A 57,671-nucleotide genomic window follows, 5' to 3' on the forward strand; every position below is an offset into this window, starting at 1 on the left:
AACCGTCACCTTCACCGGACCAGGAGGACTCAACCAGACCGTCGGACTCAACGCCTCCGGCCAGGCCTGCACCACCACCTCGACCAGCGGCACCGTCACCGCCACCTACAACGGCGACGCCTGCCGCCAGGGCTCCTCGGGCTCGGTGGCGGTCACGCCCGGCACGACGGGTACGACCCTGACCGCCGCCCCCGCGCAGGTCCGGGTGCGCACGAACGGGCAGTTCGTCATCCCGGCGATGAGCGCCACGCTCAGGGAGACGGCGACCAACAACCCGATCGCCGGGCGCACGGTCACCTTCGTGGCCAACCGCGCAGGAGGCACCACGGTGATCGGCAGCGCGGTCACCAACGCCTCGGGCGTGGCGACGATCGCTCCCCCGAACCGCGTGGTCAGCCCGGTCATCATCACGGCGAGCACGTACCGGGCGAGCTTCGCCGGGGACGGCTGCCTCGGCTCCTCGACGACGACGGCACCGCTGACGTTCGTGGCGTCGCCGCTGCTGCCCTGACCCCCGTCCCCGACACCGTCCACCGATCCGACGTCCCACCGACCGGCTGACTCAGCCCACACCACGCCGGGCCGCTCCACGCGGCCCGGCGTGGCCGTGTCCGGGGTGCCTCCGCGACGAGGTGCCGCCCGCGGCCGCGCCGGGTCGCGCGGCATGTGTAGGCTCCGGTTCCGGAACGGGCCGAGAGGTTACTCCGCGTATCACCCCGAGACGCCCTACTCGGATATTCGTGTTCACCCGGCCGTATTCGACTTTTCTTCACTTCGCGACTTTGTCGACGTAATCGACTTTCCCGGTGAACTGACCGCCGTAGAAGCCCTGATCCGGAACGTGCGGGCACCGTCTGAGATTTTTTCGTCGCATTCTGCAACAACCGTGTCGCTGCTGAACTCACTCCACTACGTTGTCAGGCGCGAACACCTCGCGAACCGGTCGGGTCAGACCAGCCCGTCTGATGCCGTGACGGGCCAGGACGCGCCTTGGGCGCCCACCCGTGCGGCGAGGGCAGCATGCGTTCTGGGGACGCCCGTCCAACGCTCGTTTTCGCGTGGCGAAGGACAGTTGAACAGGGAGTTCCAGCACCGCTCCGGGCCCGGCGTACGGCCGTTTCGTCCTCCGAGGCGGCTGCTGCGCCAGCAAAACGCGCTCTACAGCGAAAGGTGAACGGCGCGATTCAGCACACGGACAAGCTGCCTTGAAAGAGAAACCATGAGAAAACCTCACAAAGCGCTATCTGGACTGTCTGCGGCCGCCGTGGCGCTCGTCCTCACGGCGACTGCCTGCAGCAGCCTCAATCAGGGCTCCGGCGACCAGGAGTTCAGCGGCCGGACGCTCACGGTCGCCGGGACCTGGGACGGCGGAGAGGGCAAGGCCTTCCGGAAGGTGCTGGACGGCTTCACGGCCAAGACGGGCGCCAAGGTGAAGTTCGAGTCCAGCCGGGCGACCGGCGTGGACGACTTCGCCGCGTTCATCCGCGACAAGGTCAAGAGCAAGAAGGCCCCCGACGTGGCGATGGTGCCGCAGGTCGGCGTTCTCCAGCAGTTCGCGCAGAAGGGCTGGCTCGAACCGCTGCCGCCGAGCGTCGAGCTTGAGGCCGCCCGCAACTTCGCGCTGGTGTGGCAGAACTACGGCAGCTACAGACGCGTCTTCTACGGCCTGTACTTCAAGGCGTCCCACAAGTCGACCGTCTGGTACAACCCGAAGGCGTTCGACAAGGCCGAGGTGCTGCCGCCGACCGACTACGACGAGATGCTGAGGGTCGGCAAAAAGCTTTCGGCCGCGGGCTACCCGGCGTTCTCCGTCGCGGGCAAGGACGCCTGGCCCCTCACCGACTGGTTCGAGAACATCTACCTCGCCCAGGCCGGGCCCACCAACTACGCCAAGCTCGCCACCAACGAGATCGGCTGGACGGACCCGACCGTCGTCAAGGCGCTGAAGACACTCGGCAAGCTCACCAACGACCAGGACCTGACCGTCGGAGGGGGCACGGAAGCCCTGCGGACCGACCTGGCCGAGTCCGTGGAGGCGGTCTTCGGCAAGAAGCCGAAGGCGGCCATGGTCTACGAGGGCGACTTCGTCGCGGGTCTCATCGCCGGGGAGTCGAAGAAGGACGTCGACAAGGTCGCCAACTTCTTCCCGTTCCCCAAGGTCGACGACGGCGAGGCGCCCGTACTGAGCGGCGGGGACGCCGCCGTCGCCATGAAGGACAGCAAGAACAAGGAACTGGCGATGTCCTTCATCGAGTACCTGGCGAGCCCCAAGGCCGCCTCCATATGGGCCAAGGAGGGCGGCTTCCTCTCGCCCAACATCAACCTCGACCTGGACGCCTACCCCGACGACACGACCCGCAAGATCGCCAAGTCCCTCGTGGACGCCGGCGAGGCCGTGCAGTTCGACATGTCCGACCAGGCGCCGGGACCGTTCGGCGGGACCCCCGGGCAGGGCGAGTGGCAGCTCCTGCAGGACTTCGTGCGGGACCCGTCCAACCCGGAGGCGACCGCCCGGAAGCTGGACGCCGCGGCTGCCAAGGCCTACCTGGACGCCTCGGCCACGGGTACGGGGTGACCGGCAGGGAGGACATCGGTACAGCACGACGCTGAACTCCCCCTCGGGGGGCGCAGCGCCGACGTCCGGCTCACGAGAGCAGCCGCCGGACGCCGGCTGGTGGTGACGGCGTGGGGGCCGTCCCACTGAACGCCGGCCGCCCTGACGGGGCCGGCCTGGCGCATCGGCCCAGGCGGACGGCCGCGGCGCGGACGCCGTCCGCGCGGGCGTGCCCGGCGGGCGCGGCATGCGCGAACGGCTGCCCGGAGCGCTCCCGCGTGCGGACCGCCCGCATCCGTCGCGAAGCGTGCGCAAGGCCGCACTCCCACACCCTCCGGCTGTCGCTCCGGACCCCTCTCCACCACCGCAGACCATGGTCACGTGTGGCGTGTCACAGACAATCAGGTCCGCCTGTGGGAGCTTCAACTCTGTTACTACTCAGTAGAGTTGAGAGTTCCGGAGAGGACCTGATGAGCACTTCGGAAGCCCTGCCCCTCGAAGACCTGGTCGACTCGGACCGCTATCCCCTCTCGGACCTGGACGGCGAAACGGGCGCCGCCGTCGTCTCCCGGGCACGGCGTGAACTGGCCGCGGACGGCTGCACGGTGCTCCCCGACTTCATCCGCCCGTCGCTGCAGGGGCTCCTGCAGCGCGAGTGCGCGGCCATGGCTCCCCGCGCCCACTTCGACGTCGCGACCGTGAACGTCTACAACATGGCCGTCGACGCGGACCTCCCCGAGGACCATCCCGGCCGGACCGCCTTCGAGCGGGGCAACGCCTTCGTCCCCCGCGACCGCGTCCCCGCCGGCTCGCTGATCAGCCGGCTCTACTCGCACGCGCTCTTCCAGCAGTTCGTCGCCCGCTGCTTCGAACTGGGCGAGCTGCACGAACTGGGCGATCCGCTCTCCGGGCTGGTCCTCAACGTCGTCGAGCCCGGCATGGAACACCCGTGGCACTTCGACACCAACGAGTTCACCGTCAGCATGCTCACGCAGGCGGCGGAGGACGGCGGCGTCTTCGAGTACTGCCCCAACATCCGCAGCGCCGAGGAGGAGAACTTCCCCGCGGTGCGGAACGTGCTGGCGGGCGAAGGCGGCGAGCCGGTCCGGCGGCTGCCCCTCCGCCCGGGAGACCTGCAGCTGTTCAAGGGCCGCTACTCCCTTCACAGGGTCAGCCCGGTGCGCGGCTCCCTCGCCAGGCACTCGGCGATCTTCGCCTACAGCGAGCGTCCGGGCGTCATCGGCAGCGTCTCGCGTACGCGGCAGCTCTTCGGCCGCGTACTGCCCGAGCATCTCGCCGCCGAGGGCAGGGCGGTGCGGGGAGACCGGCTGCTGGACTGACCCCGGCCCGTCCCCGGCGGCCCCGCCCGTGACTCCGCACCCGGACTCCGGCTCCGCGCTTGCCGGTTCCGTCCCTCCCGTGGCCTCCCCCGGCGCCCGGCCTGAGCCGCCGTCAGGACCCGGCCGCCGGACGGGACATCGGCTCAGGCGGGACGGCACCCCGGCCGCGACTCCCCCACCGCGACGACTCCCAGGAGCAAATCCCGTGCGCTTCGACGCCACCGGCAAGGTCTCGCTCGACCACATCTACACGCAGCCCGATCCGCGCGCCTACTTCACCCAGCTCCGCCGCCTCGACTACCGCGTCCCGCAGGAGGCCAAGCCGTACTTCGTGAAGCTCATCGACGAGTACCGGCAGGCGCGGGGCGTGGAGGTGCCGAAGATCCTGGACGTCGGCTGCTCCTACGGCATCAACGCGGCGCTCCTGAAGTACGACGTCACCATGGAGGCCATGTACGCGCGCTACCACGACGAGCGCGCGGGCACGGACGGTGCGGCACCGGCCGAGACCACCGCCGCCCTTCTCGCCAGGGACCGGAAGCTGGCAAGGTCCCATCTGCCCGTCCGCCGCACCCGGTTCATCGGACTCGACACCTCCGCGAGCGCGCTGGCGTACGCCCTGGAGGCGGGGTTCCTGGACGAGGCCGTCCACGCAGACCTGGAACGAGAGGAGCCGACGGCGCATCAGCGGGCCCGCCTCGCCGGCACGGACCTGGTGATCTCGACGGGGTGCATCGGCTACGTCACCGGGCGCACCCTTACGCGTATCGTCCGTTCCGTGGGTGAACACCGGCCCTGGATGGCGCACTTCGTCCTCCGCATGTTTCCCTTCGACCCCGTCGAGACGGCGCTCGCGCAGCTGGGCTACGAGACCGTCCGACTCGACGAGTTGCACAAGCAGCGCCGTTTCGCCTCCGAGGAGGAGCAGGCGCTCGTGCTGCGGACGATGAGGGAAGCCGGGGTGGATCCCGGGGGCCTGGAGGAGGAAGGCTGGCTGTACGCGCAGCTCCACCTCTCCCGCCCCGCCGGCACGGGACCGTCCGGCCCGCCGTCGTAGAGCCCCGCCGGCGCTCTGCGGCCGCCGGTCGCCGACGCCGGCAACGTCCGCACACACCCGTCACCCGTCACCCGTCACCCGTATCAACGATCCGAAGTGAGAGCAGAATTGAACAGCAGTCAGGGAAGTGCGACCGTCCCGACCTTCGCGCAGGAGGACTCCCTGCCGCGCGTGCCGCTGCCCACCCTCGAGGAGAGCTGCGAGCGGTTCCTCTCCTGGTGCGCACCGCTGCTCACACCCGGCGAACTCGCCGAGACGCGGGCCGAGGTCGAGGAGTTCCTTCGGCCCGGCGGCTGGGGACGCGCCCTGCACTCCGCGCTGGAGGAATACAACGCCCGCGAGGAGGTGAACAGTTGGCTGGACACGTTCTGGCCCTACCGCTACCTGGGACGCCGTGACCGGATCGCCCTCAACGCCAACTTCTTCTTTCTCTTCCGGGATTCGCCGCAGACCCAGGTCGAGCGGGCCGCCGGACTCGTCGCCGGCGCGGTCGCCTACAAGCGGCAGATCGACGAGGAGACCATCCCGCCGGTGGTTCTCCGGGGCCGCCCGCAGTCGATGGAGCAGCACAAGTACCTCTTCTCCAGCACCCGCATCCCCGGTGCCGAGCTGGACACCTCCCGCACCCCGTACTCCGAGGCGTGGCCGGGCCCGTCGCGCGAGCGGCACGTCGTGGTCCTGCACAAGGGCCGGATGTTCCGCATGGACGTCCTGGGCGAGGACGGCACGCCGCACAGTCTCGGTGATCTCGAGTCCGGACTGCGGGCGGTGATGAAGGCGGCAGCCGAACCGGCCGCGCCGGACTCCTCGGTGGGCCACCTCACGACGATGGCCCGCGCCGAATGGGCGGGGACGCGGGAGTCGCTGATCGCGCTCCACCCCGGCAACGCCGAGTCGCTCGAGGTCATCGAGACGGCCCTGTTCTGCGTCTGCCTGGAGGACTTCGCACCGGCCGGCGTCCAGGAGGCGTGCGACGAGCTGCTCCACGGCGACCGCGGCAACCGCTGGTTCGACAAGGCCGTCTCGATCGTCGTCTTCGAGGACGGGCGTGCGGGTCTGAACATCGAGCACTGCCAGCTGGACGGCACCACCGTCCTCAGCTTCACGGACGCGCTGCTGAACAGCACCCCCGAGGAGCACTCGTCGGCCTCGGGGGCACGCTCCCAGGGGCAGCCCGCCGTCGGGCCCGTCGAGTTCGCGCTGGACGACTCGCTGCGGGAACGGGTGCGCTCCGCCGCCGACGCGTTCGCCCAGTACGGACGCGACACCGCGACGCGCACCGTCTCCTTCGAGGACTTCGGCAGCAGCACAGCGAAGTCGCTGGGGGTGTCGCCCGACGCGTTCGTGCAGCTGGCCTACCAGCTCGCGCACAAGAGGGCGAAGGGCCACCTCGGCGCCACGTACGAGTCGATCGCGACCCGCCAGTACCGTCACGGCCGTACGGAGGCGATGCGCGTCGTCACCCCGGAGATGTTCGACTTCGTGGCCGCCATGGACGACGGGGCCGCCGACGGGGAGACGCGGCGTGCCGCGTTCCGTGCCGCGGCGGAGAAGCACGTGGCGCGGGCCAAGGAGTGCCAGGCCGTCGAGGCCCCCGAACAGCACCTGTGGGAACTGGAGTTGATCCAGCGCAGGCGCGGCGGGGAGGTCGGGGTGCCGGAGCAGCCCGCGCTCTTCCGCACGCCGGGGTGGCTGACGATGCGGGACGACTACCTGAGCACGAGTTCCGCGCCGTCCGTCAACATCCAGTACTTCGGCTTCGGTTCGACGAGCAGCCGCTGCATCGGCGTCGCCTACGTCCTGCTGCCGGACCGCTTCAACCTGTACCTGAGCACGCCGAAGACGGTGGCCGGACAGATGCACACCTTCGCCGACTGCCTCCGGGACGCGGTGGCGGAGCTGCGCGAGCTGCTCGCGGAAGGCCGTACGGACGCCTGAACCGCCCCACCACGGGGCCCGCGGCGCCAGGTGTGACGGCGCCGCGGGCCCCGGGCGGGCGGGAAAGGGCGGGCCGTGGGCCACGGCCCCGGTCCATACTGGTTGTCATGTCCCGTCATTCAGCTCCGGACCGCGCCCCGGAAGAGCGCCCGGCCACGGTTCCCGGTGGCTCCCCAGGGTCGGGAGTGGCACTGGTGACCGGGGCCTCACGGGGCCTGGGGGCCTCCATAGCACGGCAGTTGGCTGCCGACGGGTGGCCCGTGGCCGTCAACTACAGGTCCGACGCTGCCGGAGCCGCCAAGGTCGTGGCGGCCGTCCGCGAAGTCGGCGGCACCGCGGAGGCCCTGTGCGCGGACGTCACGGACGAGGAGTCGGTCACCGGCCTCGTCGGACAAGCCGAGCGGCTGCTGGGCGGGCCGGTCGAGGTGCTGGTCCTCAACGCCACCGGTCCCCAGCCGGCCGTTCCCGTCGAACAGCTCACCTGGGACGCGCACTTGGACCAGCTCCGCTTCTTCGTCAAGAGCCCCACGCTGCTGCTGCGTGCCGCGCTGCCCGGCATGAAGGGCCTGGGCCGCGGCAGGGTGATCCAGATCGGGTCCGACATGTTCGAACGCGCGCTGCCGGGCATGTCCGCCTACGTGGCGGCGAAGGGAGCGCAGCTCGGCCTGACGCGCTCCTGGGCGCGGGAGCTGGGCCCCCACGGGATCACCGTGAACCTCGTCGCTCCGGGCTGGGTGCCCGTCGAGCGGCATGCGGGAGCGAACGAGGAGGAGCTGCGCGCGTACGCGTCCGAGGTTCCGCTGGGCCGGACGGGAAGCCCCGGCGACGTCGCGTCCACCGTGTCGTTCCTGGCGTCCGGGGCCGCCGCGTTCATCACCGGCGAGCGCGTGACCGTCAACGGCGGACACACCATCGACTGACGCGGACGCCCCCGGCGGCGGCTTTCCGGACGCCGTGTGGCAGGGCTCTCACCTTGCGTGGTGCGCCGTGGCTTCGCCGCAGGTCGGCCTGTAGCGTGCCCAGGGATTCGACGCAGACAGCGGCGTGGAAACCGGCGCAGTGCGCGGTGGAGGCGCCGTCCGTGGACGAGGAGATCTCCGTGGCCCCCGTGACACCTCAGAGCCCGCTCGGCCTGTTCGGCACCGACTCGCTCATCGGCGAGGAGGACCGTGCGATCAGGGACACCGTCCGCAGGTTCGTCGAGGACAAGGTGAAGCCGAAGCTGGGCGACTGGTACGAGGCCGGCTCCGTCCCCGCCCGGGACCTCGCCAAGGAGCTGGGCTCGCTCGGCGTGCTCGGGATGCACCTGACGGGCTACGGCTGCGCGGGGACCAGCGCGACGGCGTACGGCCTGGCCTGCATGGAGCTGGAGGCGGGCGACTCGGGGCTGCGGTCGCTGGTGTCCGTGCAGGGCTCGCTGGCGATGTTCGCGATCTGGCGGTACGGCAGCGAGGAGCAGAAGCAGCGTTGGCTGCCTGCGATGGCCGCCGGCGAGGCGATCGGCTGCTTCGGGCTGACGGAGCCGGACTTCGGCTCCAACCCGGCGGGCATGCGTACGCGCGCACGGCGCGACGGCTCCGACTGGGTGCTCGACGGCACCAAGATGTGGATCACCAACGGGTCGGTGGCGGACGTGGCCGTGGTGTGGGCGCAGACCGACGACCGGGTCCGCGGGTTCGTCGTCCCCACCGACACCCCCGGCTTCTCGGCGCCGGAGATCAAGAAGAAGATGTCGCTGCGGGCGTCGGTCACCTCCGAGCTGGTGATGGACGGCGTCCGCCTGCCCGAGTCGGCGGTGCTGCCGGACGCTGCGGGGCTCTCCGGGCCGCTGTCGTGCCTCAACGAGGCCCGGTACGGCATCGTCTTCGGCGCTCTGGGCGCCGCGCGCGACTGCCTGGAGACGACGATCGCCTACGCCCGGGAGCGCGAGATCTTCGACAAGCCCCTCGCCGCGTACCAGCTCTCCCAGGCCAAGCTCGCGGACATGTCGCTCGAGCTGGGCAAGGGGATGCTGCTGGCGCTCCACCTGGCGGGGCTGAAGGACGCCGGCTCGCTCCGCCCCGAGCAGGTCAGCCTCGGGAAGCTGAACAACGTGCGGGAGGCCATCGCCATCGCGCGCGAGTGCCGCACGATGCTCGGCGCCGCCGGCATCACCCTGGAGTATCCGGTGATGCGGCACGCCAACAACCTCGAGTCGGTTCTGACGTACGAGGGGACGTCCGAGGTGCACCAGCTCGTGATCGGACAGGCGCTGACGGGCGACGCCGCGTTCCGCTGACGCGGCACAGGCGCGCGCCCGCCTGAGTCGACGAGGTCCCGCCGCAGCGGCGGCGGCCTCGTCGACTCAGGCCCGGCACAGGCGTGTTCGGCTCACTCGCCGTCGTCCTCCAGCTCGCCTTCCGTCTCCAGGAAGATCCTCCGCAGCTCCTCCAGGACGGCGGGGTCGGGCTCGGCCCACATGCCGCGGGACTCCGCCTCCAGAAGGCGCTCGGTGATGCCGTGCAGGGCCCACGGGTTGGCCTCCTGCAGGAAGGCGCGGTTCTCCGGGTCGAGCACGTAGGCCGAGGCGAGCTTGTCGTACATCCAGTCGGCGACGACGCCGGTCGTCGCGTCGTATCCGAAGAGGTAGTCGACGGTGGCGGCGAGTTCGAACGCCCCCTTGTATCCGTGCCGCTGCATCGCCGCGATCCAGCGGGGGTTGACGACGCGGGCGCGGAAGACCCGTGAGGTCTCCTCCACGAGGGTGCGGGTGCGCACGGTCTCGGGCCGCGTCGAGTCGCCGATGTACGCCTCGGGCGCGGTGCCGCGCAGCGCCCGTACGGTGGCGACCATCCCGCCGTGGTACTGGAAGTAGTCGTCGGAGTCGGCGATGTCGTGCTCACGCGTGTCGGTGTTCTTCGCGGCGACCGCGATGCGACGGTAGGCCGTCTCCATCTCCTCCCGGGCGGGGCGCCCTTCGAGGTCGCGGCCGTAGGCGTAGCCGCCCCACGCCGTGTAGACCTCGGCCAGGTCGGCGTCCGTGCGCCAGTCCCGCGAGTCGATGAGCTGCAGCAGGCCCGCGCCGTACGTGCCGGGGCGGGAGCCGAAGATGCGTGTGGTGGCGCGGCGTTCGTCGCCGTGCTCGGCCAGGTCGGCCTGGGCGTGGGCCCGTACGCGGTTGTCCTCCGCGGATTCCTCCAGGGAGGCGGCGAGCCGTACGGCGTCGTCGAGCAGCCCCACGGCGTGCGGGAAGGCGTCGCGGAAGAATCCGCTGATGCGCAGCGTGACGTCGATGCGGGGACGCCCCAGCTCCTCCAGCGGCACCGGCTCCAGTCCGGTCACGCGCCGCGACGCGTCGTCCCATACGGGGCGGACGCCCAGCAGCGCCAGCGCCTCCGCGATGTCGTCGCCCGACGTGCGCATCGCGCTGGTGCCCCACAGGGACAGGCCGACGGAGCTCGGCCATTCGCCGGTCTCGGTGCGGTACCGCTCCAGCAGGGAGTCGGCGAGTGCGGTTCCGGTGTCCCAGGCCAGGCGGCTGGGCACGGCCTTGGGGTCGACGGAGTAGAAGTTGCGGCCGGTCGGCAGCACGTTGACCAGGCCCCGCAGCGGGGAGCCGGAGGGCCCCGCCGGGACGGAGCCGCCCGCGAGGGCGTGCACGGCGTGGTCGATCTCCTGCGTGGTCGCCGCCAGCCGCGGCACGACCTCGCGCGCCGCGAAGTCCAGTACGGCGCCGGCCTGTCGACGCTGCTCCCCGGGCAGCTCGGCGACCGCCCCCGGCACGGCGCCCGGGTCCCATCCGGCGTCCTCCATCGCCTCGACGAGGGAGCGGGCCGCGGCCTCGGCTGCGTCCGCGCCGCCGCGGTCGGCGGCCGACTCGTCCAGGCCCAGCGCCTCGCGCAGCCCCGGCAGGGTGGTGGCGCCGCCCCAGATCTGGCGGGCGCGCAGCACGGCGAGGACGAGGTTGACGCGCTCGGGGCCTCGCGGCGCCGCGCCCAGCACGTGGAGTCCGTCGCGGATCTGGGCGTCCTTGACCTCGCACAGCCACCCGTCGACGTGCAGCAGGAAGTCGTCGAAGCCCTCGTCGTCGGGGCGTTCTTCGAGGCCCAGGTCGTGGTCGAGCTTAGCCGCCTGGATGAGCGTCCAGATCTGGGCGCGGATGGCGGGCAGCTTCGCCGGGTCCATCGAGGAGACCGCCGCGTACTCGTCGAGGAGCTGCTCCAGCCTGGCGATGTCGCCGTAGGACTCGGCGCGCGCCATGGGCGGCACGAGGTGGTCGACGAGCGTGGCGTGCGCGCGGCGCTTGGCCTGGGTCCCCTCGCCCGGGTCGTTGACGAGGAAGGGGTAGATCAGCGGCACGTCGCCCAGGGCGGCGTCGGGTGCGCAGACGGCGGACAGGCCGGCGTTCTTCCCCGGCAGCCACTCCAGGTTGCCGTGCTTGCCCAGGTGGATCATGGCGTCGGCGCCGAATCCCCGGTCGTCGCGGGAGGCGGCGATCCACCGGTAGGCCGCCAAGTAGTGGTGGGACGGCGGGAGATCGGGGTCGTGGTAGATCGCGACGGGATTCTCCCCGAAGCCGCGCGGCGGCTGGATGAGGATCAGCAGGTTGCCCCTGCGGAGGGCCGCCAGGACGATGTCGCCGTCCTCGTCGCGGCTGCGGTCGACGAACATCTCACCGGGCGGCGGCCCCCAGTGCTCCTCCACCGACTGCCGCAGTTCCGCGGGGAGTTGCGCGTACCAGCGGCGGTAGTCGGCAGCCGGGATGCGCACGGGGTTGCGGGCCAGCTGCTCCTCCGTGAGCCAGTCCTGGTCGTGTCCGCCCGCCTCGATGAGGGCGCGGATCAGCTCGTCGCCGTCGCCCGACTCCAGTCCGGGCACGGGCTCGGCGCCGTCCTCGCCCTGCCCGAAGTCGTAGCCCTCGTCGCGCATCCGGCGCAGCAGCGCGACCGCGCTGGCCGGTGTGTCGAGTCCGACGGCGTTGCCGATCCGCGAGTGCTTCGTCGGGTAGGCGGACAGCACGAGGGCGACGCGCTTCTCCGCGGCGGGAGTCCGGCGCAGCCGGGCGTGGCGGACTGCGATCCCCGCGACGCGCGCGGCGCGTTCGGCGTCGGGGACGTAGGCGGGCAGGCCGTCCTCGTCGATCTCCTTGAAGGAGAACGGCACGGTGATCAGCCGTCCGTCGAACTCCGGCACGGCGACCTGGCTGGCCGCGTCGAGCGGGGAGACGCCCTCGTCGTTCTCCTCCCACGCGCTGCGGGGACTGGTGAGGCACAGGGCCTGGAGGACGGGCACGTCGAGGGACGCGAGCGCTCCGGCGTCCCACGCCTCGTCGTCACCGCCCGCCGAGGCATCCGCGGGCTTCGTCCCTCCCGCGGCGAGCACGGTGGTGACCACGGCGTCCACCGGCCGCAGCGCGTCGAGCAGTTCGGGTTCCGGTGCGCGCAGCGACGCGACGTAGAGCGGCAGCGGACGGCCTCCGGCGTCCTCGATCGCACGGCAGAGGGCCTCGACGAATGCCGTGTTGCCGCTCATGTGGTGCGCGCGGTAGTAGAGCACCGCCACAGCGGGCCCGTCCGCATCCGGCCGGCCCCTCCGCTCCAGCGGTCCCCAACTGGGCGCCGGCGCGGGCGGTTCGAAGCCGTGCCCGCTCAGCAGAACGGTGTCGGAGAGGAACCGCGCGAGCTGCTCCAGGTTCGCGGGGCCGCCGTGCGCGAGGTACGCGTGGGCCTCGGTGGCGATGCCGACGGGCACCGTGGAGTGCTCCATCAGCTGTGCGTCGGGGGCCTGTTCACCGGTGAGGACCACGACGGGCCGGCCCTGCGCGAGGACGGCTTCCAGCCCCTCCTCCCAGGCGCGCACCCCGCCCAGCAGCCGTACGACGACGAGTTCGGCGCCGTCCAGCAGTCCGGGAAGCTCTTCGAGGGTGAGCCGGGAGGGGTTCGCGTAGCGGTAGGGCACCGGGCCGGCCGCGGAGCGTGCGCTGAGCAGATCGGTGTCGGACGTGGACAGCAGCAGAATCATGCGGCAGGCCTTCCTCGGGGTCCGCGCCCCGGGCGGTGAAGAGACGGCGGGAGTTCCTGGCTCGCCCCCATGTGCTCAAGCACGCACATGACGGGCTCACAGTGGCGGGACCGCGCCGGATTCACACCGGCTTCCTCCCCTGGCGCCGTCGCTGACGGTGGCGGGCCGCGCGGCCCGCCGTGCAACATCGTAAGGGCCGCCGCGGCGGCCCGCGGGATACGGGCGCGGCGGCGTCCTCCCAGGCCGTCGGTATGCTCGCCGCCATGCCGCAACTCGCCTCCACCGCACGGGATCGGGACGGAACGGACACCCGGGCCCGGCCCGGCCGGCACGGACGGGACCGCGGCGACGCCTGCCCCGGAGCGCTGCGGCTGCACCCCGCCGACGACGGCGCGCTGGCCCGCATCCGCGTCCCCGCGGGCCTCCTGACCTCCGCGCAGGCCCGCGTGCTGGCCGAGACGGCGGACGCTCTCGGTGACGGCCACATCGACGTCACCTCACGCGGCAACCTGCAGCTCCGGGGCCTGAACGGGCAGGAGAGCGCCGAACTCGCGGCCCGTCTCGACGGGGCCGGTCTGCTGCCCTCGCCCCGGCACGACCGGGTGCGCAACGTCGTCGCCTCCCCGCTCAGCGGCCTGGACGGACACGGTCACGCCGATGTCCGGCCGTGGGCCGCCCAGTTGGACGAGCTTCTGCTGGCCAGTGAGGACGCGACGGAGCTCTCGGGCCGCTTCCTCTTCGCCTTCGACGACGGCCGCGGCGACACCGCGGGCCTGGACGCGGATGTGACATTGATCGCCCTGCCCTGCGGCCGGGAGGCCCTGCTGCGGTTGGCCGGTACCGCGGCCGTGCGTGTCCCCGCCGAACACGCGCCGGACACGGCGCTGCTGGCGGCCGAGGCCTTTCTCTCGGCCGTACGGGAGAGCGGCTCGGCGGTCTGGCGCGTGAGCGAACTACCGGACGGGCGCGAACAGTTGACCCTCCGCGTGGCCCGCCGGCTGCGCGGCGCCGACGTGCCGGTGCGGCCGGTCGCCGGCGTCCCTCCCCTTCCCGCCGTCTCCGCTCCGGCACCGGGCCTGGTGGAAGGCCCGGCGGGCCGCCGCTCCCTGTACGTCCTCGCCCGGCTGGGGCGCCTGACCTCGGAGCAGCTGCACCGGCTGGCCTCCCTGTCCGGACAGCCGGGGGGCGCGGACGACGGCCCCGCGAAGGGCGAGCTGCGGGTGACGCCCTGGCGCGGCGTCGTCGTCCCCGACCTGCCCGCCGCGGAGGCGGCGGCACAACTGCGCGAGCTGAGCGATGCCGGGCTCGTCACCGGCGCGGACTCCCCCTGGCACGGCGTCAGCGCCTGCACCGGCCTGCCCGGCTGCGCCCGCTCGCACCGCGACGTGCGCTCCGACGCGGCCCCGGGGCGGGCCGACGCCGCACCCGGCTCCGCCGCCCCCGCCGCGCCTGAGGGAACGTCCCTGCTGCCGGTCCACTTCTCGGGCTGCGAACGCCGCTGCGGACGCCCCAAGGGTGACGTGGTCGATGTCGTGGCGGGCGGGAACGGCTATACGGTGGCCGTTCAGGCAGAGGGCTCCATACGGGAGCGGGCCGTGCCGGACGGAGAACTCGCCCACGCCGTCGCATCGGCACGCGCCGGACGAGAGTGACGGGATGAGCGACAGCGCAGTGTCCGAGCACGACGAGTACGCCCAGAACGACGAACCCGACCGGCAGGACGGGCACCCGGAGCACGGGTACCGGTACGAGAAGGACGGCGCGGCCATCTACCGCCAGTCGTTCGCCACGATCCGCGCCGAGACGGACCTGTCCGGCCTGCCCCCGGACGTCGCCCAGGTCGCCGTCCGCATGATCCACGCCTGCGGCATGGTCGACCTCGTCCGCGATCTCGCCTTCACGCCGCGGGTGGTCGCGCGGGCGCGGGCCGCGCTGCGTGCCGGCGCCCCCGTCCTGTGCGACGTGTCCATGGTGGCGAGCGGCGTCACCCGCAGGCGCCTGCCCGCGGGCAACGACGTCGTATGCACGCTCTCCGACCCGTCGGTTCCGGGGCTCGCCGCCCGCATGGGCACCACGCGCAGCGCCGCGGCGATGGAGCTGTGGCAGGAGAGGCTGGACGGTGCCGTGGTGGCGGTGGGCAACGCGCCCACGGCTCTCTTCCGGCTGCTGGAGATGGTCGAGGAGGGCGCGCCCCGCCCGGCCGCCGTCATCGGAGTACCCGTCGGTTTCGTCGGCGCCGCCGAGTCCAAGGACGCACTCGCGGCCCACCCGTCCGGCCTGGACCACCTCGTCGTACGAGGACGACGCGGCGGCAGCGCGATCGCCGCGGCCGCGATCAACGCGATAGCGAGCGAAGCAGAGTGACACAGCAGCAGAATCCTCAGGACACGGCCCCCGGACAGCACGCGGCCGGTGACGCCGCCGCACCGCACGGGCAGCGCGCCCCGTCCCCGGGCCCGGGCTCCCCCGGCCGCCTCTACGGCGTGGGGCTCGGCCCCGGCGACCCGTCGCTGATGACCCTGCGGGCGGTGCAGGTCATCGCCGGGGCCGACGTCGTCGCCTACCACAGCGCCCGGCACGGCCGTTCCATCGCGCGCGCCATCGCGGCGGAGCATCTGCGGCCCGATCACATCGAGGAGGCGCTGGTGTACCCCGTCACGACGGGGACGACGGACCATCCCGGCGGCTACAGGGGCGCCATCGAGGAGTTCTACGAGGAGTCCGCCGCACGTCTCGCGGCGCACCTCGACGCGGGCCGCACCGTCGCCGTACTCGCCGAGGGGGACCCGCTCTTCTACGGCTCGTACATGCACATGCACAAGCGGCTCGCCGACCGCTATCCGACGGAGGTCGTCCCGGGCGTCACCTCCGTGAGCGCCGCCGCGTCCCGGCTGGGCACACCGCTCGCCGAAGGCGACGAGGTGCTGACGATCCTGCCGGGGACGCTCCCCGAGGAGGAGCTGACCGCGCGTCTGGCCGCCACCGACGCCGCCGTAGTGATGAAGCTGGGCCGTACCTTCCCCGCCGTCCGCAAGGCCGTCGAGGACGCGGGCCGGCTGGACGAGACCCGCTACGTCGAGCGCGCCACCATGGCCGGCGAGCGTACGGGGACCCTGGCGGACGCGGACGCCGGCTCGGTGCCGTACTTCTCCCTCGCCGTGCTCCCCAGCCGCGCGGGCCGGGCGCCCGGGCCGCCGCCCGGCGGCGGAGAGGTCGTGGTGGTCGGCACGGGCCCCGCGGGGCCGCTGTGGCTCACGCCCGAGGCGCGCGGCGAACTCGCCGCCGCGCAGGACCTGGTGGGCTACACCACGTACCTCGACCGGGTACCGGAGCGCCACGGCCAGCGGCGCCACGCCTCCGACAACAAGGTGGAGTCCGAACGCGCCGAGCTCGCCCTGAACCTCGCGCGGCGCGGCCGGCGCGTGGCCGTCGTCTCGTCCGGCGACCCCGGGGTGTTCGCGATGGCCAGCGCCGTGCTGGAGGTCGCCTCGCAGGAGCCGTACCAGGACGTTCCGGTGCGGGTCGTGCCCGGTGTGACGGCGGCGAGCGCGGCGGCCGCGCGCGCGGGCGCGCCCCTCGGTCACGACTACGCCGTCATCTCGCTCTCCGACCGGCTCAAGCCCTGGGAGGTCATCGCCGGACGGCTCGCGGCGGCCGCGTCGGCGGACCTGGCGCTCGCGCTCTACAACCCCGGCTCCCGCAGCCGCACCTGGCAGGTGGCGAAGGCCCGCGAGCTGCTGCTGGAGCACCGCGCTCCGGACACCCCGGTCGTCGTGGCCCGCGACGTCGGCGGTCCGGGAGAGCGGGTGCGGACCGTGCAACTGGCCGACCTCGCACCGGAGACGGTGGACATGCGCACGATCCTGCTCGTCGGGTCGTCCCGTACGCGAACGGTGCCGCGCGGCGGCGCGAACGGCGAGGGGGGAGCGGACAGAAACGGCCGGCAGCCCGCCGTGTGGACGCCCCGCCGTTACGCCCCGGAGGGCTCACCCGAGACGTGACCGCACCCAGGCCGCGGCCTGCTCCGGCTCCTCCACGGTCTGCGTGCCCTCCACCACGGGCGGACGGCGCACGAGGACGACGGGCAGGCCCGCCTCGCGGGCGGCGACGAGCTTCGGCGCGGTCGCCGCGCCGCCGCTGTCCTTGCTGACCAGGACGTCGACGCGGTGCCTGCTCAGCAGTTCGCGCTCGTCCTCGAGACGGAACGGGCCGCGGTCGAGCACGGTCTCCAGGTGCGCGGGCAGCGGGGGCTGCGGCGGGTCGACGCAGCGCAGGAGGAACCACAGCCCGTCGAGGTGCGCGAAGGCCGGCAGGCCCGTACGTCCCGTGGTGAGGAAGACCCGCTTCCCCAGGGCGGGCAGCATCTCCGCGGCCTCGGCCAGCGAGGCGGCGGGACGCCAGTCGTCACCCTCGGCGGGCTCCCAGCCGGGCCGCCGCAGCACGAGGAGGGGAACATGGGCGAGGGACGCGGCCTGCGCCGCGTGGGAACTGATCGTGCCGGCGAAAGGATGGGTGGCGTCGATGAGCACGTCCGTCCGGTGCTCCCGCAGCCAGCGAGCCATGCCCTGGGCACCGCCGAACCCCCCGACGCGCACGGCGCCCGGCACCCGCGCGGGGCTGGCGACCCGCCCGGCGAGCGACGTCGTGACATGCAGGGGCACGGCCCCCTCGGGGGACCGCTCGGCCGGGTCCCCGGTGAGCAGCCCGGCGAGACGGCGAGCCTCCGTGGTGCCGCCGAGGATCAGCACGCGGGGTGCGGCGGCGGTCTCGGCGGCACGGTGCATCGACGGCAGGACCCTTCGTGACGACGTCTGACTCCGGAGCGCACGGCTCCTCCGCCCCTGGCGGACGCGACGCCCAACTCAAGCACACGGGTCTGCGGCCCGGATGGACGACCGGCGCCTGCGCGACGGCCGCCGCCACCGCCGCCTACACCGCCCTGCTGACCGGCGAGTTCCCCGACCCGGTCACCGTCACCCTTCCCAAGGGCCGGACGCCGTCCTTCGCCCTGGCCGTCGAGTCCCTCACCCGGGGACCGGAGCGGGAGGCCATGGCGGGCGTGGTGAAGGACGCCGGAGACGACCCGGACGTCACGCACGGCGTCCTGGTCCGCGTGCGGGTGCGGGCGCTGCCGCCCGGATCAGGCGTGGTCTTCCGCGCCGGACCCGGCGTCGGGACCGTCACCCGCCCGGGTCTCCCCCTCGCCGTGGGCGAGCCCGCGGTCAACCCGGTGCCGCGGGAGATGATGCGCGAGCACCTCGGCCGCGTGGCCGCCGGGCACGGCATCACCGCGGACGCCGAGCTGACCGTGTCCGTGGACGACGGGGAGGAGATCGCCCGCTCCACCTGGAACCCGCGGCTGGGCATCCTCGGCGGTCTCTCGATCCTCGGCACCACAGGCGTCGTCGTGCCCTACTCGTGCTCGGCGTGGATCGACTCCATCAGGCGCGGCGTGGACGTCGCGCGTGCCGCCGGCCGCACCCACGTGGCGGGATGCACCGGCTCGACGTCGGAACGCACGGTCACCGCCGAATACGGCCTGCCCGAGGACGCGTTGCTGGACATGGGCGACTTCGCGGGCGCCGTCCTGAAATACGTGCGCCGCCACCCCGTCCCTCGGCTCACCGTCTGCGGCGGCTTCGCGAAGCTCTCCAAACTCGCCGCGGGGCACCTCGATCTGCACTCGGCGCGCTCCCAGGTCGACAAGCATTTCCTGGCCGCACTGGCCCGCGAGGGCGGGGCGGACGAGGAACTGGCGGCGGCGGTCGCCGGCGCCAATACAGGCCTCGCCGCACTGCAGTCGTGCGCCGCGGCGGGCGTGCCGCTGGGCGATCTGGTGGCCGCGGCGGCCCGGGACCAGGCCATCGGCGTGCTGCGCGGTGCACCGGTCACGGTCGACGTCATCTGCGTCGACCGCGCCGGCACGATCGTCGGCCGCTCCGCGCCGCGGTGAGCTGGGCTGGGCTGGGCTGGGCTGCCGCCGGGCCGCCCGCGATTCGACACACGCCGCAGGCCCCCCGGCCGCTCCCGGCTCCCGGCTCCCGGCTCCGGTTCTACCCGGCGGGCACCGGGCGGTAGGTGCACACGTTCACGCCCTTGGTGCTGGTGACGGTGGAGACCAGCTCCAGGGTGCGCAGCACGCCTTCGTCCGGGAAGATCCGCTTCCCGCCGCCGAGCAGCACCGGCATGATCATCAGCCGGAGTTCGTCGGCCAGTTCCTCGCGCAGGAGGGTGCGCGCCAGCGTGGGGCTGCCCATCACCACGATGTCGCCGCCCGGTGAACCGCGCAGCTCGCCGATGCGGGCGACGGCCTCACCTCCGGGGATGCGGACGGTGTTCTCCCACGTCAGGTCCTTGTCGTGGAGAGTGCCCGAGACGACGTACTTCCGGAGGGAGTTCACACGGTCCGCGAACGGGTCGCCGGCACGGTCCGGCCACGCCTCCGCCATCGCCTTCCAGGTGCGGCGCCCGAACAGCAGCGCGTCGGCCTTCGCCGTCGCGTCGTCGAAGGCGCCGCCCACCACTTCGGGGTCGAAGAAAGGGGCCGTCCAGCCACCGTGGGCGAAGCCGCCCGAAGTGTCCTCGCCGGGCCCGCCCGGCGCCTGCACGACGCCGTCGAGACTCATGAACTCGCAGATCACGATGCGCACGCGACTCACCTCTCATCCGCCCGGATTCCCACCAGAATACGGAGATTCGGCGGCGTTCGCCCGTTCGTGACCGTAATGATCCGGAAACAGCGGCGGCGTGCCCGCGGACCCGACGGGGGGCGCGACGGATACGCCGCGCGTGCCGCGTCAGCCGCCGCTAGCGAGGGACCCCGGGCCGCAACTCCGGTCGCGGTGAGGGGAGTAGAGGTGGCTGTCGCCGAACTGCTCGGCGGCGAGGGTGCGTCCGACCATGATGACCGCGGTGCGCACGATGCCCGCCGCCTTCACCTGGGCCGCGATGCCGTCGAGCGTGCCGCGCAACACCGTCTCGTCGGGGCGGCTGGCCATGGCGACGACGGCCGTAGGGCAGCCGGCCCCGTAGTGCGGCAGCAGCTCCTCCACGACACGGTCCACGTGTCCGGCCGCCAGGTGCAGTACGAGCAGCGCGCGGCTGCGTCCGAGCGTCGCCAGGTCCTCGCCCTCGGGCATGGCCGTGGCGCGGGCCGCGATACGGGTCAGCACCACCGTCTGCCCGACGGTGGGCACCGTCAGTTCGCGTTTGAGCGCCGCTGCCGCGGCGGCGAACGCCGGTACGCCAGGCACCACTTCGTAGGGCACGCCCGCCGCGTCGAGGCGCCTCATCTGCTCCGCGACGGCGCTGAAGACGGACGGGTCGCCGGAGTGCAGCCGGGCCACGTCGTGCCCTTCGCTGTGGGCACGCACCAACTCCCCGGTGATGCGGTCCAGATCGAGCTGCGCGGTGTCCACGAGCCGTGCGCCGGGCGGGCATTCGGCGAGCAGCTCCTCCGGTACGAGGCTCCCCGCGTACAGGCAGACCCGGCAGGCGGCCAGCGTCCGCACGCCCCGCACCGTCATGAGGTCGGCGGCGCCGGGCCCCGCACCGATGAAGTACACCGTCACTCTGGTTCTCCGCTCGCAGCGTCGTTCGTCCCGGCGGACGGGCCGCCCGGACCGGTTCTGGCGACGGCCCACTGGGTGACGGGCATCGCCTGCCGCCAGCCCGTGAAACCCCCCACGGGAGCCGCCTGTGCGACCGCCAGACGGAACAGCTCCCCGCCGTGCCGGCGGTGCCACTCCCCCAACAGCGCCTCGGACTCCAGCGTCACGGCGTTGGCGACGAGCCTGCCGCCTCCCGCCAGCGCCTCCCAGCAGCGCTCCAGCACGCCGGGCACCGTCACCCCGCCGCCGACGAACACGGCGTCGGGTGCCGGGAGTTCACCCAGCGCGGCGGGCGCTTCGCCCCGCACCACCCGCAGCGACGGCACCCCGAGCGCGTCCGCGTTGCGCGCGATGCGCTCCGCCCGCACCGGGTCCCGCTCGACACTCACCGCGCGGCAGTCGCGGTGCGCACGCATCCACTCGACGGCGACGGAGCCGGAACCGCCGCCGACGTCCCACAGCAGTTCGCCGGGCGCGGGCGCGAGAGCGGCCAGCGTCGCCGCCCGGACATGGCGTTTGGTGAGCTGGCCGTCGTGTTCGTACGCGCTGTCAGGCAGGCCGGGCACGAGCGAGAGACGAGGCGCCCCCTCGGTCCGGCGGCACTCCAGGGCGATGACGTTGAGCGGATCGCCCGGTGGATGCGCCCACTCCTCCGCGATGCCCTCGACCTGGCGCTCGCCCTCCCCTCCGAGCTGCTCCAGCACCCGCATCCGGGTCGGCCCGAAGCCGCGTTCCCGCACCAGCCCGGCGACTTCGGCGGGCGTCGCCGCTCCGGCGCTGAGTACGAGCACCCTGCGCCGGTCGTACAGCGCCGCGTTCAGACCGGACGCGGGCCGGCCCACGAGCGTGACGACCTCGGTCTCCTCCACCGTCCAACCGAGCCGGGCGCAGGCGTAGCTGACCGACGACGGGTGGGGCAGCACCGACAGCCGCTCCGCGCCCGCCACTTCGGCGAGCAGACGGCCGATTCCGTAGAACATCGGGTCGCCGCTGGCCAGTACGCACACGCGGCGGCCCTCGTACTCGGCGAGCAGGCGGGAGACGGCAGGGCGCAGCGGCGACGGCCAGGCGACGCGCTCTCCGGCGCATCCCCGCGGCAGCAGGGCGAGTTGGCGCTCACCGCCGATGAGCACCTGGGCCTCGCGCAGCGCGTCGCGGGCGGCGGCGGCGAGGCCGGGCCAGCCGTCGGCGCCGATACCGACGACGGTCACTGCCGGCCGGTCGGGACGTGCGCGGGCCACTGCTGCCACCTCGGCTTCGGGACGGGGACGCAGCCGACTGTACTGACCGGTCACTCTTCCCCTGCACGGCAGGGCACCCGGGTCCGCCCAGGTCGGGGCGTCGTGGGGGCAGCCGCCGTGACCCCGTCCGGGCCTTCTCCGGCCTCAGGACCTCCCGTCGGCGAAGCGGAGGAATGCGGCCCAGGCGCCGGGGGTCGCCGAAAGCACCGGCCCGGAGGGGCACTTGGAGTCGCGCACCAGCACCGCGCCTGCGGGGCTCGCCACCTCGACGCAGTTGCCGCCCTCGCTACCGCTGTAGCCGGACTTGCACCACGTCAGCCCGCTTGAAGTTCGCGCACCGCCTGTGCTGTTCATGATCCTCCCACCAGATCGTCCTCGCAGGCGCTCAGCCCTGAGGAGAGCGTGAAGTCGCTGGCCACGGCTTGCGCTCGAAGACCTGCTTGCGGTCGAGCCGCGCCGACACGCGCTCCTCCTCTTCCTCCGGACTGATCGGCGGGTACAGGCAGGAGAACACCGCCCGCGCGTACGCCTCCGTCTGGAGCAGGCCGGGTACCACGTGGTTCTCGTACGACAGCAGCGTCAGGGCCTCCTGCTCGTGCTCGACGAAGTCCTGCGCGAACGCCGGGAACCGCTCCCGCTCGGGCACGTTGGCCACCGCCACCGCCAGCACGCCCTTCGTGTCGAGCAGTTCGTCGAGCTGTGCGGCGAGGTCCGGCTTGAGAGGTCTGCGGCCCTGCTCGATGGAGCCGATGGTGTCCTCGTGCACGCACAGCCGCTCGGCCAGCGCGGGCTGCGTGATGCGGGCGGCCTTGCGGAACTGCCCGACCTGGGCGGCTCCGATCACATGCCACGACGAGTACTTCTTCGGCTTCCTGGTGCGAACTGGAGCTGGACCGGCGGCCGGGTCCGGCAAGCGAGGGCCGCGTCCCTTAGCCGTCCGTCCGCACGGCAGGCGAACACCCCTACCCCTGGGGGCCGTTCGTCACGTTCAGGGCTGCCGCTTCGGGGCGTCCCGCAGTGCGCCGTAGGGCACGCTCGCCTTGACGAGGACCTCCTCGAACTCCTCCTCCGGGGAGGACCGGCTGGTGATCGCCCCGCCGATGCCGAAGGACGCGGTGCCGTCCTCCACGACCACGGTCCGGATGACGATGTTCAGGTCCAGCGAGCCGTCGAAGCCGAGCCAGCCCAGCGCTCCCGAGTAGATGCCGCGGGCCTCGCCCTCCAGATCGCCGATGATCTCCATGGTCCGCTTCTTCGGCGCGCCGGTCATCGACCCGCCGGGGAAGCAGGCACGTACGGCGGAGAGCGCGGAGCTGCCGGGACGCAGCATGCCGCGGACGGTGGAGACCATCTGGTGGACGGACGTGTAGCTCTCGATCGCGAACGCCTCCGGCACGTGGACGCTGCCGGGCTCGCAGACGGCGTTCAGGTCGTGGCGGACGAGGTCGACGATCATGAGGTTCTCCGCGCGGTCCTTCACGGACTCCGTGAGCTCCCGCCGCAGCGCCTCGTCCTGGGACGGCGTGGCCCCCCGTGGCCGGGTGCCCTTGATGGGCCGCGATTCGACGACACCGTCGGCACCGGCGCGCAGGAACGTTTCGGGCGAGGAGCTGAGTATCTCGGTGCCGCCGAAGCGCAGGTACGCCCCGTACGGCACCGGGCTGATGCGCCGCATCCGGGCGTAGACCTCCTGTCCGGAGGCGACGGGGAGGCCGGTCGCGCGGTTGGTCAGGCAGATCTCGTAGCTCTCGCCGTCGCGTATGAGTTCCTGCGCGCGCTTGACCTTGTCCAGATAGCGCGCCTCGTCGTCTCGCAGGTCGAGACGCGACTCGTGCACCGGGCCGGGACGGAAGGCGACGGCGGCCCGGTCCAGTCCGTACGGCACACCTGTGCCGTGGCTGTCCCGCGCGCCGTCGCCACTGCCGTGGGCGCCGGCCGCCCCGGGCGCCGGCTCGCCGGGCGGGACGGCTCCGCACAGGTAGGCGCGGCCTTCCCGGTGGTCGAAGAGGAGGAACTCGCGCGTGTGCAGGAACCAGGCGTCCGGCGTCGTGGCCCGGAACCGCTCCGAGCCGCCCGTCAGTGCCTGCAGCTCGTACCCGAAGTAGCCGACCAGGCCGCCCTTGAACGGCCACGGCCACTCCCGTCCGTCCGGCGGCTCCAGCTCCACCCGCACGGCGGACGTGACCTGTTCCAGCAGTTCGAAGACGTCTCCTTCGACGGCCGCCCGGCCCGAGGGCCCTTCGAGCGTGAGGGTGCGCGAAGGGAGGTCGTAGCTGAACGCGACGGCACCCGCGCCGCTGCCGCCCCCCATGACCGATAGCCGCGCTTCGGGGTGCTCGCTGTTCTCCGAGTCGAGCCAGAAGGCTCGGGGGTCGCCGGCGTAGCGGCGCGCGAACTCCTCCTCGGGGCTGCCGGCGTCCGGCAGCGGAACCGCCCTCAGGGCGAGCCGGGTCTCGCCTCCCGCCTCCTCGAAGGCGCGGACGGCGGGGGCGGCGAGGGCGGGACGGGACGCCGTGCCGCCCCGGACGTGGCGGGAGGCCATCTGCAGGAAGTTCGACAGGATGCGGTGCCCGCCCTGCGTCTCGATCGACTCCGGGTGGAACTGCACGCCCCAGACCGGCAGTTCACGGTGGGCGAGGCCCATCACCAGGCCGTCCGCGTTCCAGGCGACGGCCTCCAGCTCGTCGGGCAGGCCGGTGCTGACGAGGGAGTGGTACCGGACCACGGGCAGGTCCTGGGGCAGCCCTTCGAAGAGTCCCGTGGCGGTGTGCGTGACGGTGTCGACGATGCCGTGCACGGGTTCGGGGGCGCGTGCCGTGGTGCCGCCGAAGAACTCGGCGATGCCCTGGTGGCCGAGGCAGATCCCCAGGACGGGCAGTCCGCAGCGGGCGATGACCTCCGCGCAGACCCCGAAGTCCGCCTCCTCCGAGGGGCGCCCGGGCCCGGGCGAGAGCACGACGGCGTCGGCCCACTGGAGCGGCAGGTACGCGTAAGGGGTCGAGTTGGGCACGATCACGGGCGACTCGCCGCCGACCTCGTACAGGTACTGGGCGACGTTGTTGGTGAACGAGTCGTAGTTGTCGATCAGGACGACGTTCACGGTCTGTCCCCCGCCGCTGCGGTGCGCGAGATCATGTGGCCCTCCTGCGGACGTCCCGGCGACGACGCGCCCCGGGATCCCCCGGGTTTCCGTGCTCCGGGCTCCGGCCCGTCCCCCTGGCGGGCTCCCGGGAGTGCTCCCGAGCCGAGGGACCCGGCCCCGAGTGCGGGCGCGCATGTCGAGTCTTCCGTCCCGTCCCGTCGCCGGACGGTCCAGCTCGGGGTCGTGTCCCCGGCGGTTCGGGCGTCGGAGTCAATGATAGGGATGCCGCGCCCGTCCACGACGGGGCCCGGCGCCCGGCCCGCCCACAGGCCGCCCACGGGCCGTCCACGCCGTCTCCCCGGGGCTGACCGGCTGACCGGCAGCGGCCGCCCACCGTGCTCACATGGCGTTCTCGCGGACGCGCGGGTCCCGCCGGGCCAGGGCCACCCCCGCCCGCATGGCGAAGCTCGCCGCGAGGATGACGCCGCCCAGCACGAGACAGCCGAGCGTGCCCTGGCAGAGCACCAGCCAGCTCAGGGCGAGGGGGGGTAATGGCCTCCGACAGCGTCCACCGCATGCCGAAGAAGCCCTGGTACTGCCCGTACTTCCGGTCCGGTACGAGCCGGAAGCTGATCTCCGTCATGCTCGCCGTCTGCTGCGTCTCGCCGAGCGTGAGCACGACGACGGCCGCGAGCAGCGCGAGTGCCGCGCCGAGCGGCGAACGGGGCGTCCCGGAGACGGCGTAGAGGGTCGTCCCCGCGAAGAGCAGCAGCCCGGACCACCGCAGAGTGCGCAGTCCGTCGTCGATGCTCCTGACGCCCTTGGCCACGCGGTACTGGAAGGAGCACCACCAGGACGCCGTGAGCGCGGCACCTTAGTGGACCGGGTCCAGGCCCACGATGCGCGTGAAGTACAGGGCGGCGACGACGTAGAAGATGCCGTCGCCCATGCAACTGACGACGTAGGAGACCGCGAACGGACGCCCGCCCCGGGCTGCCGTCCGGCGTCGCGGTACGGGCCTGCGCCCGGGGCTCCCCTGCGTCCCGCGCCGCATCCCCGGAGGATGCGTTCCCGTCCGCGGCGGACGTCCCTGCCCGCGGGGCCGGCCCCGCGGCGAGATCGTCGCCCATGACGACAGCGCGACGCAGTCCGCCCGACATCCGACTCTCCCTGTTGATCCGGCATCCCCGCCCCCCCACCGGGACGGCGGGCATATGGCAGTGCGCAGGCTGACGCCCTCCGGTTTTCCGGCGGTACGCGCGGCCTGTGGCCGTACCTGGCAGGGCCGGGCGCCGTCCGCCCTCGGTCCGGGGGCCGCGAAGGGGGATCCGCCCGCTCTGGTCAAACCCGCCGCCGCAGCCGATCCTTGATCCGGAAGGCCCGTCCCACACTGGGCGCGGGCCACCCGCACGAACGCCCCCTCTGCCGCCCGGAGTCCGCATGACGTACGACATCGGCGCCGTCCGCGCGCAATTCCCCGCCCTCGCCACCGGCACGGCCTTCTTCGACGGCCCCGGCGGCAGCCAGACGCCGCGCCCCGTCATCGACGCGATGGCGGAAGCCCTCGCCGCTCCGCTCTCCAACCGGGGCCGCGTGACAGCGGCGGAGCGCAACGCCGACGGTCTCGTCCTCGAGGCGCGGCGCGCGCTGGCCGACCTGCTCGGCGCGGAGCCGTCCGGGGTCGTACTGGGCCGCAGCGCCACCCAGCTCGCCTACGACTTCTCCCGCACCCTCGCCAAGACATGGTCGCCCGGCGACGAGGTCGTGGTCACGAGCCTGGACCACGACTCCAACGTCCGCCCCTGGACGCAGGCGGCCGCGCAGGCGGGCGCCGAGGTGCGGTGGGCCGAATTCGACCCCGGCACCGGTGAGTTGACCGCCGAGGACGTCCGGGCGGTGCTCTCCCCGCGCACCCGGCTCGTCGCCGTCACCGGAGCGTCGAACCTGATCGGGACGAGGCCGCCGCTCCCGGAGATCGCCCGCGCCGTCCATGAGGCGGGCGCGCTGCTGTACGTGGACGGCGTGCACCTGGCGGCGCACAGCCTCATCGACGTGGAGGAGCTGGGCGCGGACTTCTTCGTCTGCTCCCCCTACAAGTTCCTCGGCCCCCACATGGGCGTGCTCGCCGCCCGCCCCGCCCTCCTGGAGACCCTCGCCCCCGACAAGCTGCTGGCCTCGACCGACGACGTGCCGGAACGCTTCGAATACGGCACGCTGCCCTACGAGTTGCTGGCCGGCGCCCGCGCGGCCGTCGACTTCCTCGCCGGGCTGGCCGGGCCGGGCGGCGAGGACCGCAGGGAGCGTCTCGCCGCGTCCTTCGCCGCGCTCGAGAAGCACGAGGACGGCCTGCTGCACCGCATCGAGCAGGGACTCGCCGGGTTTCCCGCCGTCACCTCGTACTCGCGGTCGGCCTCGCGCACCCCCACGGTGCTGATCACCCTCGACGGCCACGACACCCGCGACGCCCACCGGCATCTGGCGGAGCGGGACGTCAACGCCCCCTCCGGCTCGTTCTACGCCGTCGAGGCCTCCCGCCGGCTCGGCCTCGGCGCTGCGGGCGGCCTGCGGATCGGGCTCGCCCCGTACAACGACACCTCGGACGTCGACCGGCTGCTGGAGGGACTGGGCGGCTTCCTCCGCTGAACGGTCGTCTCCGCGTCTCGACGGCCGGGCGGCCGCCCCCGGGCGCCCGGGCGCCGCCACGCACGAACTCACGTGTCACGCACCGGTGTTCCGGCGGCGCCGCGCCCTGCGTACGGCGTCCCCGTGCGCCTCGCGCAGGAGACGCACGGCCAGTTCCCCGGTGCGGTCGCCGGGGTTGACGACCGCCACCCAGCCGTGCGCCCGGTACACCGGATGCGGGAGGAGGGTGTCGCTGACCGTGTAGTCCCTCGGCGCCCCTTCCGACCGGGGGTCCTCACCGAGGAGTCCGGCGAACGCCTCGCGCCCCACGCGGATGTTCAGCCGCCAGCGGCCGGGGGCGTCGAGGTCGCAGGAGGTGTCGCCCGGATAGTTCTTCGTGACGACGGTGGCGTAGGGCTGTTCGCGTTGCGGCACCTGCCCGTCAGGGGCGTAGTAGAAGAAGTGGTCGCCCCACGAGATCTCGGGGAGAGCGCTCCCCTCGCGCGGCGCGAGTTCCAGTACGTCGTCGAATGCCCGGATCGTGTCCAGGAGTTCGTGCAGAGTCATGGTTCAAGCGTGTGGTTGAAGTGCTAATGGAGGGTTCGGGGTGGCGCAGACGGCAGACGGCGGGCCTCCCCTGACGACCGCCGCCGTGGCGGCGGCATCGGGTTACTCCGTGCAGCAGGTCCGCGATCTGGAGGCCGTGGGCGTACTGCCCGAGGTGGAGAGGGCGCCCAACGGATACCGGCAGTTCTCCGCGACACATGTCCGGGCACTCCGCGCCTACCGTCAACTCGCCTATGCCGTAGGCCCTGTTGAAGCCCGGCGCACCATGCGGCGACTGAACCGCCACCCGCCGGAACTGGGCGCGGCGACGGCCGGCGCGCTGCACGTGCGGCTCCACGACGAGCGTGCGCAGGCACTCGCCGCCCGGCACGCGCTGGAAGCCGTCCGGGCGGAGGCGGCCACCGACGCCGAACCCGGCACGGCCGACTCCATGACCATCACCGAACTGTCGCAGGCCCTGGGCGTGAAAGCCTCCACGCTCCGCTTTTGGGAAAAGTCCGGGCTTGTGGCACCCGACCGGATCACCACCCGTGCCGGGACAGCGCGGCGCTACCCTCTGCCCGCCATCCGCGAGGCACGCGTCACGGCAGCTCTCCGCGCCGGCGGCTACCGCATCCCGGACGTACGCAGAGCGGTCACCGCGGTCCGCGAACTCGGCGACGTGAGCCACTCGCTCGCCGCCCTCGACACGCGGTTGGAGGACATCGCCGCACGCACCCTCGCCCTGCTACGGGCGGGCACTCTGCTCGCCGGCATCATCGAACCGGCCGGCGAGGACTGACACTTCGCCGGACGTCCCGCCGGACCTCCGCCGGACGACAGATCGGCGTGAAGCCGGGACGACTCCGGGATATCCGGTGGTCCACGCCTTTCACGAGGGCACAGTATGGGGCGCATGACTCTGACCACGCCCGTACTGCACACCGCTCGACTGCGGCTGCGCCCCTTCACCGACACCGATGCGGACGCCCTCTTCGCGCTGCACAGCAACACCCGCGTGATGCGCTACTGGGACTCACCTCCCTGGCAGGAACGGACCCGCGCCGAGCGCTTCCTGGCGACGTGTCGGAAACTGCCGGGCGAAGGCACCGGGGTGCGGGTGGCCATCGACCGTGCTTCTGACGGGGCCTTCATCGGCTGGTCCAATCTGACCGGATGGAACCCGGACTTCCGCAGCGCGTCACTCGGCTACTGCTTCGACGAGGCCGCGTGGGGCCACGGATACGCGACGGAGGCCGCGCACGCCTTGCTGCGTTGGGGGTTCGAGACGCTGGACCTGAACCGGGTCCAGGCCGAGGCGGATACGCGCAACGCGGCATCCGCCCGGGTACTGGAGAAGATCGGATTCGTACGTGAAGGGACGTTGCGGGAAGAGTGCATCGTGAACGGCGAGGTGTCCGACACGTGGGTTTTCGGGTTGATCCGGCGGGAGTGGCAGCCGTCAGACGTGCCGACTTCGGCCCTCTGAACGGCTCGGCTTCAGCTCACTTCAGCCCGCCGACGAACACCGACCACGACGCGGCCGACACCAACACCACCGGCCCGCCAGGCACCTTGCTGTCACGCACCGGCACCACGCCCGTGAACCCGTCGGCCACCTCCACGCAGTTGCCGCCCTCCTGATTGCTGTAGCTGCTGCTGCGCCAGACGACGCCGCTCGGCTCGGGACGGAACACTGACTCCACGGTGGCTGCCCTCCATCGCGCTGCGGACCATGTCGAGCGACATGGTCGGCGGCAAGGCTACTGTCCGGAGCCTCGAATAGACGGCTGAATGGCGTTCGACTTCCGCCGGCTCCTCGATGAGCCTGCCGTAGTCGGCCCCCTCCAGATAGACCGCTTCCTCACCGCCGGGAAGGGTCAGAACCGTCATCGACCCTCCCAAGGAGTCGTGAGCTCCTTGGTCGAACGGAAGGACCTGGACCGTTACCGAGGTACTCTCCGCCGCGGCCACCAAGAACCCCAACTGCTCACGCATGACTCTGTGCCCGCCGATGGGACGCATCAACACGGCCTCGTCGAGAACAACCCACAGGGCAGGACGTCCCGGCGACTTCAACCGCTCCTGCCGCGCCATTCTGGCGTGCAGGCGCTCTTCGAGGTGCACGCTGTCGCGCAGCGACCGTCCGACGCTCAGCACCGCGCGGGCGTAGTCCTCCGTCTGCAAGAGACCTGGCACCACGTGGGCGGCGTACTCGCGGATCTCCACCGCCCGGGCCGAGTACGCCATGAACGCGCGCGACCAGTCGGGGAACGTCTCGCGGTAGACGTACGGCCACAGGTCGACCAGCAGCCCGTCCGCGCTGAGGGCGTGGTCGAGTGCGCGGGCGAGTTCCAGGGTGGGTTTCGCGCCGGAGGCCCGCTCGATCTGGGTGATGCGGGTGCTCACCACGTGGGTCCGCCGGCCGAGGTCCGCCTGCGTCATTCCCGCGGCGGTGCGCAGCCTGCGCACCCGGGAGCCGAAGAGCGCCGCCACCGACGAGGCGGGGTCGATTTCGTTGGCCACAGCCTGACTTCCGTCCTTACGGCCAGAGTTGTAAGCCTTCGGGGGCTTTCGAGCATAGGGCCGCCCGGCAAGGCTTGTGCACGGAATGTCACGTCCCGGCACGGGCCGGGCGGAAGCGGAACGACCGGAATGGCGGCAGAGTGCTCGAACCCACCACCGCGCAGGGCGACGACTCGTCGTCCTGTTCCCGACTGGCCACGTTCTCCAAGCAGTTCCCCTCGTCAGCGCGGGGCGCCCGCCTGGCCCGGCAACTGGCCGTGAGACGCCTGGAGGAGTGGGGTTACGCGCGCGATTCGGAACCCTCCTGCTCGGTGGCGCTCGTCGTGGGCGAACTGGCCGCCAACGCGGTGAGTCACGGCCGCGTTCCCGGCCGGGACTTCCTGCTGCGGCTGGCGCACCTCGCGGAGGGGGAGGTCCGCGTCGAGGTCTCGGACGCGGGCGCCCTGCGGCTGCCCGTCCGGCCCGCCGCACCGTCGTGCGACGACGAGTCGGGGCGCGGGCTGCTGCTGGTGGGCATGCTGGCGGTGCGCTGGGGGACGCGAGCCCGCCGCCCGGTGGGCAAGACGGTGTGGGCGGACGTCGTCCGGGAAGCCACGCCCCTGCACGGACAAGAGGCCCCGCCCGGCCTCGGGTGACGCCGACCGCGGGCGGGCTCGCCCTTGGCGACCGTGACGACGGGCGGCCGGCCGCTGCGATGCTGGACAATGCCGCCATGCGGATTTCGGCGAGAGCGGACTACGCGGTGCGAGCCGCACTGGAGCTGGCGGCGGCCGGGGAGAAGTGCCCCGTGAAGGCGGAGGCCCTGGCCAAGGCGCAGGAGATCCCGCAGAAGTTCCTGGAGGGCATCCTGGCCGACATGCGGCGCGGCGGCCTCGTCGCCAGCCAGCGCGGCGGACAGGGCGGTTACCGGCTCGCCGCTCCGGCGGAGGAGATCACCATCGCGGACGTCATCCGCATCGTGGAGGGACCGCTGGTCTCGGTGCGCGGCGAACGGCCGCCCGCCCTGTCGTACACGGGGCCGGCGGAGTCGCTACTGCCGCTGTGGATCGCCGTACGGGCGAACGTGCGGGCGATCCTCGGGGAGGTGTCGCTGGCCGACGTCGCCGCCGGCTCCCTTCCCGCACGCGTCCGCGAGCTGGCGGAAGCGCCCGAAGCGTGGACCAATCCATGAGACACCGTCTACCGGGGTGCGGGCATCGCCGTACCGCCGTACCCTCCTGACCACATTCTGAGACGAAATCGCCCGTTTATGTCAGCTGATGTCTGACATAAACGGGCGAAGCTGCACCTGATCGTGTCCACTCCACGAGACGGCATTGCATGCCCGCTCCGGCACCCCGCATGGTTTCTCTACCAATACGGTAGGAAAACTAGGGAATGGATCGGGGCAGCATGCGCACTCTCATCGTGCTGGCGCTGGTGGGCCTGGGCGCCCAACTCGTCGACGGCAGCCTGGGCATGGCCTACGGGGTCACCTCGACCACGCTCCTGCTGGCCGCCGGCACCAACCCGGCCGCGGCCTCCGCGACCGTCCACCTCGCCGAGATCGGCACGACCCTCGCCTCCGGCGCCTCCCACTGGCGCTTCGGCAACGTCGACTGGAGGGTCGTACTGAAGATCGGCGTCCCGGGCGCCGTCGGGGCTTTCGCAGGCGCCACCTTCCTCTCCAGCCTCTCGACCGAGATCGCCGCACCGGTGATGTCCCTGATCCTGCTGGCGCTGGGCGTGTACGTGCTGACCCGCTTCACTTTCGTCGGCCTCTCGTCCAGCAACCTGGGCAAGCCCCTGCGGAAGCGTTTCCTCTCGCCGCTCGGCCTCGTCGCAGGCTTCGTCGACGCCACGGGCGGAGGCGGCTGGGGGCCCGTCGGCACCCCCGCGATCCTCGCCAGCGGCCGGATGGAGCCCCGCAAGGTCATCGGCTCCATCGACACCAGCGAATTCCTCGTCAGCGTCGCCGCCAGCGTCGGCTTCCTGGCCGGCCTCGGCCACGAAGGAATCGAGCTGACGTGGGTGGCGGGACTGCTCATCGGCGGTGTGATCGCCGCGCCGCTGGCCGCCTGGCTCGTACGGCACATCCCGCCCCGCGTGCTGGGGTCCGCCGTCGGCGGCGTCATCGTCGTCACCAACGTCCGCACCCTGCTCAACAGCGACTGGCTCGGCGCGAGCGGCGCCGTCAGCACCGTCGTCTACGTGCTGCTCTACCTGGCCTGGGCCGGCGCCCTGGCGTACTCGGTGCGCGAGTACCGCCGCAACGCCGCCGAGGAACGCGAACTGGTGCGGCAGGCGGAGGCAGCGGAGGCCAGGTCCGCCGCCGCGCAGAGGGAAGAGGAGCCCGCGGTCTCCAACTGACGTGCAGGGCCCGGAACTTCGCAGACGTGGGCTTCGTCCCGCAGGCCGTCGGTGTCACGGCCTGCGGGCGGAGCCCGCGCGGGGCTCCGGGCAGCGCGAATGCGCCCGACCCGTCGCGAAGTCGGCCCCGGGCTGGCAGGCTGCCGGGCCATGAAGAGACTCACACTTCCCGGCGGCCCGCTCGCCTCCCCCGCACAGGCGGCCGCCGCCCCCCGGCGCCGCCTGGGCAAGAAGGCCGCTGCCGCCGCCGTCGGCTTCGTCCTGGTGCTCGGCACCGGCGGAGCCGCCGGAGCCGAATCGCCCACGGCCGGCAGCGAGTTGAGCAAGAAGATCGACAAGATCCTGAGCGACGAGCGGCTGGCCGGCGCCGGTACGAGTGTGGTGGTCAGCGACGCGGCAGACGGGGACGTCCTGTACGAGCGCCACTCCGGCAAGCGGATGATGCCCGCGTCGAACACGAAGCTGCTGACCGCCGCCGCAGCGCTGGGCGTCCTCGGTCCCGGCTACCGCTACCGCACGGACGTGCTCGCCCACGGCGACCGCGGCGGCGGCCGGCTCGACGGGGACCTGTACCTGCGCGGCACCGGCGACCCCACGCTGCTCGCCGAGGACTACGACGCGCTCGCGGCCGACGTGGCGGCCTCCGGGATCAAGGAGGTCACCGGCAGGCTCGTCGCCGACGACACGCGGTTCGACTCGCAGCGGCTGGGACGCTCCTGGGCCGCGGACGACGAGTCCGCCTACTACTCGTCGCAGATCTCCGCGCTGAGCGTCGCCCCGGACACCGACTACGACACCGGCTCCGTCCGCCTGGAGGTCTCCCCCGGCTCCGCACCGGGGAAGAAGCCCAAGGTCAAGATGGTCCCCGACAACGATTACGTCGACGTCGAGGTCACCGCTGAAACGGTCGCGGAAGGCGGCGAGAGCACGCTGTCCGTCGACCGCGAGCACGGCGGCAACACCCTCACCGTCAGCGGCGGCATCCCCGCCGGGGCGGACCCGGAGGAGTCGTGGACGAGCGTCTGGGAGCCCACCGGCTACGCCGCGTCCGTCTTCGCCGACGCGCTGAAGGACCACGGCGTCCGGGTCGCCGGCAGAACCGAGACGGGCAAGGCCACCCCGGACGCGGCGCGGCGGGTCGCCCGCCACAAGTCGATGCCGGTGTCCGAGCTGAACGTCCCCTTCCTGAAGCTGTCCAACAACAACCACGCCGAAGTCCTCACCAAGACCATGGGCTACGAGGCCGGCGGCGAGGGCACGTGGGAGGAGGGGCTGAAAGCCGTCCAGGGCTTCCTGAAGAAGGAGGGCGTCGACACCGGCACCCTGCGCCAGGTCGACGGCTCGGGGCTCTCCCGCATGAACAACGTGCCCGCGGCGGAGTTCGGTGCGCTGCTCCGGGCGGTGCGTGACAAGCCGTGGTTCGGGAAGTTCCACGACGCCCTCCCCATCGCCTGCGCGCCGGACAGGATGAAGGGCGGCACCCTCCGTACGCGTATGTGCGACACCCCTGCCGAGCTCAACGCGCACGCCAAGACCGGTTCGCTGACGGGCGCTTCGGGACTCTCCGGATACGTCGACGACGCCGGCGGGCGCCGGCTCGTGTTCAGCATCGTGCTCAACAACTACCTCGCCGACTCCGTGAAGGACATCGAGGACGAGATCGTCGTCGCGCTGGCCGAGTCCGGTGACGGGACGGGTGCCAAGGCAGCGGACGGGAAGCGCGGCAGCACGTCCCAGAAGCCCAAGAGCAGCGCCCCGCAGCCGTCCGGCCGGGACGCCGCCGGCGCGGACGGCCTGGAGTGCTCCTGGCGCAAGCCGGTCCGCTGCTGAGCGGGAGCGTGCAGGGCACGCCGGGGTGCGGGCCGAACCGCGCGCACCCCGGCGGGCTGTCCGCCCCGACCGCTCCCGCGGGACCGGAGCGGAGGTCAGGCGCCTTTCAGGTGCCGCATCAGCCGCTCGAAGTCCCGCCACGCCGAGAGGTCCGAGGGGTCGCCCGGGAGCGGGTAGTACAGCGCGGGCCGGGCTGCCGGGCCGAGCTGAACGGGAGGCTCGGAGAGGGGAGTTCGCCGCGCCCGGTCACCCGGCATCCGCCGGACCTCCTCTGCGCCCAGCACGAAGCCCAGCGGCACGCCCGGCCCCTCGAACCGGGGCCGCACCGTCAGGTCCCGGGCGGCCATGCGCTGCTGGACGAGCATCGACTGCAGGCCGTGACGCGTGGCGAGCACCTCGGCCGCCCGGGGCAGCGCGTCGAGCGGCGGCTCCTCGTCCGGGCCGTACCCGAGGGTCAGGGTGACGTCCTCCTCGACGCCCCCGGTGGTGCGGCTGACGCGGACGGTGGCCAGCGCCGGGCGGTCCGCGCCGCCCACGATCACCAGCCAGGTGGGGGCGGGGGCCCGGTCGCGGGCGAGGTCGGTCAACTGGCGTGGTGACCAAGGGGTGTTGGCGGGTTCCGCCGTCCCCCAGCCGGCAGGCGGCACGCCCGTCAGCTCCCGCCAGAGCGCCTCCAGCGCCCCGCCGAGCACCAGCCGGTCGTCGGCGGCGTGAACAGCCCTGAAGGACAGCGCCAGTTGGCGGTCCGCTATCGGCTCCACCTCGCGGTAGGACGCCGCGACCCGGCCGCGGGGGCCGCCGCCGAACGCGGCGTCCCCCACGTCCCCGGCGTCCCCCGGGTCCAGGGCTGAACCGTCGCCGTCACCGCGGTACGCGGCGTCTTCCGGCTGCTCGCCCTCCTCGGCTTCGACAGCTGCGAACATCCCGTCCTGCCACCGCAGTACGGCACCGGAGAGGCCGTCGAAGTAGCCGTCCCGTTCGTCCTGCACGACCCACCGGGACGGCCAGCCGCTGAGGCTGCTCCGTACCGCCGGCGAGAGCCCGGACGCCGCGGGAGTGACGATCTGGAGGCCCAGTCCGGCAGCGGCGGCGGCACGGAAGGCGTCCGAGAGCCAGGCCGTCATGGCGACCACAGGACGGTCCTGGATGACCACCGCGACCTTGTCCGTGAGGACGTCGACGGCGGGCTGCGCCGCGGCCGGCGCCGGCACGGCGCTCACCCCGCCGCTCCCGGCCCCGCCGCCCTCGACCACGGACAGGGAGCCCGCCGCCCGCGCGGGCCAGACAGTGCCGCCCGTCAGCGACGCCACCCTCGCGGCGAACGCCCCGGCGAGCGCTTCCGCCTCCTCGACACCCGTCGTGGCACGGGCCTCCGTCCACCAGAACGGGACCGGCGGGGCCTCGGCGCCCAGCAGCCGCTCCGCCTCTCCCGCGACGCGCACGAAGACGGGTGCCTCGACGGAGACGAGCGGCCTGCCCTCCTCGTCGCAGAGCTGCACGACGGCGTCGTCCGCCGTCGTGCCGGCCAGCTTGTCCGGACCGCCCGCGAGCAGCCCGGCGAGGACGCTCAACGGGTCGGGCATGTCCCGGGTGAGCGCGATGACGTCCTTGGTCATGTGGCGTCCGATCCTCCGTCGTGCAGGGCGAGTTGACGTGCCGCGGGTGAGCTCGCGGCCGCGCTTCCAGAGCCGTGGCAGCGGCGGCTAACGGGTCGTGCGGACCGTCTGCACCAGTCGGCCGGGCCTGCCCCTCTGGACGAACACGCCGCGGCCGGGCGGATGCTGACCGGCGTAGACGCCGGGGAAGAGCTGGCCCTCCGCCCGGTCGCCCGCCATGACGACCGCCGAGGCGCCCGACTCCCGGAGCCCCAGCACCAGCGACTCGTACATGCCGCGGGAGGCGCCCGCGACGCGGCGGCTCACGACGAAGTGCAGGCCGATGTCGGGCGCGGAGGGGATGTAGGGAAGGAAGGGCTGGAGCGGCGCCTGCCCGGCGGTGGTCAGCACGTCGTAGTCGTCGACCAGGACGACGATGCGGGGGCCGCCGCCCCAGCTTCCAGGCTCCAACTCCTCGGCCCCGGAGGTGCCGTCGGGTACCCGCTTCTCCAACTGGCCTGCGACGCCTGTGGCGAGGGCCGCGCACAGCTTGGCGTTGTACGCGTACCCGCCGCAGTACTCGTCGGGAACCACGCCGCGCAGCCCGCGTCGTGGGTCCATCACGGCGAACACCAGCTCGTCGTCGGTGTGGCGGTCCATGAGGCCCCGCGCGACGGCCTTCAGCAGGTTCGTCTTCCCGCATTCGCTGTCCCCGAGGACCAGCAGGTGCTGGTCCTGGCCGAACAGGTCGAGCATGACGGGCGCGAGCGCCGACTGGTCCAGTCCGAGCGGCACCCTGCGGGGTTCGGCTGCCGGGCCCGGCAGCAGCCGCGGTTCGAGAGTGCGGGGCAGCACGCGCACGGGCTGGGCGACCTCTCCGCTCCAGGCGGCGCTGATCGTGCGCGCCGTGCGCTCCAGCTCCGACGCCAGGTCCGTGCTGTCGGCCGCTCCGTCCGTACGGGGCAGGGCGACCTGGGCGAAGAGCTTGCCGTCTGTCAGGGCACGGCCCGGTTCGTCGGGTGAGAGCGTCTCCACGAGCTTGCGGTCGATGCTGGACTCGCTCGGGTCGTTCAGCCGCAGCTCGACACGGGTGCCGAAGTTCGACTGGACGGCGATGCGCACGTCGTTCCAGCGGAGCATGCCCGCGACGACGTGGATGCCGTAGCCGCTGCCGCGTTTGAGGATGTCCGCCACGGCGTCGTCGAGATCCTCGAAGTCGTCCCGCAGCGCGCCGAACCCGTCGATGAGCAGGACGATCTCGGCGGAGGCCAGCTGTGGCAGGGAACCGGCCGCGTGCAGGGTCCTCAGCTGCTCGACGGAGTCGATGCCGTGCTCGCGGAAGACCTCCTCCCGCGTCGCGAGCATGGTGCGTACTTCCTCGACCGTCCGCTCGACCCTCTCGCGGTCCGCACGCCCCGCGACACCGCCGACGTGCGGCAGTTCGGCGAGTGCCTGGAGGCCGCCGCCGACGAGGTCCAGGCCGTAGATCCCGGCCTCCTGGGGGGTGTGGGTCAGCGCGAGGGAGAGCGCGAACGTCCGCAGCAGCGTCGTCTTGCCCGTCTGGGGGCCGCCGATCACCGCGGCGTGGCCTCCGGCGAGGGTGAGGTCGAGGATCCACTGCCCCTGCCACTGCCGTGCCGGGTCGTCGAGCAGGCCCAGCGGGACGCGCAACGGGCCGTGCCGCTTCGCCAGTTGCATGCCGCGCGTACCGGCCTCGACCCGTCCCGCCGCCTTGTCGAGGGAGACGGCCTGCGGCAGCGGCGGCAGCCAGATGCGCCGCACCGGTCCCGCCGCCTTCTCCAACTGCGAGACCACGACGCCCAGTTCGGTCGGCCCCGTCTCGCGCCGCCTGGCCTGCTGCTCCGGCTCCCCTGAATCGTCAGGTGCCGCAAGGGTGTTGAAGGCCTCGTACTCCAGGGCGAGCGGTCCGGTGTCCTCGTCACCGGCCTGCTGCACCGGCCCGTGGTAGGCGCCGGAGACGTAGCTGGCCTTGAAGCGCTCGTAGTGGCTTGTGTCCACCTTCAGGTAGCCGAAGCCCGGCAGCGGCGGCAGATGGAAGGCGTCCGTGGTGTCCAGGACCGTGCGGGACTCGTCGGCGGAGAACGTGCGCAGCCCGAGGCGGTAGGAGAGGTAGGTGTCGAGTCCCTTGAGCTTGCCGCCCTCGATGCGCTGACTGGACAGCAGCAGGTGCACGCCGATCGAGCGGCCGATACGTCCGATGGACAGGAACAGGTCGATGAAGTCCGGCTTCGCCGTGATGAGTTCGCCGAACTCGTCGATGACCACGAACAGGTGCGGCAGCGGCTCCAGTTCAGGCCGCTTCCCGGCGCGCAGCGCCGCGTAGTCGCCGATGTCGGCGACGTTGCCCGCGTCCTTGAGCACCTGCTGACGGCGTTTGACCTCGCCCGCCAGCGACGCGTGGACGCGCTCGACGAGCCCCGCCTGGTTCTCCAGGTTCGTGATGACGCCGGCGACGTGCGGCAGCCCCGCGAACGGGGCGAACGTCGCGCCGCCCTTGTAGTCGACGAGGACGAGCGCGAGGTCCTCCGGAGGGTGCGTGGCGGCGAGCGCGAGGACGAGCGTGCGCAGCAGTTCGGACTTGCCGGAGCCCGTGGCGCCCACGCACAGCCCGTGCGGGCCCATGCCGAGTTCCGAGGACTCCTTCAGGTCCAGCAGTACCGGCTGACGGGAGTCGCTGACGCCGATCGGCACGCGCAGGAAGGCGCGTTCGCCGCGCGGCGCCCACAGCCGGTCGAGGTCGATGCGCGCCACGTCGTCCATGCCGAGCAGCCCCGCGAAGTCGACGGGCCCCGACAGCGGGGCGTCGACCAGCGACTCGGCGGACAGCCGCATCGGGGCGAGCATCCGCGCGAGGCCCTCCGCGCAGGACGCGCCGACGTCGTCGACCGTGCCGTGCGCGCTCAGCGGTTCCTTCCCACGCAGGTCCTCGATGACGACCCGGTCGCCGTCGACGGTGATCCGCACGGAGACCGTCCCCGGCTCCTGGACCCGCTCCGCGAGAAGGTGCAGGACCGTCACGCCCATCTCGCGGAGTCCCACCGCTTCGTCCGGCCTCGGCAGGTCGACGGCGTCCGCACCGTGGCCGTCGCTGACGACGATCAGCCGGGACGTCATGGCGAGGGCGTCCTTGCCGGACAGGCCGCGCCGCACCTCCGCCGCGTAGGAGGCACGCCGGCGCAGCTCAGGTCCGATCAGGCCGGCGAGCTGAGGCGGGGACGGCGCGATCCGGCGCGCGGCGACGGGCCCGTCGAACTGGCCGGTCTCCAGCAGGTGCGGCATCCACTTGGCCCACTCCCACTCGGCGATCCGCTCGCCCGGCACGGCCAGCGCCATCGCCACGTCGTCGGGCGCGTGGGTGACGGCGGACTGCACGAGCAGCGCCCGGGCGACGCGCAGGCAGTCCTCCCGTTTCCCGACGACGCTGACGTTGCCGGCCCTGTCGAGCGGCACCGTCAGCGGGAGTTCGGTCCCCGTGCGGAAGCGGTCCATGAGCGCCGACGCCTCGTTGAGCATGAAGCGGTCGGGCGGCGTCAGCACGGACGACGCCTGCTGGGCGACCTGGAGGTCGCGCACGGGCATCTCCCCCGTGCCGACCCGTACCCGCAGGAAGTCGGCGTCGAGACGGCGGCGCTCCCACAGCCGGGCCGGGTCGCGGACCATGTCGTAGAGCGCCTCCGGCGGCGGGTTGAGCACCCCGGCCCGCTCGCGCCGCTCGCGCTCCTCCTCGGACAGCTCGTCCCGCAGGTCCTCCAGGTAGGCGAGATAGGCCTCACGCTGGGTGCGGCGCGTGCGCTGGGCCTTGCCGCGCTGGGAGAAGACCAGCACGAGTGAGCCGATGACGGTGACGAGGAGGATGATCGCGCCCAGTGCCGCGAACTGGCTGTTGCGGATCACCGTCATCATCACGACCGACGACATGACACCGGCGACGGGCAGCAGCGACATCGCCATGTTGCCCGCCTTCCCCTCGGGAAGGTTGGGCGGAGCCTCGATCGTGCGCGCCTGGGACGGGGCCCAGGGCAGGACGGTCCTGGCGGGTCGGTGTATCAGTCGGGTGCTCATCGGCGTCCGTCACTCGTCGTGGGCTCGGCGTCGGCGTCGAGCGTCGGGAAGGGGTGTGCGGGCGGGCCCTGACCGGGCCGCGGCATGTCAGCGGTGGTTCTGCGAGCGCTGGAAGACGTCCGCGGCCAGTCGGGTCGCGGCCTCCCGCGTCGCGTGCGCGAGCAGTTCGGTGCGGATGGGGCCCCCGGCCGCCAAGTGCCTGTCGTACGGCAGGACGTGGACACCGGCGCCCGTCGCCTCCAGACTGCGGGCGGCCTTCGCCACGTCCAGGCCCGGGTGCGGCACCAGCTCGTTCAGCGCCACGACCGTCCCGGCGATCACATGCGGCGGCAGCCCCTGGATCCACCGCAGCACCGCGTGGGTGCTGGCCACGCCCTCCAGCGTCGCGGGCGCCGTCAGCACACGGGCCTGAGAGGCCGAGAGCGCGACCCGGGCGACCTCCGCCGGCAGCGTCTCGCAGTCGACGACGGTCACCCCGAAGTAGCGGCGCAGGGCGACCATGACACGCTCGTACGTCGCGCTGTCGAGCATCGCCCCGATCTGCCCCTGACTGCCGGGCAACAGCCAGGCGTTGCGCGGCAGTTGGACGAGATAGCCGGTGACGTCGAGCAGCGACATCTGCGGCTGGACGATGTCCGGCAGCTCGCTCGTCGTCCAGCGCAGCGCCTCCGCCCCCAGCCGCAGCGGCAGCGAACCCAGGGACGGGTCCGCCTCGACGAACAGGACAGGGTCCTGCCGGTGGTGCGCGTAAGCCGTGCCCAGCAGCGCGGCGACGGTCGACTTCCCCGACCCGCCGCGGATGGACGTCACGGCGATCTGGCGGCCCGTGGTCACCGGCTGCTGCAGGACGCGGGCCGTCGCGGTGGTCTCGGCGACGTCCCGCGCCGCGGACGAAGTGAGCGTACGGCGCACCGCACCCGCCGCACGCGCGAGCAGCGACTCCCCGTGGCGCGGCGCGCGTCCCGCCACGGCCAGTTCCTTGTCGACGACGGGACGGGAGTCCGGCGTACGGACCGGACGGCTCCCCGGGACGTACGCCGCCTTGGCGGCCGGGCCCGCCTGCGGACCCGTGGCGGCGCGGCCGGGTCCCTGCGGCGGCAGAACGGCCGCCTGGCCAGGCGCAGTCGACGGGGAGCTGGAGACCGGCGCGGAGGCCGCCGCGTGCGGCGCCACCGCATGGCCGGCGGCAGGCGCGCCCTGCTGCTCCGGGGCACGGGGAGGAGCCTGGGGAGGGGCGTCGCCGCGCAGGTCGCGCAGTACGTCTCCCTGCCAGTTGTCTCCGTTCGGCATGTCCGCCCTTTCCTCCGCGATGCTGCCCCGCCCGGAGCGCCCGCGCCTTGACTCAGAACTTGTCGAGCAGCTGCCCGTACACCCCGAACACGCCGACCGCCACGGGGAAGAGCCCCACCACCCCGATCGACTCGACCAGGTCGGCGGTGCGCCGCATCCGGACCCTCACGTGCTCCGCCGGCTGCACGGCCAGCACGAGCAGAGGCAGCAGCGCCGCCCCGCACAGCAGAAGGAGCGGACCTCCCCCGCCGGCGTGCTCCGTCCACAGCGTCACGAGGCGCACGACGAGGACGGAAGCCGCCGCGGCAAGTGCCACGACCTCGGCCACCAGCGGGAAGGCGCGCGCCCGCGACAGCAGCACGACGGCGACGATCGAGGGCAGCACCACCGTCCACACGGAGGGCTCCGCCGCCGTGGTCAGCAGCCAGCCCCCCGCGGCGGCCGACGCGGCCGTCACCACCGTCGCCAGGGCGAGACCGCGGTGCGTGGCGGCGAGCGCGTTGTCCACCTGGTGGCGGCTGACCGACGTCCCCGCCGAACGGCGGTCGTCCAGGGCGCTCAGCCCCGACGCGGCCAGCGCCAGCCGGGGCAGCAGACCCAGCAGGACCACCGAGAAGACGGCCATCACCGCACCCACGCGGGCGGGGTCGTCCTGGACGGCGGCCACGCCCAGCCACACCACGGCGACGGCCGCGCCCGCCCCCGCACAGATCAGTCCGCCCCTGCCGAGAGGCGAGAAGAGACCGAGCAGCACCAGCATCACCACGAGAGCGAGCGCCGTCAGGGCGAACCGGGCCGTCCACGCCAAGTCCCAGGCGTCGGCGGCGGTCCAGGCGGCGAGCCCGCCGAGCGCGCCTCCCGCCAGCAGCAGCGCGGTCGCGAGACCACGGTTGCCCTGCCCGATCCTGGCCGCCAGCGCACCGCCGGCATGCAGGAGGACCGTCAGCGCGGCGAGGACACCGGCGAGCGTGTCGAGCGCCAGCTCACGGCGCGCCAGAAGGGCGGTGACCACCGCGAACGCCACCGTCGCGACACCCGCCGTCGCACGGCGCGCGGCCGGACGCCAGCGCCAGGCCCGCAGGTCGAGGTCGTCGGCCACCATGTCGGTGACGTCGTGCACGATGGGCGCCGGCGGAGCCGAGTGCGCCCGTACGAGCCTGAGCACGGCGCCGTCGGCGACCTCCGCCGAGGCGAGAGTCGCGTCGTGGGGCAGCGCGTCCCCCTGAGCCGTGATCAACTGCCGTGTCATCGGGCGCGATGCGGCGCGGTCGTCCAGCAACTGCAGGATGTCCGGCAGCAGTTGACCGATGGGCGTGTCGGAGGGCAGCACGATGTCGGCCCGGCGTCGCTCGCCGACCAGCGTCACGCGGCTCAGTTGCGCACGGGCAGTCGTTGGTGTGCTCACCACTTACGGGTACCTATCGTCGCGGCGTGGAGGGTACGGACGGCAGCTTCAGCGCCTCACGGGCGTACATGCTACTGGGGTGATACATCCCAACTTCCGGGAGTTCCCGCCTTTTTCACATCCAGAACCGGGCGTCAGGAACCCAAGCCGCGCCCGAAGCAGGGACGTTCGGAACCTTCGCCGTGGCGAGGGCGGGGGCGTTCACGCCGTCCGGGACGTTCGCCGCGCCGGGAACCCGCCCGGGGACGTCAGGCGGCTGAGCACTCCTCGACCGGTTCCACTGCTGCTCCTGCTTCTTCTGCTCGGCCTTCTGCTTCTCCATCGTGTGCTTGATGAAGGACCAGCCGACGCACCCAGCGCACAGGACGGCGACGATCGCGATCCCGACGAACACCTTGCCCAGCCGCTCGTCGGCCGTACGCCGCGCCCGCTGAGGCCCGAACAGCAGCGCGTCCCGCATACGCCGCCGCCGCACGGCCACCGATTCCAGCAGCTGACTGTCGTAGTCCCGCGCCATAAGTCCCCGTTGAGCGTTGCTAGTTCAGCTGGCAAATCAGCTGATGCAGCTTGTTCACGACCCGTGTGTCATCACAGATCGTGCCATGCCGACTCCCCGCCGTCGATCGCCTGCTCGACTCTCACGCGCGGGCCGCCTGCGCCGGCCGCGGAGCGAAGGCCTGATACCGGAAGCCGGGCTGACGGACCCCGGCCTTCGCCGACACAGACTGCGGGCGATGGGTACTGCGGCCGATGCATGCTGCGGCCCAGTGATCCGGTCACACACCGTCGAGGATGCAGAGGTCGATTTTGAGGATCGGCGGCAGATGGAGGTTCAGGCACAAGCCGTGATGGCCGGGCGGAGGCGTGGCGGTCGGTTCCCCGGTTGGCGACCCACTCGGCGTCGGAGAACCGGTCGGGGTGGTCGGAGGGGAGCTGCCGGGACTCGACGCGGAGGGGCCGGAACCGCCGTCGGGGTCCATTCCGCCCGGGGACTCCGACGTGCGTGACGGCGAGGTACCGGGGCCACCTTCGGGCATACCGGAGGCTTCACCGGGCGGCGACGTCTTCTCGGGGCCGGAACCGGGCGTCAGGGGCGGCGTCGGGAGCTCTGTCCCACCGTTGCCCGAGGGCCGTCGCGCCGCGTCGTCATCACTGCCGCCGAAGCCGAACAGCGCGACCGCGACGACTGCTGCGGCGACCGTGACGGCCCCGCCCGCCACCAGAGCGGGATGATGCTCGCGCCACGTCCTCTTCAGCCAGCTTCCGACGGAGACGACGGCGACGGCCGGCACAGCGAGAACCTTGTACAGCGTGCGGGAGTGTCTGCGGCGGGGCGGAGGTAACGCACAGCCGTGATCGCCGCCGGAAGGCGGCGCGGCTATGAGCTGACGGTCACGGCCCCGCTTGGAGCTGAGGCGGCGACGCACCGCCGACTCGCGCTCGTCGGCGCGCATCTGACGGTACAAAAGGCATACACCAGCGATAACTCCCGCTACGGCTATCGCCAGTAGAAGTTCCATCATTCCCGCCTCGTAGATGCCGCGTCGTACCGCCCATGGCCTCCTCCACAGGATTGAACCATCAGGGGTGATGCGCCAGTGGACGAATCGGTCCCGGAGCCGAGAAGTCCTCACGTACGTCACTGAGTTGTGCGGCATCGTCCACGGAGGACGAGGATGGATGGGGCGGCCAATCGGAAATCTCGACCAACCGACCCCGCGGGTGCATCCCTGGCCTCTTCGGCACACTCACCACTTACGGGTATCTACGGTCGCGACACCCGGAATTCACGGCAGAGCGGCACTTCCAGGCGCCGCTGCTAATGAGCTGATACGTCCCGACTTCCGGAAGTTCCTGCCTATTTCACTCGGTGTCGCGACAGGACGCGAGCAATTCGCTCCGGCCAGGCTCGGCACCAGGGGACTGACGAGACTCGGCCGGCAACCCGGGGGCAGGGGGCCTGAACCGTACGGAAGCACCCCTACTTCGAGCGCGGAGGCGGCCCACAAGGCGCCGGGCACCACTCAGGCTCCCCCGGTGAGTCTCTTCGTCACAGACTCGATGAACTCCGCGGCCTCGATCTCAGTGATCTCAACGTGGTCGACATCGTTGTGCCCGAGGTCGTACAGCCTGAGGTACTCCGTCGGCTCCCAGCGAAGATTACGCGTGAACGCGTCATCATGGGTCTGGTCTTCTTCGACTCGGCGACGGACGATCCCGCGGGGTTTTCGTCTAGGGTAGCCGTCACTGACCTTTGCGTAGTAAGTGATCTCACCCTCGGCATCAAGAGCGTCAAGCGTCGTCGGGGTCGACACGAGGAAAGGCGTCGCGGAAGCATTGCTCTGCACGTTACCGAGCCGGATCATCACGCCGTTGAGGTCGAGGTACTCCTCAAGGAACCAGCCACCGCCTCGCTCATAGAACAGCAGGAGCGGCTCGTAGGGATCCGGCAACCCACTCGGCGGTTCGCGGTGAGCATCGCGGAGCGCTGCCCACCGAACGGCCGCACGACACGAGGCCTTGAGTGAAGCAGGGGCAAGACCGCTCATCAGCTCTTCCAGCTCGGCGGCAACCTCGGCCGGAGTCTCGACGCTGCTGTCGACGTGCTCAGCGATGTCGAAGAACGGCCACACCCCCTCGGCCCCATATGCCTGTGCCCACAACGCCGCCCGCCGCAGGTACTCGCGCATGAGCAGCGCCCGTGAATTGGCGTGATCGAACGCCTCGGAGTCGTCCCTCCAGCCGACCGCACGCAACCGCTCAAGGACAGCACCCGACTTCGCAGGGCTGGAAACCATGCGCGGGGGAAGACGGATCGCTCTGCGACTCTTCTCGGCTCGTGTCAAGTGTCGAACTCACCAAGCCAGCTTCGTTGCAGCAGGTGCTTCGGCAGATATTCGGATTCCACCTCGATAGGAATTCCTCCGTCGTAGGCGAGACATGTGCTGGCAAGGGGGCCTAGGGAAACAAGCCCTTCGATCCGACCACTCCGGTCCTCGTCGGCGGTCCAGTAGGCCTTGTGCAGCTTCAGGGCTTCCGCCAAAGCTTCGTTGAATCCGGCCTCGTCCTTACGAACGAACCGATGGAAAAGGTTGATCGGTGGGTAAAGAACGCTCTGCAGCAGATCTGAAGGGGCCACCGTAGCCACGTCCGGATAGGGCCCTTCGATGGCAGCGACCAGCTTTTCCACCAAGTCTGGCCGTTCCAACCAGTAGGCCTGCAGGGCGCCCACCCAGTGGTACACGTACTCGTCGTACTGAGCGCCGGACGACCGCAACAGATCGACGGGGACCTGACAGAGGGCGGTCATACGCTCCTGCTCGCGACAGATGACCGCGAACCAGAAGGCGGTAAGCCAGTTTCCGGCATCGGTGTACTCGCGGACCCCAGTGGCGGGGATACTTAGCACCTTGCCGTTGATGCGGCACTGTACTGTGCCATCAGACTCCAGCGCAGCGGCAAACATCGCCGATCCAACCTGCATAGCGGAAACCACTGCTTCCCAGGTTTCCAGCCGGCCTGCCAACGGATCCACTGCCACCCGCGCCTGGACATGCATCACGGCTTTTCCCAGCACGGAGTTGAACATGCCCGGTGACTCTTCCAGCCAGTCGACCGACTTGGCAGTGCTCTCACCCAGCGCCCTGGCGTAGCCTTCGTCGTCCGGGCCGGGGTCGCCATGCCTCGGCACTTGTACGGTCACAGCGCTCCCCAGCCGACCACGCGCAACCGTCCAAGTACAGCACCCCACATCGCGGGGCTGGAAACCATGCGCGGGGGAAGACGGATCGCTCTTTGACTCTTCTCGGCTCGTGTCAAGTGTCGAACTCACCAAGCCAGCTTCGTTGCAGCAGGTGCTTCGGCAGATATTCGGATTCCACCTCGATAGGAATTCCTCCGTCGTAGGCGAGACATGTGATGGCGAGGGGGCCTAGCGCGATCCGCCCATCGGGATCCTTGGCACGATCCTCGTCGGCGGTCCAATAAGTCTTGTGCAGCGTCAGGGCTTCCGCAAGCGCCTCGTTGAACCCGGCCTCGTCCTTACGCACGAACCGGTGGAAGAGGTTGATCGGTGGGTAGAGAATGCTCTGCAGCAGGTCCGAAGGGGCCACCGTAGCCACGTCCGGATAGGGCCCTTCGATGGCAGCGACCAGCTTTTCCACCAACTCTGGCCGTCCCAGCCAATAGGCCTGCAGGGCGTCCACCCAGTGATACACGTACTCGTCGTACTGCCCCTCAGCGGATCGAAGCCGATCGAGAGGAATTTGGCAGAGCTCGGTCATACGCTTCTGTTCCCGGCAGATGACGGCGAGCCAGAATGCCGTGAGCCAGTTGCCTGCGTCTGCATAGGGCCGGGGACCGATGATTGGAATGCGCCGCACCTGTTCATTGATGCGGCACTCAACGGTTCCTTCCGCCTCCGCCGTGACGGCGAAGATCGCCGAACCGATCTGCATCGCCGTTACAGCTGCCTCCCACGTCTCCAACTTCGCAGCGGCCGGGTCGGCGGTGCACCGAGCCCAAAGGTGCAGCAAAGCCGTGTCGAACGCGAAGTCGATCATCTCCGGAGACTGCTCGAGTCTTTGCACGTCCGAGACGACGTCCTCACCGAGCTCTTCCCCGAAGCGGACCGAGCTGGGCCCCGGCTCGAAATGCCGGGGGACGGTAACGGTCACGGCGTACTCCTGTCGGCGACGGTCCCCCTTACCAATGCCGTCATTCGATCAATGTGTTCCGCTTGCCTTCTCCCGGAGCGAAGCCAGGTCGAGAAGGTCGGGGCTGTCGCCCTCTGAGAGACCAGCAAGCTCAGCGAGAGCATGAGAAGGGGACAACCCCCGGTCGTACGCGTTACCGAGCCGATCGAGCCAGGCAAGACCGTCCTTGTATCCGTCTTCATCCGCGTCATCCCTGGGCTCGAAGCTCGCCGCGTTCTCCGCGTCGGAAGCCCAGAGGTACCCGAGCACACCGTGCCACCCTCTCACGGGAACGTATTGCACTACCCCGTCCGCCGAGCGCTTGTACCCGGGCGTGAATCGCGGCTCGTGACGGAACACCCTGTTCCGATATGGGATCTCAAAGCTGCCCCAGACGTCAGACGCGCTGCCGTCCTCTTCGAAGTAGTTCTCGACTCCGGTTTCAGTCGGCTTCCCGAAGTATGTGGGGTCGTCTGGATCGGTTTCTGTGTCGAGAACTTCCGAAAGGTCACGCAGGGCAGCAGACAACCGAGGAGCGTTGCGCTCGTGTACTGCCGGCTGCGAGCACCCCCGGAGATCAAACGGCATCCAGGCGTCCGAGAACGTCACCAGATCAATCGACACATAGTCGAGAAACGCCGAAGCACCGATTGAGAATGCATTTTCTTCACAGGTTCCGCCGAGAACGACTGCGGAACCCGAAATCCGAGCGTTCACGCCTCCGATCTTCTGCCCGGCATCAAGGGCTGCCTTGACCTCGTCGTTCAGGGTTTGGGGCCACGACGACAGCTCCGTAATGTCGAAGCTCCCCTCGAAAAGGAAATCATTGGAGTCCCCGGCTCTGTGAACTGACACAGAGACTCTCGGGGGGTCGACGAGGAGCCGATGCCGAGCCAAGACGGAGTACGCCGCGAGATGCTGCTCGAGACACGCAAGCACCTTGTCACCCGACTGGTGTTCCCTCCCCCAAGTCCACCTGGCCACAGGAGTGGTGGCGATCACAACGTTCCCTCCGACATGAACTCCGTTCGGCGGCATGGTCAGAGCACCGTTCCACGAACGACGAAATGAATGTTCTTCTCACCGTGGACGTACGCCAAGGCCCGTGAATGGTTCTCTGCGTGCTCGCTGACACCTCGGAAGACCAGCAAAGTGGCGTCGAAGCCAGCGGTCCGGTTCATCGCTCCCTGACCGGCTGCGACGCACCAGGTTGCTGGAAACGATTACCCGGTCTCGATCTCGCCCGCCCACGAGAAATCCAGAAGTGCTTCCGGCATGTACTCGGATTCGACTTCGATGGGGAAGCGGGCGTCCCTGGCCAGACACGCCATGGCAAGCGGTACCAGCGCAACCAGCCCGTCACTGCTCATCGCTCGATCGTCGTCGGCTGTCCAGTATTCCTTGTGCCACCGGAGGGCATCTGACAAAGCGGCGTTGAACTGAGCGTGATCGCCACGCAGGTAGCGATAGAACAGGATAATCGGCGGGTATAGGATCTTAGCCATCAGCTCCGGGTCAGCGGAGTGCGAGACCTCTGGATTCGTCCCGTCGACCGCGGCGACGAGCTTCTCGCCCACATCGTCCCGGCCGGTCCAGAAGCCCTGCAAAGCCTCAACCCAGGCATAGATGTACTCATCGAACACCGCGCCTGAATCACGCAGCAGGGAAATCGGCACCTCGGCCAAGCGATTCAGTCGCTGGTTATCGCGGCAGATCATTGCGAGACAGAAGGAGGTGATCCAGGCACCGGCGTTCGCGTAGGGCTGCGGTCCCGTCGCGGGAAGGTGCTTGACCTCACCTCCGATGCGACACTCTGCACCTTCCTCGTTGGCACTCGCGGAAGCGAACAAGGCGGAGCCGACCTGCATCGCAGTGACCCAGGCTTCCCAAGTCTCGATCTTCGTCGCCTTGGTGTCCACCGCACACCGAGTGCTGGCGAAGTTCAGAGTCACACCCAGAGCCTGACCCCGTGCGACGTCCGATTCCTCAAGCCGCTCCATGACCCACGACACGGTCTCACTGAGCACCTCGAGGCCTTCGGTCACGTTGTCTGTCGGGTAGTCATGGCGAGGAACGCTCCTGACCACTTACTCACTCCTCTAACTGATCTTGAAGTGCTCCAAGGTGGCACCCGCGTAGGACCCTGGGTTCTCGGAAGCCTTCACCATGACGTATTGCAGCTTGTTGTTTTCCAGGGCATCGAGAAGGCGGAGAGCGAGTAGCCCGTCTCTCGGAGAGCGTCCCGCACGCTGCTGCATCTCTTCGATGATCGTTTGTACGTATTCCCTGGTGCCCTGCTTGACCATTATGCCCCGGGCAGGACCAGCTCCCTGGCGCCACAGGAGGTCGCCCTTCGGCGCCTTCGCCTCGACGATCAGGTAGCCGTCGCCCAACTTGTAGAGCTGGTCGAACATGTTCGCACCGTTGCTCGTCTTCGGCAGCGGAATCCACTCAGCCTCGGGGAAGTGCTTCGGCACAACATGGAATCTGGCAGCGTCCTCGCCCAATCTCTCCGCAATGGAGCTGTTGTTGGGCTGATCACCGAGCTGCCGGGAGTACGCCTCTTGAGCGTCGTCAAGAGCGCGCTGCGCGGCGTCGACGTCAGGGTGCTCCTTGAACGCCCGTTCCGCACTACTGAGGTCCACCGAAACCCGTCGGTCCCTGGCCACCTGATCGAGGTGGTCGATGTGCTCGGCCCTCACTGAATTGCGGTGGAGCGCCTCAGGATTGAGCCGCACCTCCGAGGGACCTGCGGGGAGGTCGTGCTTGGACACCCAGTTGCCGTTGGCGTCCTTTGCCAAGACCGGCAGTTCGACGCCGTTCTCAGTCGCCTTCACATCGAGACGATGACCGTCCGAGCGGTAATACTTCTCAAACCAGTTCTTATCGTTGTTGGCCTTCCAGATCTGCTCATCGAGAATCTGCTTACGTTGCTCTGTCGTGAGTCGCGACGCATCATCGGCCCCGGTCCCCTCGTCCCCACGACCGCCTGCCGACGCCTCCCCCGCGTCGTCGCCGGCGCCCCCGAGGTCGTCCAGGCCTCCGCCGCCGGGCGGGCCTTCGTAGTGGCCCCCGCCCGGCAGGTCACGGCCCGACGAGCCGCCGAAATCGTCCCCGCGGCCGCCGCCCCCCGGCATGTCGCCCGCTCCCCCGCCGCCGGGGGCGCTGTCGGTCGCGCGGCCCGCGCCGGCCAGGGCCGGTTCGCGGGCGGGGGCCTCCACGCGCGGCACTTCGGCGCTCGCGCGCGGTGCGTGCTCGCCGTTGCGGCCGACCACGTCGGCGGGGGCCTGGTCCGTGTGCCGGACGATGTCGCCCTGCGCGTCCAGGATGTTGCCCTCGGGGTCCAGGTATTGCGCCGGGGCTCCCGCCTCCGTGGGCAGTTTGACGGTGCCCTCGGGCAACGCCGGTACGTTCTCGGGCAGTCTGACGCTGCCGTCCGGCAGGCGGGTCGCGCCGTCCGGGATCGCCGCCCCTTCGGGGAGCCGTACGGCGCCGTCGGGCAGCCGCACGGAACCCTCGGGAATCGTGATCGCCTCGTCGGGAAGCCGCGGTATCTCGATGTTGCCCGCGCCCCGCACGGCTTTCGAGATGTCGCCGATCTTCGACAGGCCCGCCCCGGTGCCCTTGGCGATGTACGTCATGGGGTCGATGGCACGGCCGGCCTTGCCCGCGGCGGAGATGACCTTGGCGGCGGCGCCCGCCTTGCCCGCGCCGGAGGCCGCGCCACCGGCGCCGCCCGTGAAGACGGTGGTGACGACGTTGAAGGTGGCGGCTCCTGCCGCGCGGCCCGGGTTCTTGCCCCACTCGTCCCAGGCGACGAGCGACTTGCCCGTCTCCTTCATGGCCGTGCGGGAATCCCTCAGCCAGGAGGGGAGCTTGCTGTCCGGCAGCGTCCAGAACGCCGTGCTGACGCCGGGGAGCGCCGAGAGTACGAGGCCGGTGCCCAGCTGGGCGAGGCCCTTCCACGCCTGGCCCATGGCGTCCCAGCCGCCGAAGCCGACGAGCGTGCCCAGGCCCTTGATCGTGCCCCACACCCCGTCGACGATCAGACCGTCCCACACGAAGGACTTGACCCAGTGGCCGGCCTCGTACCAGTGGTGCTTCTCCTCGACCGGGTCGCCCCAGGGGACCTTGGCGTTCTTCATGTCGTCGGCGCTGAACCCGTACTGGTCCTTGCGGTCCGACCCGTCCCCGGCGACCATCTGCGTGCCGTTCCAGAGGGCGGTGATCTTGTTGTGGCAGGTGCGTTCCGCGGCCCAGAAGGCCGCGACGGTGGCGGTGATCTCACCGCGGAGGGCGTTGTGCTCCTCGACCTTGTCCCCGTCGTACTGCCAATCGTCGTCGTCGGCGTTCTCGCTGACGAACTTCGAGGCGTCCGCCTTGAGTTGCTCCAGCTTGTCCACCAGCGGACGGATCTCGGAGGCGTACTCGGACAGCGCGGAGGAGACCGTCTCCAGGTCGTCCGCGAAGTCGTCGGCGCGTTCCTTGACGGGCTGCGTCGAGGCGAAGAGCTGTTCCGCCTCCGGCGCCTTGTAGTACGCCGAAAGGCCCTGGAAGCGGGAGTGGATGTCGGCGCCGGACTGCCGGACCTTGCCCGCGTCCTTCTTCAGGGCGGCGTGGTCCTGCTCCAACTGCGGAAGGTTGCCCGTGTACTGGGGTATGGCGTCCGGGTTGATCAACGCGGCTCCCTCCCCGTCTGCTTGGGAGCGACGTCGACGGGCCCGGAGGCCGCGCTCGCCCTGCGCTGGGCCTCCGCCGCCATCTGCAGGTCGCCTTCGAGGTATTCGGTCGTGGCCTTGACGGCACCGTTCATCGACCTGCCGGCCCGCTGCGCGACGGCCTTGAGGTCGAGGACGGCCCGCTCGGCGAACTGCGAGAGGGCCAGCGCCACCAGCCCGCCCTGCGCGCCCTCACCGCCCGAGCCGCCACCGCCCTCGGCGCTGATGGTGCCCGCGCTCTTGGCGGCCGACTGCAGGTTCTTCCCGAAGGTCTTGGCCTGCTTCTCCAGCCCCTCGGCGGCGTGCCCCGTCGAGTTCAGAACACCGCGAATGCCCTGCGGATCCAGGTCCCAGCCGGTCATGCTCCGCTACCCCGTTCCCCCGAGTTCCTCGTGATCAACCGATGTTGTCCACCGCGGACTTGGCCCTGGAGAGGGTCTGCTGGGCCGTGCCGTCGTTCTTCTCCAGCGTGGTGCGGAGCAGCTGGATGATGCCGCGGACCTCGTTGGACGCGCTCTTCCAGCGCAGCTCCTTGCCGTGGTACTCGTCCGCGACGCCGTCGGCGGTGAAGTCGGCCATCGCCTCCTTGACCTGGGCGTCACGCTCGTTGATCACCGCCTCGAGGCGCGCGATCACCGCCTGGATGTTGGACTGGGCGTCGGCGGACGCACCCGTGTCGTAGGAACGCCGGTCGCTGCTCTGACCCACCGCTCATCACTCCCCGTGAGAAATACGGCCTGCCCTCCAGGCCGCTCGAATCGGTCAGCGGCCGCCGAAGCGGGCCGCGTCGAAGTTCGCCGCCGCCATCTGCGTACGGGCGTTGTCGCCCTGCTCCTGGTCTCCCGACCCGAACGCGGTCTCCATGCCGGACTGGCCGCCCAGGATCGCCGACAGCGCACTGTTCAGCGACGCGGCGATCTCGTCGGACCGCGACTTGAAGGAGTCGAAGGCGACCTTTCCGGAGCCGTTGAAGCGGCCCTCCAGCGGCTCGGCCGCCTGCACCAACTGGCGTACCAGCGTCCCGAGATCGTCACTCGACCCGCGCGACTTGCTCGTCAGAGTCGCGAGGGTCTGCGCACCCATGTCGAACTTCATCCGGACTCCCCCTGCCGTGTATTGAGCGGTCCCACAATACGCCGTTCCTATCAACTCGCAGTTCCTACCAACTAGTTGCGACCTGCGCAATCGAGATCTGACAGGCTGTGACGAGCATGTGACAGGGCAACGGTGAGCGAGAGTCGGGGAGTTGGCACGCGCCCCCGGTCGAACGCCGGCACGGCTCTCTTCCATTCCGGGCACGGGCGTCGACCGCCGCCCCGGCGAGCGAGCGTGCAGCGCGGGGCCGGCCCCGCGGGGGACCCGCCCCCGTCTCGGGACGGACCCGCGGGCAAGTGCGCAGCGGCTAGAGGTGTATGCCGTTCAGCGAACTCACCATGGACCCGAGCGTGGAGAGAACCCATTTTCCGAATTCGGTGGGCGCGACGAGAATTCCGAAGACCATGACGGTCAGGACGGTCATTCTCTGGTCCGCGCGACTACGGGCCTCCACGCGCCGCTGCAGCCGGAGATAGATCACGAGGCCCAGGAGAAACGTGACGTCGAGAGTGAAGATGAGGCCGCCCATAGAACCCCTCCCTGTGTGGCCTCAGAACATCGTTCCACTCGCAACGTGCCCTTCTCACCGGCTCTCGCAACGGTGGCTGGACCCTGCCCCGTGCTGGCGAAATCGCCGAGAGTCCTCACCCTCTCAACTCACATATCATCGCGGGGAATTCACACATTCGTGCACGGCTCGCGCTGGGGTTCCCGCTCGTTCTCCGGCCTCTGTTCCTCTGTATTGCCGCTGTTGCCCCGCTCGTGAATTCACGGCTCGGATTTCGCACTTGACGTCGGCGCGCAAGCGTCTGGTGGGCGGCGAGTCCGCTGCTGGAACGGGACGGAGCGGCGGCACCGACTCGCGTTCGCCCAATCGCGTCGGCCCAGCACTGTGCGGGCCGGGGACCTCCGGCCGTCGGCTCCCGTGTACCTCGAAGTGCGCAGCGGCGACGGCCCGCCTCGCGCACAGAGCAGCGGGCCCGCGGCAACCCGTGAGGGAAGCCGCGAGCCCGGCCAGATGAGAGATAACAGATGTCAGATGTCAGAGACTGGCTGACAGAGACCGGCTGACAGCTGACAGATAGCAGAGGCCCGATGTCAGAAGGCTGATGACAGGTGACAGAAGCCCCATGACAGGTGACAGATGACAGAAGCCAGCTGACAGATGACAGAAATCAGCTAACCAACGCCAAATATCAGACCTCAGAACGAAGCCGTGAAACGGTACGCGGAGTGGTCCGAGCCGAAGCGCTTCAGTCGGTCGACCTTGGAGGTCGTCACCGAACCGGTGGCGTACGACTGGTCGATCGGCACACCCTTGGCGCCCTTCACCCGGATGTAGTCGACGTTGCCGGGCAGGCTCACCTTGCGGTGCCGGTTGAAGTCGCCGACCACGAATATCGGCAGCTTGGTGTTCCTGCCGTGCAGGTTCTTGACGACGTCGCGGAGCTTGCCCGCGTGCTTCTTCCAGCGTCCCTGCCGTTCCGGGTGCTTGCTCCAGGCGCCGGAGATGAAGTGCGTGTTGACCATGAAGAACCGCTGCTGGCTCGACCGGTGCTCCAGCAGCACCCAGTTGACGTACCGGTTCGGCGTCACCTTCGCCTCGCCCTTGTGGGTGAGGACTGAGCCGGAGTCGAGGGGTTTGAACACGTCCTTCCGCCAGGAGATCGGCACTGCCTTCGCCGGTCCCGACTTGGGCAGGAAGTGGCTGTACTTGGGGAGTTGCTCGCGCAGCCGCTTCCGGGCGGCCGCCGACTCCATCTCCTGCCAGCCGATCACGTGGCCGAGGGCCTTGAACTGGGCCCTGCCGCGCCAGACGTTGTGGGTGGCGACCTTCATCTTGACGGCGGCCGTCCCGGCGGCCGGAGCCGCTGCGGCGTCCGAATCGGTCGTCGCGGCCCCCGCGGACATGGTGGAGAAAGTGATTCCCGATGCCGTCAGGGTGGCCACGGCGCCGAGCAGCACTCTCGTACGCGGTCTCATGCAGAAGCTCCTCGAGGTCTGAAGTTGCGGCGGAACGGTGGACCGTGTGGCCGGAACCGGCGGCCTCCGTCGCAGCCCGGGCCAACGCGCCCTGATGGGGCGGGTGGCCGGCGGGCCGTCGACGTCCGACCTATTCAAGAGGGCCGCCATACAAAGCGGATACATTCCGGCTGAGGGCGCGTACGGCGAGCGCCTCTCCGGACAGCGGCCCGTCTAGAGGGTCAGACGGGTCAGATGAGCACGTTCTTGTGGAAGACGTTCGCGTAGCGGTCGATGTGACCCATGCTCCTGCGGGACGCGAACCCCATGTTCAGACGGATCTCGCCGCCGGAGGTGGTGATCGCCATTCCCTCCGGCTCCCGGTAGACGAGCGACTTGCCCGCCTTCGTCCGGAACCGGTCGACGACCTTGCCGGTGTTCAGGTCGACGCACGAGACGTAGGAGTTGATGTCGGCGGGGTCGGCGTGGCCGTCGCCGTCGAGCGTGTACAGGTAGCTGCCCAGGACGGTGTAGCCCTGGAACGTCACGGAGCCGTTGCCGAGTCTGGGCTGCGTGATCTTCGCCAGCGGGTCGGTGAACGTGCCGTTCCCGGCGTCCATGCTGGAGAAGTCGTACAGCCGCAGCGTGAACTTGCCCGCCTCCTTGCGGCGGATGAGGATCCGCTCGTTCACGGGGTCCGTGGCGCAGGTGATCGTCTTGCTGCCCTTGAAGAACTTCTTCACTCCGGACGGCTTCTTGCCGTTGACGAACTTGAAGCGGGCCAGGGCCGTGCCACGGCCGCTGTCGTCGTTGCTGGAGGACTCGCACTCGACCCATATGTAGGAGTCCGAGCCCCGCGGCTCCACGCCGATGGACACGCCGTGGCCGGCGTTGTCGATGTGCATGTGCCCGGTGACCCGTCCGGAGGCGTCGAGCCTGTTGATGCACAGGTCGTCGCCCGAACTGCCGTCACGCTGCTGAGAGATGAACAGCCGCCGGTTCTTCGCGTCGTACGCCATGCCCTGCATCGCATGGTGCTTCTCGTGCAGCAGCACGCCGCGGAAGACGTCGTGCGAGGGCTTCGACAGGTCGAAGCGTCTCGTCTTGGGTACGGCGGCGGTGGCCTCTCCTGCCGTCAGTGCGCCTATCGCTCCGGCGGACAGCAGGGCCGCGCTTCCCGCGCCGATCAGCCCGCGTCTTGAGATGTGTCCGGACATCGACACCCCCGTGTCGTCGTTTCGTCATGCCTGAGATCCGTCGGCCCCCCGATCATCGCCCAGGGCAACCAAATGCGTAAGGGGGTGCCGGAATCCGGCGGGAATGTCGCGCCCCCGGCCGCCCTGTCCTGGTTTCCCTGACTTCGTTTCACCGGAATGCGCCCCGGAGTCCGGATCGTCCGACCGCGGATAGGCGCTCAACTCGCGGTCGGGATAGTGTGCCGCCTGACCTGCGGCGCGGAATTTGCTTGCCCGGCCGCGCCCTGCCGAACTGACCCTCCGGCAGCCGGTAACAGGCCGTGACCCGAGCGCTACGGCGGCGATGGTACTGTCCCGCCCGCTGCTGATCGAACGTGGGGGATTCGAATCGCCCTGCACTTTCCGAAAGTTGTCCGTTTTCATGCCAGAGTGCCGCGCGATGCCTTTCAGGCTCACCCGCTGTGACGGGATATCCGCCGCCAGTGACCCGACCAAGTCGCTGGCAACCCGAGTGTCACCCGCAGTTGCTCCTCGGAACACGTGACGGAGCGACGCTGTGAGAATCTACCGCCGCCTCGTTCTGCTGGTCGCGGTACCGCTTGCGGTGGCCGTCACCTTCTCCGTACTCGCTCTCGCGCCCTCCGGGCAGCAGGCGTTGCAGGCCCACCGGCTGGCGAACATGGTCGAAGCCGCCGCCGCCGCGAACGAACTGGCCTACAGGCTGCAGGGGGAGCGTACGAGCGCCACGGCCTTCGTCTCGGGCCAGGGCGACGAGGCATCGTTCCGTAAGACCGCGAACGCCACCGGCGAGAGTGCCGACGCCTTCCGCGCCAAGCGCGAACGGCTGTCGAAGGTGCCCGGCAACGCCCAGGAGGCCCTCGACCGCATCGACCGCTCCCTGAAGCAACTGCCCACCCTGCACGCGCAGGTCCGCGCCG

At 71.0% G+C, this 57,671-nt stretch carries 49 protein-coding genes, 1 pseudogene and 1 riboswitch (1 of these 51 cut by a window edge); of the genes and pseudogenes, 20 read left to right on the forward strand and 30 right to left on the reverse strand.

The window, feature by feature from the left end; translation table 11 throughout:
* The 7 genes and pseudogenes from IEY56_RS19855 to IEY56_RS19885 form a co-directional block, all read left to right on the forward strand.
* Nucleotides 1-511, forward strand: a pseudogene (locus tag IEY56_RS19855) (beta strand repeat-containing protein); the annotation flags it as partial.
* 708 nt (nucleotides 512-1,219) lie between these two features.
* Nucleotides 1,220-2,575: an ABC transporter substrate-binding protein gene (locus tag IEY56_RS19860; protein ID WP_189038594.1), complete on the forward strand. Its 1,356-nt coding sequence runs from the start codon at nucleotides 1,220-1,222 to the stop codon at nucleotides 2,573-2,575.
* 449 nt (nucleotides 2,576-3,024) lie between these two features.
* Nucleotides 3,025-3,894 carry a HalD/BesD family halogenase gene (locus IEY56_RS19865; protein ID WP_189038595.1) on the forward strand — a complete coding sequence of 290 codons (870 nt, stop codon included), beginning with the start codon at nucleotides 3,025-3,027 and terminating at the stop codon, nucleotides 3,892-3,894.
* Between the two features lie 205 nt (nucleotides 3,895-4,099).
* A complete protein-coding gene (locus tag IEY56_RS19870; protein ID WP_189038596.1) occupies nucleotides 4,100-4,951 on the forward strand; it encodes a class I SAM-dependent methyltransferase in 852 nt (283 codons plus the stop codon).
* A gap of 108 nt (nucleotides 4,952-5,059) precedes the next feature.
* Entirely contained in the window at nucleotides 5,060-6,889 is a 1,830-nt protein-coding gene (locus tag IEY56_RS19875; protein WP_229712048.1) for a choline/carnitine O-acyltransferase, read from the forward strand.
* Nucleotides 6,890-7,083: 194 nt separating this feature from the next.
* Nucleotides 7,084-7,809: an SDR family oxidoreductase gene (locus IEY56_RS19880; RefSeq protein ID WP_229712049.1), complete on the forward strand. Its 726-nt coding sequence runs from the start codon at nucleotides 7,084-7,086 to the stop codon at nucleotides 7,807-7,809.
* 173 nt (nucleotides 7,810-7,982) lie between these two features.
* Entirely contained in the window at nucleotides 7,983-9,167 is a 1,185-nt protein-coding gene (locus IEY56_RS19885) for an acyl-CoA dehydrogenase family protein (protein WP_444544895.1), read from the forward strand.
* 92 nt (nucleotides 9,168-9,259) lie between these two features.
* Here IEY56_RS19885 and cobN read toward each other — a convergent pair whose 3' ends face one another.
* Nucleotides 9,260-12,889, reverse strand: a complete 3,630-nt coding sequence (gene cobN / locus IEY56_RS19890) for a cobaltochelatase subunit CobN (protein WP_189038598.1) — start codon at nucleotides 12,887-12,889, stop codon at nucleotides 9,260-9,262.
* Nucleotides 12,890-12,920: 31 nt separating this feature from the next.
* Nucleotides 12,921-13,083, reverse strand: a riboswitch (cobalamin riboswitch).
* A 69-nt stretch (nucleotides 13,084-13,152) separates the two neighbouring features.
* On the opposite strand from cobN, the gene cobG reads away from it, so the two are divergent.
* From cobG to IEY56_RS19905, 3 genes are all read left to right on the forward strand, one after another.
* Nucleotides 13,153-14,541, forward strand: a complete 1,389-nt coding sequence (gene cobG / locus IEY56_RS19895) for a precorrin-3B synthase (RefSeq protein ID WP_189038599.1) — start codon at nucleotides 13,153-13,155, stop codon at nucleotides 14,539-14,541.
* 4 nt (nucleotides 14,542-14,545) lie between these two features.
* On the forward strand, nucleotides 14,546-15,253 hold the full coding sequence (locus tag IEY56_RS19900) for a precorrin-8X methylmutase (protein ID WP_189038600.1): 708 nt from the start codon (nucleotides 14,546-14,548) through the stop codon (nucleotides 15,251-15,253).
* Between the two features lie 119 nt (nucleotides 15,254-15,372).
* Complete coding sequence (locus IEY56_RS19905; protein ID WP_229712061.1) at nucleotides 15,373-16,890, forward strand: precorrin-2 C(20)-methyltransferase; 1,518 nt, start codon at nucleotides 15,373-15,375, stop codon at nucleotides 16,888-16,890.
* Here the strand turns inward: IEY56_RS19905 and IEY56_RS19910 are convergent.
* Complete coding sequence (locus tag IEY56_RS19910; RefSeq protein WP_189038601.1) at nucleotides 16,876-17,673, reverse strand: cobalt-precorrin-6A reductase; 798 nt, start codon at nucleotides 17,671-17,673, stop codon at nucleotides 16,876-16,878. The genes IEY56_RS19905 and IEY56_RS19910 overlap by 15 nt on opposite strands.
* A 17-nt stretch (nucleotides 17,674-17,690) precedes the next feature.
* Here IEY56_RS19910 and IEY56_RS19915 point away from each other — a divergent pair, with 17 nt between their 5' ends.
* A complete protein-coding gene (locus IEY56_RS19915) occupies nucleotides 17,691-18,842 on the forward strand; it encodes a cobalt-precorrin-5B (C(1))-methyltransferase (protein ID WP_189038602.1) in 1,152 nt (383 codons plus the stop codon).
* 100 nt (nucleotides 18,843-18,942) lie between these two features.
* Here the strand turns inward: IEY56_RS19915 and IEY56_RS19920 are convergent, their stop codons facing one another.
* The 7 genes from IEY56_RS19920 to IEY56_RS28890 form a co-directional block, all read right to left on the reverse strand.
* Nucleotides 18,943-19,539: a dihydrofolate reductase family protein gene (locus IEY56_RS19920; RefSeq protein ID WP_189038603.1), complete on the reverse strand. Its 597-nt coding sequence runs from the start codon at nucleotides 19,537-19,539 to the stop codon at nucleotides 18,943-18,945.
* Between the two features lie 147 nt (nucleotides 19,540-19,686).
* A complete protein-coding gene (cobM, locus tag IEY56_RS19925; protein ID WP_189038604.1) occupies nucleotides 19,687-20,460 on the reverse strand; it encodes a precorrin-4 C(11)-methyltransferase in 774 nt (257 codons plus the stop codon).
* Nucleotides 20,457-21,749, reverse strand: a complete 1,293-nt coding sequence (gene cbiE / locus IEY56_RS19930; RefSeq protein WP_229712062.1) for a precorrin-6y C5,15-methyltransferase (decarboxylating) subunit CbiE — start codon at nucleotides 21,747-21,749, stop codon at nucleotides 20,457-20,459. The genes cobM and cbiE overlap by 4 nt, the downstream gene beginning before the upstream one ends.
* Nucleotides 21,750-21,884: 135 nt before the next feature.
* Nucleotides 21,885-22,094 carry a DUF397 domain-containing protein gene (locus IEY56_RS19935; RefSeq protein ID WP_189038605.1) on the reverse strand — a complete coding sequence of 70 codons (210 nt, stop codon included), beginning with the start codon at nucleotides 22,092-22,094 and terminating at the stop codon, nucleotides 21,885-21,887.
* A gap of 31 nt (nucleotides 22,095-22,125) precedes the next feature.
* Nucleotides 22,126-22,653: a Scr1 family TA system antitoxin-like transcriptional regulator gene (locus IEY56_RS19940; RefSeq protein WP_308424157.1), complete on the reverse strand. Its 528-nt coding sequence runs from the start codon at nucleotides 22,651-22,653 to the stop codon at nucleotides 22,126-22,128.
* A 75-nt stretch (nucleotides 22,654-22,728) separates the two neighbouring features.
* Nucleotides 22,729-24,840, reverse strand: a complete 2,112-nt coding sequence (locus tag IEY56_RS19945) for a chorismate-binding protein (RefSeq protein WP_189038606.1) — start codon at nucleotides 24,838-24,840, stop codon at nucleotides 22,729-22,731.
* Between the two features lie 381 nt (nucleotides 24,841-25,221).
* On the reverse strand, nucleotides 25,222-25,347 hold the full coding sequence (locus IEY56_RS28890) for a hypothetical protein (RefSeq protein WP_268241338.1): 126 nt from the start codon (nucleotides 25,345-25,347) through the stop codon (nucleotides 25,222-25,224).
* Nucleotides 25,348-25,373: 26 nt separating this feature from the next.
* Here IEY56_RS28890 and IEY56_RS19950 point away from each other — a divergent pair, with 26 nt between their 5' ends.
* Nucleotides 25,374-25,568: a hypothetical protein gene (locus IEY56_RS19950; protein WP_189038607.1), complete on the forward strand. Its 195-nt coding sequence runs from the start codon at nucleotides 25,374-25,376 to the stop codon at nucleotides 25,566-25,568.
* Between the two features lie 128 nt (nucleotides 25,569-25,696).
* Here the strand turns inward: IEY56_RS19950 and IEY56_RS19955 are convergent, their stop codons facing one another.
* Nucleotides 25,697-25,876 carry a hypothetical protein gene (locus tag IEY56_RS19955; protein WP_189038608.1) on the reverse strand — a complete coding sequence of 60 codons (180 nt, stop codon included), beginning with the start codon at nucleotides 25,874-25,876 and terminating at the stop codon, nucleotides 25,697-25,699.
* A gap of 386 nt (nucleotides 25,877-26,262) precedes the next feature.
* Here IEY56_RS19955 and IEY56_RS19960 point away from each other — a divergent pair, with 386 nt between their 5' ends.
* A complete protein-coding gene (locus tag IEY56_RS19960; RefSeq protein WP_189038609.1) occupies nucleotides 26,263-27,465 on the forward strand; it encodes a cysteine desulfurase-like protein in 1,203 nt (400 codons plus the stop codon).
* A gap of 75 nt (nucleotides 27,466-27,540) precedes the next feature.
* Here IEY56_RS19960 and IEY56_RS19965 read toward each other — a convergent pair whose 3' ends face one another.
* On the reverse strand, nucleotides 27,541-28,011 hold the full coding sequence (locus IEY56_RS19965) for a DUF6194 family protein (protein WP_373292139.1): 471 nt from the start codon (nucleotides 28,009-28,011) through the stop codon (nucleotides 27,541-27,543).
* 40 nt (nucleotides 28,012-28,051) lie between these two features.
* On the opposite strand from IEY56_RS19965, the gene IEY56_RS19970 reads away from it, so the two are divergent.
* Nucleotides 28,052-28,792 (forward strand): MerR family transcriptional regulator, encoded by a 741-nt coding sequence (locus IEY56_RS19970; protein WP_373292140.1) that lies wholly within the window; start codon nucleotides 28,052-28,054, stop codon nucleotides 28,790-28,792.
* A gap of 114 nt (nucleotides 28,793-28,906) precedes the next feature.
* Entirely contained in the window at nucleotides 28,907-29,479 is a 573-nt protein-coding gene (locus tag IEY56_RS19975; RefSeq protein WP_189038610.1) for a GNAT family N-acetyltransferase, read from the forward strand.
* Between the two features lie 16 nt (nucleotides 29,480-29,495).
* Here the strand turns inward: IEY56_RS19975 and IEY56_RS28590 are convergent, their stop codons facing one another.
* Nucleotides 29,496-29,615, reverse strand: coding sequence for a DUF397 domain-containing protein (locus tag IEY56_RS28590; protein WP_308424158.1), 120 nt, complete (start codon nucleotides 29,613-29,615; stop codon nucleotides 29,496-29,498).
* Nucleotides 29,572-30,486 carry a helix-turn-helix domain-containing protein gene (locus IEY56_RS19980; protein ID WP_189038697.1) on the reverse strand — a complete coding sequence of 305 codons (915 nt, stop codon included), beginning with the start codon at nucleotides 30,484-30,486 and terminating at the stop codon, nucleotides 29,572-29,574. The genes IEY56_RS28590 and IEY56_RS19980 overlap by 44 nt, the downstream gene beginning before the upstream one ends.
* Before the next feature lie 170 nt (nucleotides 30,487-30,656).
* On the opposite strand from IEY56_RS19980, the gene IEY56_RS19985 reads away from it, so the two are divergent.
* The 4 genes from IEY56_RS19985 to dacB all read left to right on the forward strand — a co-directional run bounded on the left by IEY56_RS19985 (nucleotide 30,657) and on the right by dacB (nucleotide 34,695).
* Nucleotides 30,657-31,151, forward strand: coding sequence for an ATP-binding protein (locus tag IEY56_RS19985; RefSeq protein WP_189038611.1), 495 nt, complete (start codon nucleotides 30,657-30,659; stop codon nucleotides 31,149-31,151).
* Between the two features lie 77 nt (nucleotides 31,152-31,228).
* Entirely contained in the window at nucleotides 31,229-31,687 is a 459-nt protein-coding gene (locus IEY56_RS19990) for an RrF2 family transcriptional regulator (RefSeq protein WP_189038612.1), read from the forward strand.
* Between the two features lie 221 nt (nucleotides 31,688-31,908).
* Entirely contained in the window at nucleotides 31,909-32,865 is a 957-nt protein-coding gene (locus IEY56_RS19995) for a sulfite exporter TauE/SafE family protein (protein ID WP_189038613.1), read from the forward strand.
* A gap of 150 nt (nucleotides 32,866-33,015) precedes the next feature.
* Entirely contained in the window at nucleotides 33,016-34,695 is a 1,680-nt protein-coding gene (gene dacB / locus IEY56_RS20000; protein WP_189038614.1) for a D-alanyl-D-alanine carboxypeptidase/D-alanyl-D-alanine endopeptidase, read from the forward strand.
* Between the two features lie 95 nt (nucleotides 34,696-34,790).
* Here dacB and IEY56_RS20005 read toward each other — a convergent pair whose 3' ends face one another.
* The 17 genes from IEY56_RS20005 to IEY56_RS20085 all read right to left on the reverse strand — a co-directional run bounded on the left by IEY56_RS20005 (nucleotide 34,791) and on the right by IEY56_RS20085 (nucleotide 56,754).
* Nucleotides 34,791-36,311: a DUF6177 family protein gene (locus IEY56_RS20005; protein ID WP_189038615.1), complete on the reverse strand. Its 1,521-nt coding sequence runs from the start codon at nucleotides 36,309-36,311 to the stop codon at nucleotides 34,791-34,793.
* Between the two features lie 87 nt (nucleotides 36,312-36,398).
* A complete protein-coding gene (gene eccCa / locus IEY56_RS20010; protein ID WP_189038616.1) occupies nucleotides 36,399-40,373 on the reverse strand; it encodes a type VII secretion protein EccCa in 3,975 nt (1,324 codons plus the stop codon).
* An 87-nt stretch (nucleotides 40,374-40,460) separates the two neighbouring features.
* On the reverse strand, nucleotides 40,461-41,663 hold the full coding sequence (locus tag IEY56_RS20015; protein ID WP_189038617.1) for a nucleotide-binding protein: 1,203 nt from the start codon (nucleotides 41,661-41,663) through the stop codon (nucleotides 40,461-40,463).
* Nucleotides 41,664-41,715: 52 nt separating this feature from the next.
* Nucleotides 41,716-43,071 carry a type VII secretion integral membrane protein EccD gene (gene eccD, locus IEY56_RS20020; RefSeq protein ID WP_189038618.1) on the reverse strand — a complete coding sequence of 452 codons (1,356 nt, stop codon included), beginning with the start codon at nucleotides 43,069-43,071 and terminating at the stop codon, nucleotides 41,716-41,718.
* 112 nt (nucleotides 43,072-43,183) lie between these two features.
* Nucleotides 43,184-43,585, reverse strand: coding sequence for a hypothetical protein (locus IEY56_RS29110; protein WP_373292141.1), 402 nt, complete (start codon nucleotides 43,583-43,585; stop codon nucleotides 43,184-43,186).
* Between the two features lie 1,507 nt (nucleotides 43,586-45,092).
* Entirely contained in the window at nucleotides 45,093-45,866 is a 774-nt protein-coding gene (locus tag IEY56_RS20030; RefSeq protein ID WP_189038619.1) for a hypothetical protein, read from the reverse strand.
* Nucleotides 45,867-45,910: 44 nt separating this feature from the next.
* On the reverse strand, nucleotides 45,911-46,771 hold the full coding sequence (locus IEY56_RS20035) for an immunity 49 family protein (RefSeq protein WP_189038620.1): 861 nt from the start codon (nucleotides 46,769-46,771) through the stop codon (nucleotides 45,911-45,913).
* Nucleotides 46,772-46,883: 112 nt separating this feature from the next.
* Nucleotides 46,884-47,744 (reverse strand): immunity 49 family protein, encoded by an 861-nt coding sequence (locus IEY56_RS20040; protein WP_189038621.1) that lies wholly within the window; start codon nucleotides 47,742-47,744, stop codon nucleotides 46,884-46,886.
* A 48-nt stretch (nucleotides 47,745-47,792) separates the two neighbouring features.
* Nucleotides 47,793-48,764 carry a hypothetical protein gene (locus IEY56_RS28595; RefSeq protein WP_229712050.1) on the reverse strand — a complete coding sequence of 324 codons (972 nt, stop codon included), beginning with the start codon at nucleotides 48,762-48,764 and terminating at the stop codon, nucleotides 47,793-47,795.
* A gap of 221 nt (nucleotides 48,765-48,985) precedes the next feature.
* Nucleotides 48,986-49,849 (reverse strand): immunity 49 family protein, encoded by an 864-nt coding sequence (locus tag IEY56_RS20050; RefSeq protein WP_229712051.1) that lies wholly within the window; start codon nucleotides 49,847-49,849, stop codon nucleotides 48,986-48,988.
* A 12-nt stretch (nucleotides 49,850-49,861) separates the two neighbouring features.
* Entirely contained in the window at nucleotides 49,862-52,441 is a 2,580-nt protein-coding gene (locus IEY56_RS28600; protein ID WP_229712052.1) for a hypothetical protein, read from the reverse strand.
* Nucleotides 52,438-52,842, reverse strand: a complete 405-nt coding sequence (locus IEY56_RS20060; protein ID WP_189038622.1) for a DUF6507 family protein — start codon at nucleotides 52,840-52,842, stop codon at nucleotides 52,438-52,440. Before IEY56_RS20060 ends, IEY56_RS28600 begins: the two co-directional genes overlap by 4 nt.
* Before the next feature lie 34 nt (nucleotides 52,843-52,876).
* Complete coding sequence (locus IEY56_RS20065) at nucleotides 52,877-53,188, reverse strand: pore-forming ESAT-6 family protein (RefSeq protein ID WP_189038623.1); 312 nt, start codon at nucleotides 53,186-53,188, stop codon at nucleotides 52,877-52,879.
* A gap of 54 nt (nucleotides 53,189-53,242) precedes the next feature.
* Nucleotides 53,243-53,575, reverse strand: coding sequence for a hypothetical protein (locus tag IEY56_RS20070; RefSeq protein ID WP_189038624.1), 333 nt, complete (start codon nucleotides 53,573-53,575; stop codon nucleotides 53,243-53,245).
* Nucleotides 53,576-53,882: 307 nt separating this feature from the next.
* On the reverse strand, nucleotides 53,883-54,104 hold the full coding sequence (locus IEY56_RS20075; protein WP_189038625.1) for a hypothetical protein: 222 nt from the start codon (nucleotides 54,102-54,104) through the stop codon (nucleotides 53,883-53,885).
* A gap of 674 nt (nucleotides 54,105-54,778) precedes the next feature.
* The gene (locus tag IEY56_RS20080; protein ID WP_189038626.1) at nucleotides 54,779-55,558 is read right to left on the reverse strand and encodes an exonuclease/endonuclease/phosphatase family protein; all 780 of its coding nucleotides are present in this window, start codon (nucleotides 55,556-55,558) and stop codon (nucleotides 54,779-54,781) included.
* Nucleotides 55,559-55,788: 230 nt separating this feature from the next.
* Nucleotides 55,789-56,754 carry a phage baseplate protein gene (locus tag IEY56_RS20085; protein WP_189038627.1) on the reverse strand — a complete coding sequence of 322 codons (966 nt, stop codon included), beginning with the start codon at nucleotides 56,752-56,754 and terminating at the stop codon, nucleotides 55,789-55,791.
* A gap of 535 nt (nucleotides 56,755-57,289) precedes the next feature.
* Between IEY56_RS20085 and IEY56_RS20090 the strand changes: the two genes are divergently transcribed.
* Nucleotides 57,290-57,671 carry the start of a sensor histidine kinase gene (locus tag IEY56_RS20090; protein WP_189038628.1) on the forward strand. The gene runs 2,240 nt beyond the window's last position, so only the first 382 of its 2,622 coding nucleotides appear in the window; its start codon is at nucleotides 57,290-57,292; its stop codon lies beyond the right edge, outside the window.

The sequence above is a fragment of the Streptomyces daqingensis genome, assembly GCF_014645895.1.
Lineage (GTDB): Bacteria > Actinomycetota > Actinomycetes > Streptomycetales > Streptomycetaceae > Streptomyces > Streptomyces daqingensis.

Coding starts and splice junctions, on each gene's coding strand:
- IEY56_RS20085 (WP_189038627.1), bottom strand. CDS start 56,754: ATGTCCGGACACATCTCAAGACGCGGGCTGATCGGCGCGGGAAGCGCG.
- IEY56_RS19955 (WP_189038608.1), bottom strand. CDS start 25,876: ATGCGGCGCGGGACGCAGGGGAGCCCCGGGCGCAGGCCCGTACCGCGA.
- IEY56_RS20015 (WP_189038617.1), bottom strand. CDS start 41,663: ATGCCGAACGGAGACAACTGGCAGGGAGACGTACTGCGCGACCTGCGC.
- IEY56_RS19865 (WP_189038595.1), top strand. CDS start 3,025: ATGAGCACTTCGGAAGCCCTGCCCCTCGAAGACCTGGTCGACTCGGAC.
- IEY56_RS29110 (WP_373292141.1), bottom strand. CDS start 43,585: ATGGCGCGGGACTACGACAGTCAGCTGCTGGAATCGGTGGCCGTGCGG.
- IEY56_RS19995 (WP_189038613.1), top strand. CDS start 31,909: ATGCGCACTCTCATCGTGCTGGCGCTGGTGGGCCTGGGCGCCCAACTC.
- IEY56_RS19900 (WP_189038600.1), top strand. CDS start 14,546: ATGAGCGACAGCGCAGTGTCCGAGCACGACGAGTACGCCCAGAACGAC.
- IEY56_RS19935 (WP_189038605.1), bottom strand. CDS start 22,094: ATGAACAGCACAGGCGGTGCGCGAACTTCAAGCGGGCTGACGTGGTGC.
- IEY56_RS19950 (WP_189038607.1), top strand. CDS start 25,374: ATGGCCTCCGACAGCGTCCACCGCATGCCGAAGAAGCCCTGGTACTGC.
- dacB (WP_189038614.1), top strand. CDS start 33,016: ATGAAGAGACTCACACTTCCCGGCGGCCCGCTCGCCTCCCCCGCACAG.
- IEY56_RS19965 (WP_373292139.1), bottom strand. CDS start 28,011: ATGACTCTGCACGAACTCCTGGACACGATCCGGGCATTCGACGACGTA.
- IEY56_RS19860 (WP_189038594.1), top strand. CDS start 1,220: ATGAGAAAACCTCACAAAGCGCTATCTGGACTGTCTGCGGCCGCCGTG.
- eccCa (WP_189038616.1), bottom strand. CDS start 40,373: ATGAGCACCCGACTGATACACCGACCCGCCAGGACCGTCCTGCCCTGG.
- cobN (WP_189038598.1), bottom strand. CDS start 12,889: ATGATTCTGCTGCTGTCCACGTCCGACACCGATCTGCTCAGCGCACGC.
- IEY56_RS20070 (WP_189038624.1), bottom strand. CDS start 53,575: ATGAAGTTCGACATGGGTGCGCAGACCCTCGCGACTCTGACGAGCAAG.
- IEY56_RS20075 (WP_189038625.1), bottom strand. CDS start 54,104: ATGGGCGGCCTCATCTTCACTCTCGACGTCACGTTTCTCCTGGGCCTC.
- cobG (WP_189038599.1), top strand. CDS start 13,153: ATGCCGCAACTCGCCTCCACCGCACGGGATCGGGACGGAACGGACACC.
- IEY56_RS19910 (WP_189038601.1), bottom strand. CDS start 17,673: ATGCACCGTGCCGCCGAGACCGCCGCCGCACCCCGCGTGCTGATCCTC.
- IEY56_RS19975 (WP_189038610.1), top strand. CDS start 28,907: ATGACTCTGACCACGCCCGTACTGCACACCGCTCGACTGCGGCTGCGC.
- IEY56_RS19960 (WP_189038609.1), top strand. CDS start 26,263: ATGACGTACGACATCGGCGCCGTCCGCGCGCAATTCCCCGCCCTCGCC.
- IEY56_RS20060 (WP_189038622.1), bottom strand. CDS start 52,842: ATGACCGGCTGGGACCTGGATCCGCAGGGCATTCGCGGTGTTCTGAAC.
- IEY56_RS20030 (WP_189038619.1), bottom strand. CDS start 45,866: ATGGTTTCCAGCCCTGCGAAGTCGGGTGCTGTCCTTGAGCGGTTGCGT.
- IEY56_RS20005 (WP_189038615.1), bottom strand. CDS start 36,311: ATGACCAAGGACGTCATCGCGCTCACCCGGGACATGCCCGACCCGTTG.
- IEY56_RS19990 (WP_189038612.1), top strand. CDS start 31,229: ATGCGGATTTCGGCGAGAGCGGACTACGCGGTGCGAGCCGCACTGGAG.
- IEY56_RS20080 (WP_189038626.1), bottom strand. CDS start 55,558: ATGAGACCGCGTACGAGAGTGCTGCTCGGCGCCGTGGCCACCCTGACG.